Origin of the sequence: Brevibacillus sp. JB24b, assembly GCF_051713385.1 — a bacterium.
Classification (GTDB): domain Bacteria; phylum Bacillota; class Bacilli; order Brevibacillales; family Brevibacillaceae; genus Brevibacillus_B; species Brevibacillus_B laterosporus.
The window spans coordinates 4,387,501-4,445,171 of the sequence record NZ_JBNVQV010000001.1 but is presented as its reverse complement, the minus strand read 5'-3'; the positions used below and the strand labels follow the sequence as shown (position 1 = coordinate 4,445,171).

Annotated in this window: 59 protein-coding genes (2 of these 59 only partly in view); 39 read left to right on the top strand and 20 right to left on the bottom strand. The window is 41.0% G+C overall.

Annotated elements, in window-relative coordinates:
* The 8 genes in view from ACQV1I_RS20800 to ACQV1I_RS20765 are tightly spaced (at most 47 nt apart) and all read left to right on the top strand, a layout consistent with a single transcriptional unit that may run on beyond the window.
* Positions 1 to 1,207: the 3' portion of an ABC transporter substrate-binding protein gene (locus ACQV1I_RS20800; protein ID WP_116334705.1), read on the top strand. 341 nt of this gene lie to the left of the window's left edge; 1,207 of the gene's 1,548 nt are visible here — the last part of the coding sequence; its start codon lies beyond the left edge, outside the window; its stop codon occupies positions 1,205 to 1,207.
* A 27-nt stretch (positions 1,208 to 1,234) separates the two neighbouring features.
* Positions 1,235 to 2,191 (top strand): ABC transporter permease, encoded by a 957-nt coding sequence (locus ACQV1I_RS20795; RefSeq protein WP_018672707.1) that lies wholly within the window; start codon positions 1,235 to 1,237, stop codon positions 2,189 to 2,191.
* Entirely contained in the window at positions 2,191 to 3,021 is an 831-nt protein-coding gene (locus tag ACQV1I_RS20790; protein ID WP_094700749.1) for an ABC transporter permease, read from the top strand. Before ACQV1I_RS20795 ends, ACQV1I_RS20790 begins: the two co-directional genes overlap by 1 nt.
* Before the next feature lie 13 nt (positions 3,022 to 3,034).
* The gene (locus tag ACQV1I_RS20785; RefSeq protein ID WP_094700748.1) at positions 3,035 to 4,003 is read left to right on the top strand and encodes an ABC transporter ATP-binding protein; all 969 of its coding nucleotides are present in this window, start codon (positions 3,035 to 3,037) and stop codon (positions 4,001 to 4,003) included.
* A complete protein-coding gene (locus ACQV1I_RS20780) occupies positions 4,000 to 4,977 on the top strand; it encodes an ABC transporter ATP-binding protein (RefSeq protein ID WP_018672710.1) in 978 nt (325 codons plus the stop codon). The genes ACQV1I_RS20785 and ACQV1I_RS20780 overlap by 4 nt, the downstream gene beginning before the upstream one ends.
* Before the next feature lie 17 nt (positions 4,978 to 4,994).
* Positions 4,995 to 5,573, top strand: coding sequence for a chromate transporter (locus ACQV1I_RS20775; protein WP_094700747.1), 579 nt, complete (start codon positions 4,995 to 4,997; stop codon positions 5,571 to 5,573).
* Between the two features lie 18 nt (positions 5,574 to 5,591).
* Positions 5,592 to 6,122: a chromate transporter gene (locus ACQV1I_RS20770; RefSeq protein ID WP_116334706.1), complete on the top strand. Its 531-nt coding sequence runs from the start codon at positions 5,592 to 5,594 to the stop codon at positions 6,120 to 6,122.
* Between the two features lie 47 nt (positions 6,123 to 6,169).
* Entirely contained in the window at positions 6,170 to 7,780 is a 1,611-nt protein-coding gene (locus ACQV1I_RS20765; RefSeq protein WP_116334707.1) for a gamma-glutamyltransferase family protein, read from the top strand.
* Positions 7,781 to 7,911: 131 nt separating this feature from the next.
* Here ACQV1I_RS20765 and ACQV1I_RS20760 read toward each other — a convergent pair whose 3' ends face one another.
* Positions 7,912 to 8,625 carry a S1C family serine protease gene (locus ACQV1I_RS20760; protein ID WP_018672714.1) on the bottom strand — a complete coding sequence of 238 codons (714 nt, stop codon included), beginning with the start codon at positions 8,623 to 8,625 and terminating at the stop codon, positions 7,912 to 7,914.
* 390 nt (positions 8,626 to 9,015) lie between these two features.
* Here ACQV1I_RS20760 and ACQV1I_RS20755 point away from each other — a divergent pair, with 390 nt between their 5' ends.
* On the top strand, positions 9,016 to 9,555 hold the full coding sequence (locus tag ACQV1I_RS20755; protein WP_116334708.1) for a PadR family transcriptional regulator: 540 nt from the start codon (positions 9,016 to 9,018) through the stop codon (positions 9,553 to 9,555).
* An 87-nt stretch (positions 9,556 to 9,642) separates the two neighbouring features.
* Here ACQV1I_RS20755 and ACQV1I_RS20750 read toward each other — a convergent pair whose 3' ends face one another.
* On the bottom strand, positions 9,643 to 10,755 hold the full coding sequence (locus ACQV1I_RS20750) for an aminopeptidase (protein WP_116334709.1): 1,113 nt from the start codon (positions 10,753 to 10,755) through the stop codon (positions 9,643 to 9,645).
* 161 nt (positions 10,756 to 10,916) lie between these two features.
* Here ACQV1I_RS20750 and ACQV1I_RS20745 point away from each other — a divergent pair, with 161 nt between their 5' ends.
* From ACQV1I_RS20745 to ytxJ, 3 genes are all read left to right on the top strand, one after another.
* Entirely contained in the window at positions 10,917 to 11,156 is a 240-nt protein-coding gene (locus ACQV1I_RS20745; RefSeq protein WP_236848096.1) for a hypothetical protein, read from the top strand.
* A gap of 320 nt (positions 11,157 to 11,476) precedes the next feature.
* A complete protein-coding gene (locus tag ACQV1I_RS20740; RefSeq protein WP_018672718.1) occupies positions 11,477 to 11,878 on the top strand; it encodes a hypothetical protein in 402 nt (133 codons plus the stop codon).
* An 84-nt stretch (positions 11,879 to 11,962) separates the two neighbouring features.
* Positions 11,963 to 12,289 (top strand): bacillithiol system redox-active protein YtxJ, encoded by a 327-nt coding sequence (ytxJ, locus tag ACQV1I_RS20735; protein WP_116334710.1) that lies wholly within the window; start codon positions 11,963 to 11,965, stop codon positions 12,287 to 12,289.
* Between the two features lie 45 nt (positions 12,290 to 12,334).
* Here the strand turns inward: ytxJ and ACQV1I_RS20730 are convergent, their stop codons facing one another.
* Positions 12,335 to 14,575: a cell division protein FtsA gene (locus ACQV1I_RS20730; RefSeq protein WP_236645871.1), complete on the bottom strand. Its 2,241-nt coding sequence runs from the start codon at positions 14,573 to 14,575 to the stop codon at positions 12,335 to 12,337.
* A gap of 211 nt (positions 14,576 to 14,786) precedes the next feature.
* Between ACQV1I_RS20730 and ACQV1I_RS20725 the strand changes: the two genes are divergently transcribed.
* From ACQV1I_RS20725 to ACQV1I_RS20705, 5 genes are all read left to right on the top strand, one after another.
* On the top strand, positions 14,787 to 15,881 hold the full coding sequence (locus ACQV1I_RS20725) for a bifunctional 3-deoxy-7-phosphoheptulonate synthase/chorismate mutase (RefSeq protein ID WP_094700741.1): 1,095 nt from the start codon (positions 14,787 to 14,789) through the stop codon (positions 15,879 to 15,881).
* Between the two features lie 323 nt (positions 15,882 to 16,204).
* Complete coding sequence (gene ccpA / locus ACQV1I_RS20720) at positions 16,205 to 17,221, top strand: catabolite control protein A (protein ID WP_018672724.1); 1,017 nt, start codon at positions 16,205 to 16,207, stop codon at positions 17,219 to 17,221.
* A gap of 19 nt (positions 17,222 to 17,240) precedes the next feature.
* Positions 17,241 to 17,951, top strand: a complete 711-nt coding sequence (locus ACQV1I_RS20715) for a 5'-methylthioadenosine/adenosylhomocysteine nucleosidase (RefSeq protein WP_094700740.1) — start codon at positions 17,241 to 17,243, stop codon at positions 17,949 to 17,951.
* Positions 17,952 to 17,956: 5 nt separating this feature from the next.
* The gene (locus tag ACQV1I_RS20710; protein WP_018672726.1) at positions 17,957 to 18,199 is read left to right on the top strand and encodes a glutaredoxin family protein; all 243 of its coding nucleotides are present in this window, start codon (positions 17,957 to 17,959) and stop codon (positions 18,197 to 18,199) included.
* 263 nt (positions 18,200 to 18,462) lie between these two features.
* The gene (locus ACQV1I_RS20705) at positions 18,463 to 19,314 is read left to right on the top strand and encodes a VOC family protein (RefSeq protein ID WP_094700739.1); all 852 of its coding nucleotides are present in this window, start codon (positions 18,463 to 18,465) and stop codon (positions 19,312 to 19,314) included.
* A gap of 143 nt (positions 19,315 to 19,457) precedes the next feature.
* On the opposite strand, the gene ACQV1I_RS20700 is transcribed toward ACQV1I_RS20705, so the two are convergent.
* The 7 genes from ACQV1I_RS20700 to ACQV1I_RS20670 all read right to left on the bottom strand — a co-directional run bounded on the left by ACQV1I_RS20700 (position 19,458) and on the right by ACQV1I_RS20670 (position 28,012).
* Positions 19,458 to 20,645 carry an acetoin utilization protein AcuC gene (locus tag ACQV1I_RS20700; RefSeq protein ID WP_197261133.1) on the bottom strand — a complete coding sequence of 396 codons (1,188 nt, stop codon included), beginning with the start codon at positions 20,643 to 20,645 and terminating at the stop codon, positions 19,458 to 19,460.
* Positions 20,605 to 21,252: a CBS and ACT domain-containing protein gene (locus ACQV1I_RS20695; RefSeq protein ID WP_116334711.1), complete on the bottom strand. Its 648-nt coding sequence runs from the start codon at positions 21,250 to 21,252 to the stop codon at positions 20,605 to 20,607. Before ACQV1I_RS20695 ends, ACQV1I_RS20700 begins: the two co-directional genes overlap by 41 nt.
* A 33-nt stretch (positions 21,253 to 21,285) precedes the next feature.
* Complete coding sequence (locus ACQV1I_RS20690; RefSeq protein ID WP_116334712.1) at positions 21,286 to 21,918, bottom strand: GNAT family N-acetyltransferase; 633 nt, start codon at positions 21,916 to 21,918, stop codon at positions 21,286 to 21,288.
* A gap of 148 nt (positions 21,919 to 22,066) precedes the next feature.
* Positions 22,067 to 25,171: a penicillin-binding protein 1A gene (locus tag ACQV1I_RS20685; RefSeq protein ID WP_116334713.1), complete on the bottom strand. Its 3,105-nt coding sequence runs from the start codon at positions 25,169 to 25,171 to the stop codon at positions 22,067 to 22,069.
* Between the two features lie 502 nt (positions 25,172 to 25,673).
* Entirely contained in the window at positions 25,674 to 26,270 is a 597-nt protein-coding gene (gene rpsD, locus ACQV1I_RS20680; RefSeq protein ID WP_116334727.1) for a 30S ribosomal protein S4, read from the bottom strand.
* Between the two features lie 304 nt (positions 26,271 to 26,574).
* Complete coding sequence (locus ACQV1I_RS20675; protein ID WP_328588860.1) at positions 26,575 to 27,774, bottom strand: S-layer homology domain-containing protein; 1,200 nt, start codon at positions 27,772 to 27,774, stop codon at positions 26,575 to 26,577.
* On the bottom strand, positions 27,698 to 28,012 hold the full coding sequence (locus ACQV1I_RS20670; protein WP_236645873.1) for a hypothetical protein: 315 nt from the start codon (positions 28,010 to 28,012) through the stop codon (positions 27,698 to 27,700). Before ACQV1I_RS20670 ends, ACQV1I_RS20675 begins: the two co-directional genes overlap by 77 nt.
* Positions 28,013 to 28,282: 270 nt before the next feature.
* On the opposite strand from ACQV1I_RS20670, the gene ACQV1I_RS20665 reads away from it, so the two are divergent.
* The 7 genes from ACQV1I_RS20665 (at position 28,283) to ACQV1I_RS20635 (ending at position 36,321) form a co-directional block, all read left to right on the top strand.
* The gene (locus ACQV1I_RS20665) at positions 28,283 to 28,888 is read left to right on the top strand and encodes a histidine phosphatase family protein (RefSeq protein WP_104033543.1); all 606 of its coding nucleotides are present in this window, start codon (positions 28,283 to 28,285) and stop codon (positions 28,886 to 28,888) included.
* A 23-nt stretch (positions 28,889 to 28,911) separates the two neighbouring features.
* A complete protein-coding gene (locus tag ACQV1I_RS20660) occupies positions 28,912 to 31,182 on the top strand; it encodes a sensor domain-containing diguanylate cyclase (protein ID WP_094700733.1) in 2,271 nt (756 codons plus the stop codon).
* Positions 31,183 to 31,224: 42 nt separating this feature from the next.
* A complete protein-coding gene (locus ACQV1I_RS20655; RefSeq protein ID WP_116334714.1) occupies positions 31,225 to 32,235 on the top strand; it encodes an MBL fold metallo-hydrolase in 1,011 nt (336 codons plus the stop codon).
* A 238-nt stretch (positions 32,236 to 32,473) separates the two neighbouring features.
* Entirely contained in the window at positions 32,474 to 32,611 is a 138-nt protein-coding gene (locus ACQV1I_RS20650) for a hypothetical protein (protein WP_161555105.1), read from the top strand.
* 450 nt (positions 32,612 to 33,061) lie between these two features.
* Positions 33,062 to 33,718: a forespore capture DNA-binding protein RefZ gene (refZ, locus tag ACQV1I_RS20645; RefSeq protein WP_094700731.1), complete on the top strand. Its 657-nt coding sequence runs from the start codon at positions 33,062 to 33,064 to the stop codon at positions 33,716 to 33,718.
* A complete protein-coding gene (locus tag ACQV1I_RS20640) occupies positions 33,715 to 36,120 on the top strand; it encodes a septation ring formation regulator EzrA (RefSeq protein WP_116334715.1) in 2,406 nt (801 codons plus the stop codon). Before refZ ends, ACQV1I_RS20640 begins: the two co-directional genes overlap by 4 nt.
* Before the next feature lie 3 nt (positions 36,121 to 36,123).
* Positions 36,124 to 36,321, top strand: a complete 198-nt coding sequence (locus tag ACQV1I_RS20635) for a hypothetical protein (RefSeq protein ID WP_116334716.1) — start codon at positions 36,124 to 36,126, stop codon at positions 36,319 to 36,321.
* A 328-nt stretch (positions 36,322 to 36,649) separates the two neighbouring features.
* Here the strand turns inward: ACQV1I_RS20635 and ACQV1I_RS20630 are convergent, their stop codons facing one another.
* Complete coding sequence (locus tag ACQV1I_RS20630; RefSeq protein ID WP_116334717.1) at positions 36,650 to 37,927, bottom strand: NAD(P)/FAD-dependent oxidoreductase; 1,278 nt, start codon at positions 37,925 to 37,927, stop codon at positions 36,650 to 36,652.
* Between the two features lie 303 nt (positions 37,928 to 38,230).
* Here ACQV1I_RS20630 and ACQV1I_RS20625 point away from each other — a divergent pair, with 303 nt between their 5' ends.
* Complete coding sequence (locus ACQV1I_RS20625) at positions 38,231 to 39,307, top strand: M42 family metallopeptidase (protein ID WP_116334718.1); 1,077 nt, start codon at positions 38,231 to 38,233, stop codon at positions 39,305 to 39,307.
* 28 nt (positions 39,308 to 39,335) lie between these two features.
* Positions 39,336 to 39,842 (top strand): hypothetical protein, encoded by a 507-nt coding sequence (locus tag ACQV1I_RS20620; protein ID WP_116334719.1) that lies wholly within the window; start codon positions 39,336 to 39,338, stop codon positions 39,840 to 39,842.
* A 256-nt stretch (positions 39,843 to 40,098) separates the two neighbouring features.
* On the opposite strand, the gene ACQV1I_RS20615 is transcribed toward ACQV1I_RS20620, so the two are convergent.
* Genes ACQV1I_RS20615 through ACQV1I_RS20605 form a run of 3 tightly spaced genes read right to left on the bottom strand, consistent with a single transcriptional unit; the run spans position 40,099 to position 41,666 of the window.
* Positions 40,099 to 40,236 (bottom strand): hypothetical protein, encoded by a 138-nt coding sequence (locus ACQV1I_RS20615; RefSeq protein WP_201747425.1) that lies wholly within the window; start codon positions 40,234 to 40,236, stop codon positions 40,099 to 40,101.
* 27 nt (positions 40,237 to 40,263) lie between these two features.
* Entirely contained in the window at positions 40,264 to 40,425 is a 162-nt protein-coding gene (locus ACQV1I_RS20610) for a hypothetical protein (RefSeq protein WP_181022784.1), read from the bottom strand.
* Complete coding sequence (locus ACQV1I_RS20605) at positions 40,422 to 41,666, bottom strand: MFS transporter (protein WP_116334720.1); 1,245 nt, start codon at positions 41,664 to 41,666, stop codon at positions 40,422 to 40,424. The genes ACQV1I_RS20610 and ACQV1I_RS20605 overlap by 4 nt, the downstream gene beginning before the upstream one ends.
* A gap of 376 nt (positions 41,667 to 42,042) precedes the next feature.
* On the opposite strand from ACQV1I_RS20605, the gene ACQV1I_RS20600 reads away from it, so the two are divergent.
* The 6 genes from ACQV1I_RS20600 (at position 42,043) to ACQV1I_RS20575 (ending at position 46,846) form a co-directional block, all read left to right on the top strand.
* The gene (locus tag ACQV1I_RS20600; RefSeq protein ID WP_018672748.1) at positions 42,043 to 42,357 is read left to right on the top strand and encodes a YtrH family sporulation protein; all 315 of its coding nucleotides are present in this window, start codon (positions 42,043 to 42,045) and stop codon (positions 42,355 to 42,357) included.
* Positions 42,354 to 42,863, top strand: coding sequence for a hypothetical protein (locus tag ACQV1I_RS20595; protein ID WP_018672749.1), 510 nt, complete (start codon positions 42,354 to 42,356; stop codon positions 42,861 to 42,863). The genes ACQV1I_RS20600 and ACQV1I_RS20595 overlap by 4 nt, the downstream gene beginning before the upstream one ends.
* 102 nt (positions 42,864 to 42,965) lie before the next feature.
* Positions 42,966 to 43,742: a sporulation protein gene (locus tag ACQV1I_RS20590; protein WP_018672750.1), complete on the top strand. Its 777-nt coding sequence runs from the start codon at positions 42,966 to 42,968 to the stop codon at positions 43,740 to 43,742.
* Between the two features lie 87 nt (positions 43,743 to 43,829).
* Entirely contained in the window at positions 43,830 to 44,426 is a 597-nt protein-coding gene (locus ACQV1I_RS20585) for a YitT family protein (RefSeq protein WP_116334722.1), read from the top strand.
* Between the two features lie 196 nt (positions 44,427 to 44,622).
* Positions 44,623 to 45,399, top strand: coding sequence for a GTP-sensing pleiotropic transcriptional regulator CodY (codY, locus tag ACQV1I_RS20580; protein WP_018672752.1), 777 nt, complete (start codon positions 44,623 to 44,625; stop codon positions 45,397 to 45,399).
* Between the two features lie 229 nt (positions 45,400 to 45,628).
* The gene (locus ACQV1I_RS20575; protein WP_094700725.1) at positions 45,629 to 46,846 is read left to right on the top strand and encodes an MFS transporter; all 1,218 of its coding nucleotides are present in this window, start codon (positions 45,629 to 45,631) and stop codon (positions 46,844 to 46,846) included.
* 8 nt (positions 46,847 to 46,854) lie between these two features.
* Here ACQV1I_RS20575 and ACQV1I_RS20570 read toward each other — a convergent pair whose 3' ends face one another.
* Positions 46,855 to 47,631, bottom strand: a complete 777-nt coding sequence (locus ACQV1I_RS20570) for an SDR family NAD(P)-dependent oxidoreductase (RefSeq protein ID WP_094700808.1) — start codon at positions 47,629 to 47,631, stop codon at positions 46,855 to 46,857.
* Between the two features lie 124 nt (positions 47,632 to 47,755).
* Between ACQV1I_RS20570 and ACQV1I_RS20565 the strand changes: the two genes are divergently transcribed.
* Entirely contained in the window at positions 47,756 to 47,968 is a 213-nt protein-coding gene (locus ACQV1I_RS20565) for a DUF1540 domain-containing protein (protein ID WP_018672755.1), read from the top strand.
* A 528-nt stretch (positions 47,969 to 48,496) separates the two neighbouring features.
* Here ACQV1I_RS20565 and ACQV1I_RS20560 read toward each other — a convergent pair.
* Positions 48,497 to 48,781, bottom strand: a complete 285-nt coding sequence (locus ACQV1I_RS20560) for a DUF4183 domain-containing protein (protein WP_094700724.1) — start codon at positions 48,779 to 48,781, stop codon at positions 48,497 to 48,499.
* Positions 48,782 to 48,867: 86 nt separating this feature from the next.
* Positions 48,868 to 49,974, bottom strand: a complete 1,107-nt coding sequence (locus ACQV1I_RS20555; protein WP_438769728.1) for a DUF4183 domain-containing protein — start codon at positions 49,972 to 49,974, stop codon at positions 48,868 to 48,870.
* Positions 49,975 to 50,564: 590 nt separating this feature from the next.
* Between ACQV1I_RS20555 and ACQV1I_RS20550 the strand changes: the two genes are divergently transcribed.
* Both ACQV1I_RS20550 and ACQV1I_RS20545 read left to right on the top strand, forming a co-directional pair.
* Positions 50,565 to 50,735 (top strand): hypothetical protein, encoded by a 171-nt coding sequence (locus ACQV1I_RS20550; protein WP_161555174.1) that lies wholly within the window; start codon positions 50,565 to 50,567, stop codon positions 50,733 to 50,735.
* 405 nt (positions 50,736 to 51,140) lie between these two features.
* Positions 51,141 to 51,422 carry a DUF4183 domain-containing protein gene (locus tag ACQV1I_RS20545; protein ID WP_116335427.1) on the top strand — a complete coding sequence of 94 codons (282 nt, stop codon included), beginning with the start codon at positions 51,141 to 51,143 and terminating at the stop codon, positions 51,420 to 51,422.
* A gap of 239 nt (positions 51,423 to 51,661) precedes the next feature.
* Here the strand turns inward: ACQV1I_RS20545 and ACQV1I_RS20540 are convergent, their stop codons facing one another.
* Positions 51,662 to 52,270, bottom strand: coding sequence for a hypothetical protein (locus ACQV1I_RS20540; protein WP_018672759.1), 609 nt, complete (start codon positions 52,268 to 52,270; stop codon positions 51,662 to 51,664).
* 92 nt (positions 52,271 to 52,362) lie between these two features.
* Between ACQV1I_RS20540 and ACQV1I_RS20535 the strand changes: the two genes are divergently transcribed.
* Positions 52,363 to 52,974, top strand: coding sequence for a hypothetical protein (locus ACQV1I_RS20535; protein ID WP_116335426.1), 612 nt, complete (start codon positions 52,363 to 52,365; stop codon positions 52,972 to 52,974).
* Between the two features lie 349 nt (positions 52,975 to 53,323).
* Here the strand turns inward: ACQV1I_RS20535 and ACQV1I_RS20530 are convergent, their stop codons facing one another.
* Entirely contained in the window at positions 53,324 to 53,845 is a 522-nt protein-coding gene (locus tag ACQV1I_RS20530; protein WP_116335425.1) for a DUF84 family protein, read from the bottom strand.
* Between the two features lie 186 nt (positions 53,846 to 54,031).
* Between ACQV1I_RS20530 and dapF the strand changes: the two genes are divergently transcribed.
* Entirely contained in the window at positions 54,032 to 54,898 is an 867-nt protein-coding gene (gene dapF, locus ACQV1I_RS20525; protein WP_116335424.1) for a diaminopimelate epimerase, read from the top strand.
* A gap of 112 nt (positions 54,899 to 55,010) precedes the next feature.
* On the opposite strand, the gene ACQV1I_RS20520 is transcribed toward dapF, so the two are convergent.
* Positions 55,011 to 55,151, bottom strand: a complete 141-nt coding sequence (locus tag ACQV1I_RS20520; protein WP_018672763.1) for a hypothetical protein — start codon at positions 55,149 to 55,151, stop codon at positions 55,011 to 55,013.
* A 311-nt stretch (positions 55,152 to 55,462) separates the two neighbouring features.
* Between ACQV1I_RS20520 and ACQV1I_RS20515 the strand changes: the two genes are divergently transcribed.
* Both ACQV1I_RS20515 and thiI read left to right on the top strand, forming a co-directional pair.
* Entirely contained in the window at positions 55,463 to 56,608 is a 1,146-nt protein-coding gene (locus tag ACQV1I_RS20515; protein WP_201747458.1) for a cysteine desulfurase family protein, read from the top strand.
* A gap of 12 nt (positions 56,609 to 56,620) precedes the next feature.
* Positions 56,621 to 57,671, top strand: partial view of a tRNA uracil 4-sulfurtransferase ThiI gene (gene thiI, locus ACQV1I_RS20510; RefSeq protein WP_094702724.1) — the 5' portion only. It continues 149 nt past the right edge of the window; 1,051 of the gene's 1,200 nt are visible here — the first part of the coding sequence; it begins with the start codon at positions 56,621 to 56,623; its stop codon lies off the right edge, out of view.

Sequence of the window (57,671 nt, the reverse complement as noted above, 5' to 3'; positions counted from 1 at the left end):
TCAGGACGGAACCAAGTTTGACGCTGAAGCAGTGAAATTTAACCTAGATCGGTATAGAGAAGAAGGATCGAAACGGAAAGGTGAGTTGAAATTTGTTACAGATGTAAAAGTAGTAAATCCAACGACCGTACAAATCATGTTACAGAAGCCGTTCTCACCGCTGATCTCTATTTTTACAGATCGCTCTGGAATGATGGTGTCACCGGAAGCTGTAAAAAAATCGGGAAAGGACTTTCTGAATAATCCGGTAGGCTCTGGTCCCTACAAGTTTGTGGAACATGTAAAAGGAGATCATGTAACGCTCAAAAAGAACGAGAAATATTGGAACGGAGAAGTAAAGCTTGACACAATTAACTATAAGGTATTTACCAACCAGACGGCTGCCGTTCAAAATCTTCGTTCTGGTATGTTAGACATCGTGGATGAGCTTCCGGTAAAAGAGATTCCGGGATTAGAAAAGGATGAAAAATTTGCGGTAGTGGCAAAAGCAAATATGGGCTATCAAGGACTTCATCTGAATGTAACAAAGGAACCCTTCACAAACAAATATCTTCGTCAAGCTGTTGACCGTGCGATTGATCGTGAAGCAGTGGTGAAGGTTTTGTTTGATGGATATGGGTTGCCAGCGCGTACTCCATTCTCCCCCGGTAGTTTAGCCCATGGGGAATCTGATACCGTAAAAAAACCAGATGATAGAGAGATTAAAGCGTTGCTAGAAAAAGGTGGGAAGCCTGAGGGGTTCTCCTTTACGTTACAAATCGCAACCTCACCTGCCAATGAACAATTCGGTGCAGTTCTGCAAAACATGTTGAAAAAATACAATATCGACATGAAGCTGGAAAAGGTGGAGTATGGGACATTGCTGGAAAACGGTGATAATGGAAACTTTCAAGCCCTGCAGCTAGGTTGGTCAGGACGTCTTGATCCAGATCAGAATATTTACGATTTCCATGTAACAGAAGCCCCTAATAACAAAAGTCGCTTATCTAATCCAGAGGTGGATCAATTGTTAAGTGATGCTCGCAGTGAATTAGATGAGCAAAAACGTAAGGCCCTATACGATAAAGCAATAGCGATTTTGCAAGACGAAGCACCATACATCTACATCTATCACAACTATGATAAATTTGGCTTGTCGAAAAAAGTAAAAGGCTTTACCTATGTACCAGATGGGATTATTCGTACTGCCAAATTAGATAAAGAGTAACTTTTTTGACAGGAGAGGTGATTTAACATGATGTTTGTAATAAAGCGTCTGTTGCTTACAATTCCCATTCTGCTCCTGGTTTCTATCATGACCTTTTCATTGATTCATATGATCCCGGGTGATCCCGCTCGGGTGATTTTGGGTCAAGAGGCAACACCAGAAGCATACGAGGCTTTGAGGACTGAGCTAGGCTTAGATAAGCCAATCGTTGTGCAATATGTGAGTTGGCTAGGTCATGTAGTGACTGGGGATTTGGGGATTTCGATTACCGATAGAGTTCCAGTGAGTGAATTGATTGCCCAACGATTGCCGGCCACTATTGAGCTTACAATTGGTACGTTTTTATTTGCTTTAGTCATTGCTGTGCCAACCGGGATTTTAGCGGCTGTTCGTCGCAATACGTGGATAGATTATGCATCTTCCTTTACCGCATTGGGTGGCATGAGTATACCTAGCTTTTGGCTAGCGATGATGGCTATCATCTATTTTTCCGTAGAGAATCAATGGCTTCCTTCCTCCGGTTATGTACCTTTTTCTGAAGATCCCAAAGCGAATGTAATGGCTATGATTCTTCCCTGTATGGTGACAGGGCTTCGTGAATCAGCAATGCTCATGCGAATGCTACGCTCGTCATTGGTAGAAGTGGTACATATGGATTTTGTCCGAACCGCGAAAGCCAAAGGATTGAATGAGATAAGAATGATTTTAGGACATGCACTACGTAACGCATTAATCCCTGTTGTTACTACTTCAGGATTGATGATTGCCGGGCTTTTAGGTGGGCTTGTTATTACGGAATCCATTTTCTCGATTCCCGGATTTGGGAGGCTGATTGTGGAGTCTGTTTTCAAACGAGATTACGTAACTGTACAAGGTGCGATACTGGTATCTGCTGTATTGGTTGTGGCGGTCAACTTATTGGTTGATTTACTGTATGCAGTCATTGACCCTCGTATTAAGGCGGGCAAGGGGGTAGAAGGATAATGAAAAAAGTGAAGCTGTTCATGCGTTCGGGTCTTGGTGTAATTGGAGCTATGATCATTTTAGCGTTGATGATCTGTGCCGTTTTTTCAGGAGTTATTGCTCCATTTGATCCTAACGCACAGGATTATGAACAAATTCTCGTGCAACCAAATGCCCAGCATTGGTTTGGAACAGATGATCTTGGTCGTGATATATTCTCCCGTGTTATCTATGGGGCACAAATTTCAATAAAAGCAGCGATTGTCTCGGTAGGAATCGCCATGCTAATAGGGGTGCCTATTGGATTATTTACAGGCTATTATCGTGGCTTTTGGGACGAATGGATTGTAATGCGTGTGGTAGATGCCATGCAAGCTTTCCCATTTTTGATTTTAGCTCTAGCGATATCTGCTGTGCTTGGAGCAGGTTTTGGAAATGCGATGCTAGCCATTGGAATTGGATTTGCACCAGCTTTTATCCGTATTACACGAGGGCAGGTTCTCTCTCTGCGAAATATGGAGTATGTACATGCAGCTAAATCCGTTGGCGTAAAAGATAGTCGAATTATTTTTGCACATATTTTACCTAACGCATTAAGCCCCATTATTATTCAGGCTACGCTCGCTATGGCATCAGGCATCCTGGCGGAAGCGTCTCTTTCTTATCTAGGTTTAGGTGTTCAGCCACCGACGCCATCTTGGGGTAGTATGTTAAATCAAGCACAATCGTTGTTAAGTGTGGCACCATACGCCACATATTATCCGGGTTTGGCTATCTTCGTGGTTGTACTAGGCTTTAACCTTCTAGGGGATGGCCTACAGCTATATTTAAACCCGAGAACGCGCAAATAAGGAGGAAAGCGTGATGTCGGTTATTTTAGATGTACAAAACCTTGTAACAACCTTTCAAACCGACAATGGCAAGGTAGCTGTTGTGGATGGTATCGACTTTCAGATTAAGCAAGGCGAAACTCTTGGAGTAGTAGGAGAATCAGGATGTGGAAAGAGTGTAACCAGTCTTTCAATTATGGGTCTTTTAGCACGAAATGGTAAATCGGAAGGTCACATTATATTCAATGGTGAAAACTTATTACAACTATCGGAAAGAAATATGCAAAAGGTCCGCGGTAATGATATTGCAATGATTTTTCAGGAGCCAATGACCTCTTTAAATCCATTGCATACGGTAGGAAAACAAATTGAGGAAGCTGTTATCCTTCATGTAAAAATAGGCAAGACAGATGCGAGAACACGAGCGATTCAGATGCTAAAAGCTGTAGGAATGCCGCGTGCGAATGAAATTTATGATGAGTACCCCCATCAATTATCAGGGGGAATGAGGCAGCGTGTGATGATCGCTATGGCGATGGCCTGTGATCCCAAATTAATTATTGCCGACGAGCCAACAACGGCTTTAGATGTAACCATTCAGGCACAAATACTAAATTTAATGCAGGATGTAAAAGAAAAAACAGGCACATCTATCATGTTAATTACCCATGATCTTGGAGTTGTAGCTGAGATGTGCGATCGAGTTATTGTGATGTACGCGGGGCAAGTAGTGGAAGAGACCGATGTCGAGACCTTGTTTGATGAACCGCTTCATCCATACACAGTTGGCTTGATGCAATCCATACCCGACTTAGATAAAGAGAAGGAATATTTAGACACAATACCAGGCGCTGTCCCTCTTGCCCATCAAATGCCAAAAGGTTGTCGCTTTTCGCCACGTTGTTCTAAAGTGATGGCTATCTGTCGACAAGAGCAACCTCCGTTATTCGAATTACCTAAACATAAATGCCGCTGTTGGCTGTACCAGGAGGTGTCAAGATGACACAACCGTTATTAGAAGTAAAAAATTTGAAAAAATACTTTCCAATCCAAGCAGGATTTTTAAACAAAACAGTAGGGCATATAAAAGCCGTTGATGGCATTGATTTAACAGTCTATTCTGGGGAAACGTTGGGCATCGTAGGGGAATCAGGCTGTGGGAAATCTACCACAGGTCGAACTATTTTACGTTTATTAGAGCCTACTGACGGAGAAGTTTGGTTTGATAACAAAGATTTAGCGAAGCTCTCGAAAAAAGAAATGCGCCGGATGCGTAAAGATATCCAAATGATTTTTCAAGATCCTTTTGCATCGCTAAATCCACGTAAAACGATTAAGCAGACGTTGATGGAATCACTTAATGTCCATGGAATTGGTACGAAGGAAGAACGATTAAAACGTTTAGAAGATATGATTCAGGTGGTAGGACTACGTCCAGAGCATTTGGCCCGCCATCCCCATGATTTTTCAGGGGGGCAACGTCAAAGGATTAGTATTGCTCGGGCGCTGGTGGTGAATCCTAAGCTAATTATAGCCGACGAGCCGGTGTCTGCTTTGGACGTATCTATTCAGTCACAGGTTTTAAATCTTCTGAAAGATTTGAAAAAAGACTTTCAGTTAACCATGCTATTTATTTCCCATGACTTATCAGTGGTCAAACACCTGTGTGATCGGGTAGCAGTTATGTATTTAGGACGAGTGGTAGAAATTGCTGACAAGAACTCTTTGTTCACGAATCCTCGTCACCCGTACACAAAGGCTCTGTTATCCGCTATTCCTAAAGCAAATCCGAAAGTGAAGCGTGAACGCATCTTGTTACAGGGGGACCTGCCAAGCCCAGCAAATCCACCAAGTGGCTGCACCTTTCATCCAAGATGTCACTATGCAACAGACTTATGTAAAACAACACCCCCCACCTTAAAAGAAGGAATTCAAGGGCATATGGTTTCGTGTCATTTCGTTGAAGAAATCTTATAGAGATAGGAGGAGAGAAAATGGTTTATTGGCAATTATTTTTAGCGTTCTTCCGAATTGGCATTTTTGGATACGGTGGTGGACCAACCATGATTCCGTTAGTGCATGCGGAGTGCGTAAAGAAATACAAATGGGTTAGCGAAGAGGAGTTTGCCGATAACTATGCACTGGGCAATACCTTACCGGGACCGATTGCCACCAAAATGGCTGCATATGTCGGGTACAAAGTAAAAGGGTGGCTTGGTGCCACCATCGCTATCTCAGCCATGGTCTTTCCTGTCCTCCTACTGATGGTTATCCTTATGCAGTTCGTAAATGTGCTGAAAACCTCTGAGACAGTACGGGGTATGATCGAAGCCATCCAGCCAGTCATCGCGGTCATGATGGTGGTAATGACCTATGACTTTTTTAAAAAGGGCTGGAAGGATAGTAAAAAAAGGAAAGAAAAGCAAGGCTTTCTGGCGATGTTGTTCATTTCAGTGATCGCGTTAGTTCCTTTTCAAATTCATCCGGGTTTGTTTGTTGCCATTACCTTAGTGATCGCTTTTGCGTATTCCACCTGGCATACCAAACGACAAAAGAACCAGCAACAAATTTAAACAAAGGAGTCTAACGAGATGATTTATGTACAGATTTTTTGGGCATTTTTTATAACTAATATTCTGGGCTATGGGGGAGGGCCTCCGAGCATCCCTCTCATTCAAAATGAAGTCGTTTCTCATTATAAGTGGATGACGGTTGAGGAGTTCGGGGAAACGTTAGCATTAGGGAATGCCCTACCTAGCCCAATTTCCACCAAGCTAGGTGGTTATATTGGTTATCAAGTGGCAGGTATTCCCGGAGCTCTGGTAGGTTTGTTTGCTACGATTGCCCCGACTGCTATTGCTATGATTGCTTTATTAGGCGTATTTCATTTATTCCGCCAAGCACCACAAATCAAAGCTATGACACATTCTATTCGCCCAATCGTTACCGTTTTGCTTGGTACGTTGGCTGTTCAATTTCTTCTTGGTTCCTATGAACAAATTGGCTTATGGCACACGCTAATACTAAGTGGTGCATCTTATTTTTTGATGGAAAAACGTAAGATCCATCCAGCCTTCGTTATTTTACTGGCGATGGGGTACGGAGGATTTTTGATTAAATAGTAGAGGCAAACACAGAATTGATGACAGAACATACCGGAGGCACATTAATGCACAAATTCGATTCACTTTCCTATCCATATGCTTCAAAACGAATGGCGACCTATGGCAGAAAAGGAATGGTTGCAACCTCACAACCACTTGCTGCACAGGCAGGGTTAGATATTTTAAAAAAGGGTGGTAATGCGATTGATGCAGCCATTGCTACAGCTGCCTGTTTGACAGTGGTAGAACCTACCTCGAACGGGATTGGGGGAGATGCCTTTGCACTCGTATGGGTAAAGGATAAATTACATGGTCTAAATGCTAGTGGCTGCACACCGGCATTGATTTCAAGAGAGGCAGTAAAGGCAGCAGGACACGAGAGTATGCCGACATATGGATGGACACCGGTGACTATCCCGGGAGTTCCAGCAGCTTGGGCTGAACTTTCAGAACGTTTCGGTAAATTATCCTTAGTTGAGGTATTGCAACCCGCTATCGATTATGCTGAAAATGGATATCCTCTTTCGCCTACACTAGCTAAATATTGGAAGCTGGCCTACGATAAATTTAAACAAAATGGCCAGGGAGAAGAATTTCAAGCTTGGTTTGAGACGTTTGCACCTGAAGGGCGCCCACCCCAAGTCGGAGAAATTTGGAAATCAGTGGCACATGCACAAACATTACGTGAGATTGCAGAAACGAAAGCAGAATCGTTTTATCGAGGCGAACTTGCTGAGAAGATGGATGCCCACTCGCGGAAATATAAAGGCTACTTACGTAAAGAGGATTTATTTCGCTTTAAAGCAAAGTGGGTAGATCCGATTAAGGTTAATTATCGAGGATATGATATCTGGGAAATCCCCCCAAATGGTCAAGGGCTTGTGGCGTTAGTAGCGCTAAATATTTTAAAAGGTTATACGTTTGCGGAAAGAGACACCACTGACAGCTACCATAAGTCATGGGAAGCAATGAAGCTGGCCTTTGCCGATGGGCTACGCTATATTACCCAGCATGACAAAATGAAAGTAAGCATTGATGAATTACTGTCAGATGAATATGCGGCAAAACGTCGAGAGCTTATCACAGATAAGGCACAGCTGCCTGAGGCTGGAGAACCGGCGCGTAGTGGTACGGTCTATCTAGCAACAGCTGATGAGGAAGGGAATATGGTCTCTTTTATTCAGAGTAACTACATGGGTTTCGGTTCAGGAATCGTCATTCCAAATACGGGGATTGCCATGCAAAATCGTGCTCATACCTTCTCGCTTGACCCTCAGCATGATAATTGCTTAGAGCCTAGTAAACAAACCTACCATACCATTATTCCAGGTTTTATTACAAAAGGAGAACGTGCAGTAGGTCCCTTTGGTGTCATGGGTGGATTTATGCAGCCTCAAGGTCATGTGCAGGTAGTTATGAATATGATCGACTTTCAGTTAAATCCACAAGCGGCGTTGGATGCCCCTAGATGGCAATGGACTGAGGGAAAAACAATTGAATTGGAGAGTTCCTTTCCCGAACACGTAGCGCTTACACTAGAGGCTATGGGACATGTAGTTAAATATATAGTGGGCTCAGGAGGATTTGGGCGTGGTCAGATTATTATTCGTGACGAGAAGGGTGTATTAATAGGAGGTACAGATCCACGAACCGATGGAGCTGTGGCTGTCTGGTAAAAAACAAAGAGGAGTGAACCTCATAGATAATTTTAGATACAGCAAAAAAGGGGTTGCCAACTCTCTGGGATGAGATGGCAACTCTTTTTTGATGACACGTTTATTGTTGCGTGTGGTAGGAAAAAATGAAGTTATAAAAGTTGCTGGATTTTTTTCTTAATACTATCAATCCCAATGGCAAAACCAAGACATTGACTAGACTGGATGATAAATGCGTTTAGACCTATTACTTCCCCGTGTAAATTAATTAAAGGACCTCCGCTATTACCTGGGTTAATAGCAGCATCTGTTTGGAAGATTTCATCGTACAATCGTTTAGATACCTGAATACGCCTATTTTTAGCACTGATAATTCCCGCGGTAACGGAATTCTCTAGGCCAAGGGGACTCCCGACACTAATGACCCATTCACCTACGCGTGCCTCACCTGAATTACCTAGAGAGAGTGGGCTAAGACGTACGTCGGATTCAATTTTTACGATAGCATAATCCCGCTGAGGATCACTAAAAATGAGTTTCGCTTCAAATACCTTTCCATTCCACATTTTTACATAAATTGATTTAGCTTTGCCTATAACATGCTCGCTGGTGAGAATATAGCCTCTGGGATGGAAAATGAAACCGGAACCAAAGCTCTTTTCTGTCTGGCCTGCTTCGAGTGGTTCCATATCCAAAAAGCTTTGCAAAATTTGATCGATGTCGGGAGGGGAGGTGTTGTCTTCGCAGATAAGGGAAACTACGCCATGCTTTACCTGTTCCACTAACGGAACAAAGAAGTTGAATGGATGTAGATTACTCATCTGCTGATATTTTGTATTCGTATAGGACCAGCCTCTAGGTTTCACAACTTCATCTCCTTACTTCCCTGCAGATAGGTATACATCATCTTATGGAGGAGAGGATAAAGGTGGAACGCCCAATTATCGGGAGAAACCGGTACTATAGTCTCACAGCCAAGCAAAAGTAATCAGATATCACAGAAAATTCCTGAAAATAGAGACAAAAACTAGGAATATAGGATGCTTTTACTATATGAAAGAGAGGGAAATAAGCCTAAAGAAACTTGTGCTATAACGATTTAAAGCGTTACTCTCGTAGGAAGGGGGAGAAGGATTCATTTCTTGCTATAATGTTGCTAATATGAAGTTAAACATTTTATAATATTGAAATAAAGAAGGAATAATGTAAGTAAATCAGTGAAATTTTGTACCAAGCCTACATCCGGAGGAAATGTTATGGACGTCAAATCAATTATTTTAGGCTTATTACATTATCGTGAAATGAGCGGCTACGATATAAAGCAGTTCTTTACGAGTAGCATCGGTTTCTTTTACGATGCGAGTTATGGCGCGATTTATCCAGCTCTTAAAAAGTTGGAACAAGAAGGGTATGTTACAAAAGAAGAAGTTCTACAGTCAGGAAAGCCAAACAAGATCATGTATCGTCTGACGCAACAAGGACGAGATCAATTTCATCAGGAATTAAAGATGGAAATTGAAGGACCAATTGTTCGCTCTGATATGTTAACGCGTTTATTCTTTTGTGATTTGCATTCAGAAGAAGATCAAAAGCACTTTTTTGACGATTTGATAGCGTATCAGGAAAAGCGACAAGAAATTATTCAAAACAGTTATCAGAAAAGCATGCAGGAATTAAATGAGTATCAGAAGATGTGCTGGGAGTATACCCTCCATCAACTAGAAGGGGCTATTCAATTTCTTAAGAATAAAAAACAGCTGATGGACAAGGGGCAAAATGTTGCTCATATATCCTAAACTGATTACGCCTCCTGCTCAAATTGAAAACGGTCACAACAATAAAACCTCGGGGATTCTAGTCCTCGAGGTTTTATTTGTTTTCTGCTATTTGAGATTTTCAGGGTTGAGACACTCAAGCTCTGGTAGAACAAAACGACCATCTTTACGGATTAAAACATCGTCGAAGTAGATTTCTCCGCCACCCCATTCAGGACGTTGAATTAATACCATATCCCAGTGAATGGAGGATTTATTTCCGTTGAACGCTTCATCGTAGGCTTGTCCTGGCGTAAAGTGGATGCTTCCGTCAATTTTTTCATCGAACAGGATGTCTTTCATTGGATTTTGAATATAAGGATTCACGCCAATAGCAAATTCCCCAATGTAACGTGCGCCTTCATCTTCATCGAAGATTTTATTAATACGCTCTGTATCGTTAGCCGTAGCCTCCACGATTTTTCCATCTTTGAATGTCAGCTTTACATTTTCAAAGGTAAAGCCTTGATAGGGAGATGGCGTGTTATAGGAAAGGGTACCATTGACAGAATCTCTCACAGGAGCAGTGAAAATTTCACCATCTGGAATGTTACACTCACCTGCGCATTTGATTGCTGGGATGTCTTTAATTGAGAAGGTTAAATCTGTTCCTGGGGCTGTTAAGCGAACCTTATCCGTTCTGTTCATAAGCTCTACCAGGCTGTCCATTGCTTTGGACATTTTGCTGTAATCTAAATTGCAAACATCAAAGTAAAAGTTTTCAAACGCTTCTGTACTCATACTAGCCAATTGAGCCATGGATTCGTTCGGATAACGCATAACTACCCATTTCGTTTCAGGTACACGGATGTCTGTAACAGGTCTTTGTAATTGACGAGAATACATACTCATCTTGTCGCTTGGAACATCAGAGAGCTCCGTGATGTTATTGCTTCCACGAATTCCAATGAAACAGTCCATTTTTTTCATAAAGGCAACTTCAGCTTCTCGCATGACAGCTAGATGTTCTTCGTTTGTGTTCAGTAATAATTCTCGCTGAATAGCAGGATCTTGAAGTTGAACATATGGGTGAGCTCCAGCTTCATATACTTTGCGAATAAGGGCTTTTACTAACTCAGGTTGATGCCCTGTAGAATGAATGAGAACGTGCTCGCCCTTTTGAGCACGAATGGAATAATTGACCAAATTATGTGCCAATTTCTCTAAACGTGGATCTTTCATATATGTATCTCCTCACTTTCATGATCTTGCTCATATTGTACACAAAAAAATTTGGAAAGCGAAGTATCTCGGTAAAAATATTTTTACTGATGTTTATTATTCTGAAAATGTGGAAAAGCTGAATGATAATAAAGACATTCACAAAAAGGCAGGGGATGGATATGATGAATCGAGATATCAATGCGTTACAACCGAACGAACACTTGTATATGACTATTTGTGTGGGAGAGAATTTTAAATCAATAGCTTGGAAAGCTCAATACGATATGGAATTTAACTCGGAGTGCCTGTTTTGTTTCTCAGAAAAAATTACCGGTTATCGAGTAGAGGATGAAATTGGGCGTTCGGGTAAAATTGCTATTTGTCCTACATGTGAGAAAGTAAATGCTATTTATCACTAATTGTTGATGCAAGAATACTGGTATCTTTGGCATTTATCTACCAAAAACAGTGGATGGATGCCAAAGTTTTCATCTAGTTACAGAAAGTATGACATGTAAAAGTGAAAGGAAACCCCTACAATGTGTAGAGGATACGCTTTTACATATGGGGAAAGCGTTTGGGCGTTTAGAGTTAAACAATGACTGCCATCATGTACCAATAGATCTTCAGCAGGATTATGATATCCTTCACTCGAAATGGGTGACACAGATAAAAGACAAATAAACAGACATAAAAAAGCTGAAGGGAAGGCAGTTTTGAGAGAGGAGAAGAAGTACAAATGAAATATTGCAGCAAATGTGGCAAAGAAATGGACATCGCGCTGCGCAGTGTAATCTATCGCAGTCGGGTGAAAATTTGTAATGTGCCTATTCATGTCTGCAAAGATGAAGCATGTGCTTGTACATCGGTTGTTGATCTCGTCAAGGATGATCTTAAACAACTGATGAATAACCTAGGAGACCAACCGGAAGATCAAGAGGTTGCTTTTGAAGCAATCAGTGAATTTGCCAATTTACTCGTTCTCATCGCTGAACAGAGTGAAGATGAGGAATTAAAAGATAAGATTGATGAAAGAGTAAATGAACTACTTGATTTATACTTATTGGCTAAGTCACTTAATGATCAGCAATGGATAAATGAAATCCAAAGAAAGCTGACTCAAATTAAGATAGAAGTGTAATGTAAATAGGAAAAAATTTGCCTTTCGCTCTCTTTCTCTTTATTATAATGATCATCTAAGGTATTGAGAAAGGAGTGGGCTTATTTGGCATTTCAACAGTTGCAATCCCAAGAAGACCTGCAAGCATTCTTAAAGAAAACAGGCAAACTATTGCTGTTTAAACATAGTACGGTTTGTCCAATCAGTACGTCTGCTCATGAGCAATTCCATTCGTATTTGCAAGCAAACAGCGATGTAGAGGCAGCTGAAGTCCTCGTTCGTGAAGCTCGCCCTGTTTCCAATGAAATTGCCGAGCATTTTCAGATTAAACATGAATCACCTCAAATTTTCCTTATTGAGGACGGTGCAGTATCATGGCATACTTCTCATTGGAAGATTACGAAGGATGCTATTGAGCAAGCTATGAAATAAGCAGACACGAGAAGACCCCATATTAGCTATGGGGTCTTTTTTACTTTACTCCCAGTATAGTTCTACTTTATCCCCACTTACTAAAGGGGTTTGGAAGGAAGCTACAACATGATTGACCTTCATGATGAAATTGGGTAGCTGGTTGGTCCCAATCGGCTGAGCGGGAATGTCTATATAACGAAATATATCACTTACTATAGGTGCTTCTCCTACTGCCGAGTGTATGGTTACAACATCATTATGCTGTAGCTGCGTTTGCATAGTAGCGGAACTGCCATTTAGCTGTATATCCATGTAACCTGTTTCTATGGATATGAGTTGGTCGTTTACATAGACATTTACGGTTTCCTGAACCATATCCTCTGGAGTTATCAAATCACCAATAGTAGGAATTTTTAATTCGTGAATCTCACAATGGATGGTATCTTGTGAATAAACAGAATCCAACAAAGTAGCTTTTTTCCCATTTAAAAGAATATGTAATTCTTTGCGAGGAAGGGAATAGGTTTGTTTATTGCATGTAACCGTAAATAAGGGAGCTTCAGCTACTTCCTGTATCAATGTGGCAAACTTGCTAGACTGAATAGCTTCTCCGACGGTTTTAGGCAGACGCATCTCTAGATCCATGCGGTCAGTTAGCACGGCATCGTGTTGTAGGATTAAGCTATTATGCAAAACAATAGGGAGCTGTAAAAACTCCTCACCATTAATTGTGAGAGGCAGTGCTGTGCTTGAATCAATTAGATCCTGTGCTAAAGCAGTTGCTTCTTTACCATCCTCACCTGAAACTACGCTAATGATGTCCCCATCAGAGATGAGAGAGTCGAGCGAGCTTGGTCGACCATTAATTAAAATGGTAGGAGAAGTACCATGTTCCCCCGGAATGATTTTAAGACGTCCATTCACATTGACTGACATCGCTAAACCTGGACGACCATGTAGGCGTTTCATGTCCATACCAGCCGCTAGAAGTGCATCACCTAATGTCATTTTACGAAGATCAAAGAGCCTTACTGGAGTATCATTAATAGTCACTGTTACATAACGAATCGGTTGTGAATGTGCAGCGAGAGCAATTCCAACAGGTGTTACAAATGCAGGCCCATTTAGCAAGGGATGTTCACCAACAAATTGCTTGATTGCATCAGCACCTCTAACAGCAACACGGTTAGCTGGCAATCCCAAGTGCTGAGCTACTTTTGTTGGCAGGGTCGGAGTTAAGCTTCCGCCCCCAATTAACATGACTGCTTGAGGAGCCTTACCATTAAGTTCTAAAATTTTATGAGAAATCTGTTTAGCAAGGGATTCGATTTCAGAATCAATAGCCGCAATGATTTGATCTGCACCTACGTCATGTTCGATTCCCAAAATGTCGTGGAATTGTACGGTTTCTTGATCATGTAAATGACGCTTTACTTCTTCTGCAACAGGGAAATCAAGTAAATATGCATTCATAAGAGCATCTGTAATCTCATCCCCAGCCGTTGGTACCATACCATAAGCCGTAATACTGCCCTCTTCTGTTAAAGCAATATCAGAGGTACCAGCACCAATATCAACTAGTGCTATATTTAATCGTCGCATCGTGGTAGGAATCAATACATGAATGGCAGCAATCGGCTCTAAGGTAAGGGCCTTCATCTCTAGTCCACTTCGTTTGAGGGCTGCTAACAAGGAATCAACAACCATACGTGGGAGAAATGTTGCGATAACATCAACAGAAGCGTTCGTTCCACGTTGATCGATTAGGCTACCGATAATTTCCTCATCTAAATGGTAGTTAACCACACTGTACCCTACGCAATAATAGCGTGTAATATCCATTTCATTCAGCTCTTGAGCTAATTCAGCTTGCGCCTTTTGTACAGCAGAAAATTCGAGAGTAAGCACATCATCTTTGGTCAACACAGGTAAATGGGAGATAGGAAGCTCGAAGCGCACGCGCTTTGTTTTCAGCGAGCGTCCTGCTGCTGCCACTGCTACTTCTTGTAAGGGACCATGCTTTTGAGATAAATGCTGCTTGATCCTCTCTATTACTTCAGCGACTGCAAGAACATCGTGGATTTGTCCATCTAGCATGGAGCGTTCCTTATGCTCTAAAATGTAACAATCTTTAATTTGAAATTTGTCTTTGTCTGAAAGTGGTTCTACAATGAGTCCTACTACACTACGAGTACCAATATCTAAAGCAAAAAGAGTGTTATTTTGCTTATCTACATGTTCTTCTAACAAATGAATTGTCTCCTTCCCATCTGGAATGGAAGATTTACGTATTTTCTCTATCATATACTAGCTTCTAAAGATAATAAAACCCTATTAAATTAACCTTTTTCAAAAAAATTATGGCTTGTAACAATTACTTTCGCGCTTTTTGGTACTAAAGGGCTGGTCAAACGTCTAATCATCTACTATAATAACAGATAACTCAGAACGTATTATGTATAACCATACTGTGATTTGCAAACGATAAGGGAAAAAGTAGAAGGGTGGAGTAGAGATGAGAAATGAACAAATTGAGGCCATTCGCCGACAATTAGACACAATTAATTTGCAATTATTAGAATTAATCAACAAGCGTGCCTCTTTGGTTCAAGAGTTAGGCCAAGAGAAGAGCAAGCAGGGCGTAAATCGTTTTGATCCAGAACGTGAGCGCGACATGTTGAATCTAATTGTAGAGAATAATAATGGACCGTTCAGCGACGAAGCCATTCGTCATTTATTCAAACAAATCTTCAGCGCTTCTCTTGACCTGCAAAAGGACGAGGACAAAAAAATTCTACTAGTTAGCCGTAAAAAACAACTAGAGGATACGGTCCTTACGATTAAAGGTGTGGAATTTGGTGGAAAAGAGAAGGTTCTGATTGCTGGACCATGCTCGGTTGAAAGCTATGATCAAGTTCGTGCTGTGGCTGAAAATCACGTGAAACAAGGACTACGTGTACTTCGCGGTGGAGCATACAAGCCACGTACTTCTCCATATGACTTCCAAGGACTTGGAGTGGAAGGATTAGAGATCCTGAAACGTATCGGGGATGAGTTTAATTTAGTGACCATTAGTGAGATCGTAACACCAGCTGATCTTGAAATGGCAACAAAATATGTGGATGTTATTCAAATTGGCGCACGTAACATGCAAAACTTCGAACTGCTAAAAGCAGCGGGTCGCACTAACCATCCTATCCTATTAAAACGAGGGCTTTCAGCGACCATCGAAGAATTCATTTACGCTGCTGAATATATTTTATCAGAAGGAAATACGCAGGTTATGCTTTGCGAACGCGGTATTCGCACGTACGAAAAAGCGACTCGCAACACCCTTGATATCTCTGCTGTGCCAATCTTAAAACAAGAGACTCATTTACCTGTATTTGTAGATGTGACTCATTCGACTGGCCGCCGAGACCTATTGCTTCCAACAGCGAAAGCTGGTTTGGCAGTAGGTTCTGATGGTATCATGGTTGAAGTTCATCCTGATCCGGATGTAGCATTGTCCGATGCAAAACAACAGCTGACTATCCCGGCTTTCAATGAAATGCTAGATGAACTTTATGCTTCTGGTCTTTACAAACCAGAAATCGCTATTGTGAAGTAAAAGCAGAACCGAACCGTGTGTAACCATAGCAGGCCTCTCATCGGAGTGGTCTGCTTTTCTCTTATGGTAGGGTGAGTTAGAAGTATAGTTATACATAACTTGAGAATGCAGCGTGTAAGGTGGTGGTTTCTTTCGGACTCTTTTCTATCGAAACCATCAGATCAAGAGACAAAAGGACCAAAACTGCGAAATCATGCCGTTAATAGGAAAAATGTAGACCGAGAAAACGGTTGCAACTATGGGTATCATATCGTATTATATGGCTATAAATTTATGAAAATAATACTGAAAGGTATAATCTGGAAAAGATAGGTGGACGTAATATGCCAATTACAATATATGATGTAGCACGTGAAGCAGGAGTATCGATGGCGACCGTATCAAGGGTCGTTAATGGCAATCCGAATGTTAAGCCATTAACACGTAAAAAAGTGATGACAGCTATTGAACGCCTAGGTTATCGCCCAAATGCAGTAGCCAGAGGGCTAGCAAGTAAGAGAACTACAACAGTAGGGGTTATCATTCCGGATATTTCCAGTCAGTTCTTTTCTGAGCTAGCACGGGGGATTGAAGATATCGCTACCATGTATAAATACAATATCATTCTTTGTAACTCGGATCACCGTTTAGAAAAAGAATTGCAGTTAATCAATACCTTATTAGAAAAACAAGTAGATGGATTGTTATTCATGGGAGCTGAGATCAAAGAAGATCATTTTCATTCATTAAAAACGGCTTCCATTCCAACGGTTCTAGCAGCTACTCGTGACCCAGAAGGAAAACTACCAGCAGTGACAATTGATCACTTCCAAGCGGCTTATGATGCTACTCAAGCACTCATTAAACGTGGGCATAAACGCATTGCAATCATTACAGGTCCAATGTCATACCCATTAGAAGGACTGGTGCGCTTTGAGGGTTATAAACAAGCGTTATTGGATGCGGGTCTATCTTATGATGAACAATTGGTTGCCAATGGTTCATTCCGCTATGAATCAGGTTTGCAAAGTATGGGGGACTTCATGAAACTCGCAGAACCACCAACAGCCGTATTCGCAGCTAGCGATGAAATGGCAATAGGAGCGATTCATGCTGTTCAGGATTTAGGACACTCTGTACCCGAAGATGTGGAAGTGATTGGTCATGACAATGTACGGTTAGCAGAGATGGTACGTCCTCGTCTGTCTACAGTTGTCCAACCAATGTATGATATTGGGGCCGTTGCTATGAGATTATTAACCAAGTATATGAATAACGAACAAGTTGAAGATCATATTGTATTATTGCCACATCGGATTGAGTATCGTCAAAGCACAAAGGAATTGGCAGAAGACGAGTAACCAAGATAGAGGTGAGAAAATGATTATCGGAATCATGGGAGCGATGGATGAAGAGATTGCTCTGTATTTAGAAGACATGCGAAATAAAGTAACCATAACAAAAGCGGGTATAACTTATCATATAGGTGAATATCAGGGGAAGAAAGTAGTGCTCTGCAAGTCGGGTGTAGGTAAAGTGAATGCTGCTGTCTGCACACAAATCCTCATTCAAGAATTTCAGGTGAGTCAGGTGATCTTTACTGGTGTGGCAGGCGCTGTCCATCCTGATTTACACATTGGTGACATCGTTATCTCCACAGATTGTATGCAGCATGATATCGATGCTACTTCACTTGGCTTCAAACCCGGGGAGATTCCTTATGAGAAAACATGGTGTTGGATCGCAGATGATAAATTAAAGGAATTGGCAATGAATGCGGGTCGTCAGTTAGAAGATGATATTCAGATTGTTACAGGACGTATCCTATCAGGGGATCAATTCATTGCAGATCGTCAAAAAGTCCAACAATTATCGGAAACATTTCAAGCAGCATGCACGGAAATGGAAGGTGCAGCAGTCGCTCAAGTATGCTCCATGAACGAGGTGCCTTTTGTTATTGTACGAGCGATGTCTGATTGTGCAGATGGTTCTGCACAAGTTAATTTCCTTGAATTTACGAAACTCGCTTCCAAGCGTTCCTATCAAATGGTAAGTAATATGCTTCATACTATGGAAAAAGAGGGGGCTTAATAAGAATGAGTCAATCAACCGCAATTGTTTATTCCACAAAAGGCTGCATTGAGTGCGATATGGTTAAAAAAATGCTAGATGAGAAGTCAGTTTCTTATGAAGTAAGAGATGTCATGAGCAGTAGTCAGTATCAGGAAGAAGTAGAGGCATTCGGATTTATGGGGGTTCCTGTTACTGTAGTGAATGGGAAAGCAGTAAAAGGCTACCAGCCTGATGGTATTTTACAAATGTTGGGAAAATCAAAATAACATAAAAATAAGCTGGTCCATTCATACTTAATAGTAAGGATCGCTTACATTACAAAAGCGGATTTGTATCGTATGCTTCATGCATCGTACGAATCCGTTTTTCCTTTCCAATCGGAGTGGGAGAATCCCTCTTGGTACGTTACGATAGATAATGAATTGACAAGAACTTTGTTATTCTATATACTTACAATAAGTAATCAACTTACTTTTAATCAATTAATAAGAAATGTAAGATCATATATGAGCAAAAGGGGTTGGAAAGAATGAAATTCCATGGATATCCATATACATTTGTAAGTCAGGTTCATCTTATCATCGAAAATATAGAGCGTTCTATAGCATTTTACAAAGATATGTTGGGACTTCAGATTCTCGATCGTACGGAAACAAAAGTAGTTTTTACTGCTAATGGAAAAACACCACTGGTAACAATTGAGCAGCCAGATAATGTAGCACCGAAAGAACCATGGAAGACAGGATTATATCATTTCGCACTCTTAGTTCCTAGCCGTGCTGATTTGGCTAATACTCTGTTACATCTTCTTCAAGAAGGCTATCCGTTACAGGGAGCTTCTGATCATCTTGTTAGTGAGGCCGTTTATTTAGCAGACCCTGATGGGAATGGAATTGAAATTTATGTAGATCGACCATCTGAAACATGGGTTTGGGAGGGCGACTCTGTAGGAATGAGCACAGAACCCTTGGATATCGAAGGTCTTTTGCAAGAGAATAAAGAAGAAAACTGGAAGGGACTACCAAGTAGTACGATCATGGGACATATCCATTTACAGGTAGCGAATTTACAGCAGGCAGAGGAATTTTATACACAGGGGCTTGGATTTGAAGTCGTATCTAGATATGGGAGTCAGGCACTCTTTATATCAACAGGAAAATACCATCATCATATCGGTTTGAATACATGGGTAAGCGCTGGAGCATCTGCGCCAAGTCCGAATAGCGTTGGATTACAATCTTATACGCTGGTATTACCTGACGAGGAATCGAGAGAAAGAATGGTTCAGCAGGTGAAAAGTTTCGGGGCATCCATCAAAGAAGAAAACGAAATAATGATTACGAAAGATCCGTTTGGCAATACTATCCGTTTAGTAGTGTAATAGTGTAGGTGCTATCGATATGGTAAGAGAAGAGGTATGCGGTATCTGCATACCTCTTCCTATTTTTTAGAAAGGATACGTAAAAATCTTTCCTCTTAAAGAGATTGAATTTTAGAGAAAAATAGGAAAGTTAAGATAATAAGTCACCGATGAGGAGAATGCAAGATTGCTTTTCCCAAAGATAGACGATTTTTTTCGCTAATTTCACCACGCCTTGGAATCGTCATGAAAGTACTCACATCATCAAACAAACAGGTAGGTAACTCCAAGGGGCTGTACGGCAGCCATTTTTGTAACCATTCAGTGGGAAGTGGACCGTCTGATAGCCATTGATCTGTCATCTCGCTCCATAGTAGAGTCCAAGCACGAGGAACAACACGCCAAATATCATAGCCTCCACCGCCAACGGCTACCCATCTTCCTTGACATAACTCATGAGCTAGTTTATGGGCAAGTCGGGGGATGTGCTGATAGATACGCATAGAGCAACTCAAATGTGTGAGGGGATCGTAGTTGTGGGCATCGCAACCATTTTGAGTAATGATAATATCAGGTTGAAAACCATGTGCGATTCTAGGGAGGAGGGCTTCGTAAATTTCTAGGAAAGAGTCATCTTCGGTGAAAGCATCAAGTGGTACATTTACACAATAACCAAAGCCTTGGCCATCTCCACGCTCCGTTACATTTCCTGTACCTGGAAAAAGATATTTTCCTGTCTCATGCAGGGAGATCGTCATGACATTGGGGTCGTCATAAAAGGCCCATTGAACGCCGTCACCATGATGGGCATCTGTATCAATATACAAGACGCGGGCATTCCAATGTTTGCGTATGTATGCGATTGCTACAGAGCAATCGTTGTAAATACAGAAGCCGGATGCTTTCCCACGAAAGGCATGATGCAACCCACCAGCAGGATTAAAGGAGTGTTCCGCCTGTCCATTCATCACGATATCGACTGCCGAGATAGTTCCTCCCACAATAAGAGATGTGGCTTCATGCATATTTGCAAATATGGGGACATCTTCGGTACCTAAGCCATAGCTTGCTGCAAGCGGTAATTCTTCTTGTTGGGTACCCTGTCGCTTCACTATCTCTAGGTATCGTGGATCATGTACGAGCAGTAATTCTTCGTCGGTGGCATGGCGTGGAGCCATAATATTTTCTGGAGTTAGTAATCCATAAGCTTGCATGAGGTCATATGTGAGTAATAGACGTCTTTGATTAAAGGGATGTTCCTCATGAAAAAAATATTTGGTATAGTCAGCTGAATAGATTAGACGGGGGGTACTAGTCACGTAGGAATTCACCCCTGATCGGGTCGAGTACATGAAAGCCTTTGTCACGTAACATACTTGTCACCGTGCGAGTATCCATGGTTGTCACTCGAAAAACCAGATTTTTTTTACCTTCTGTGGCTGAGGGAAATACAATAACACTGCTCACATTTACTTTAGATTCACGAATAACCTGACTTACCTCCGCTAACACACCGTAGCGATCTTCTACTTCTATTTCTATCTGAGAGCTTGCTTTGTTTACACCAAACAGTTCAATCATTTTATATAAAATATCAGATTCTGTAACAATGCCAACTAATTTGTTTTCTTCGAGCACTGGCAATGACCCCACTTTGTACTCGTACATGGTTTTGGCAGCCTCCTCAAGAAAATCAAGAGGGTGAGCGGTTATAACCTCTGTATTCATAATCTCTTGTACTGGTCTGGTCATGATAATATGGTCATCGGATCTGGTGTATAGAGAAGAGGGGAGTGCATCACGTAGGTCTCGGTCGGAGACGATTCCGACAAGAATTTGATTATCTAGGACCGGTAGATGGCGAATGCGATTTTGCTTTAAGAGGGCTAATGCTTCGCGTATACTTGTGGTTGCGGTAGCTGTGACTACCTGTTTGCGCATAAAATCTTCTAAACGCATAGACAAACTCCTTTCAATCAAGAGCATAAATTCTTAATACATATAACGTGATTGAAAACGCATGCTGTCAAAGGTAGTCATACTTTCAAGAGGAACTCGTTTACCGATTCGAGTCATTAGACAGTTTGCTGGATGCGAACAAATTTCGGGATCATCGGTGGCCATCCACATCATATCAACACTCCCCATCAATTTCTCCATCACTTTGCGATAGTCCCAGACACTTAATCCTGTTCCTTGTAAATCCCAATGCCAATAGTACTCGGTTGATAAAATAATGTAATCTTCCAATGCATCGTCCATAAAAGCCACTTCTAGCATCTGTTTTGCTATACCACCCTTACGTATCTTTGAGCTTACCTCAATAGCTCCTAGCTCAAGTAAATCATCCATTTTAATCATGGACCAACGCTCCAGTGGGTCAGGATGTAGGAAGGTGACGTAAGCTAAGACTGCATTTTCATGGCGTGCCACAATAATTCGTCCTTCGGGTAGGTCAGCAATTTCAACTAGAGCTTCGTGTTGTTGTTTGGGAGAGCGAAATGCTTTTAAGCCTTCATCAAATTCCATATTAGCCAAGTCTTTAGAGCAAACTGGGCCTTCAATTATAATTTGGTTATTATTAACCCATACTTCTTTTTGATAAAATGTTTTCCTATGAATCACTAGGCCTCACCATCGCTTCCCACGAATCTTCATGCTTAGTATATCTTATTCTATACAAAAGGAGTCTTATCTTTTTGAAAATTCAAGAATCTGTCATGGATGGAAAAAAGACTGCTGGGGGATACCCCAACAGTCTTTAGATGGTTATTTATTTTACTTTTGCATGAGCAGAGGGAGCAGATTCACCATAGGTATTAACTGCAGTGATGTAAAAGCTACCTCCAGGTTCGTTTGTAGTTAATACAAAGCTTGTTTCGGCTACTGAATCCATCAATTGATAGTTGGTTGTGCCATTCATAGCATAGTAAACGTTGTATGCAGTAATGTGATCTTTTGCTGGCCCTTTTTTCCAGCTAACTTTAATTCCATCTGCGGTTTTAGAAGCACTAACACCTTGAATTTTACTAGGTGCGCTTGTAGCTACTGGAGGTTGTGTAGTTTGACCGTTATCAGGTGGAACAATAGGGTCCACTTCAGTGCCTGGTTGATTGTGGTCAGGGTTTGGCTGTACAGGTGGATTACTATCACCTGGGATAACTATGTTTCCGTCCACACCACCTGACGTAGAAGAAGCTTGGGACTCGTTGCCTGAGAGGTCAACAGCTGTCACATAATAACCATGGTCATTACGGCCAGTATCCGTATAGCTTGTTGTTTTTGGGTCTTTAACGGTTGCGATTTTTTCAAATCCGCCGTTTACACTTGCGCGATAGATACGATAGCCAAGTACATCTTCCTCTGGGCTGGCATTCCATGTAAGGGTAGTGCCACTACCTGATCGAGCAGTAGTAACGCCTGCTGGAGCGGAAGGTGTACCATCCACTGCTACACGTGGATCTTCTTTTTCTGGCATCCGCTCTGCCCAATCCGCCGGTTTGGTGCCAACCTTGCTATTTTTTGCGGAAATTTGATCAGAGGATGGAAGAGGCTCTGGACTCTTAAAGAAGACGCCCTCTGTAACAAAATCATCTGGTGTATTTTCCTGAGCTAGATAGAGAACTTCACCGACTTGAACGACACGAACTTTTTGATGAGAATCATCCACTTTGGTTGGTACGAATCTTTGATTAAACAAATCGGTAATAACGTGGCCGGTTTGTTTAGATAGCTCACTTGGTAATAAGCCGGACTTACTATCAATTGTTGCGCTGACAATACCGCTTGGTTTATTGAACTTCGCTGATTTATCGGCCACTTTTGGATCAATTTTAAAGACCTCTGTCATAACCTTGCCCCAAATTTCCATTGGTCGGCGTTGTGCTGAACCAGGAATGGTAGTTGGAACATCATAGCCTGTCCATACACCAAGGGTAACATCCGGTGTGTAGCCTACGAACCAAAGATCGAAGGAATCGTTGGTAGTTCCTGTTTTTCCGGCAATATCTACACCATTTGGTACATTTCGTCGTACAGAAGCACCAGTACCAGAGTTAACGACAGTACGCATCATGTCTGTCATCAGGTAGGCGGTCTGTGGACTAAATACCTTAACAGGTGAGACATTGTGCTCATAAACAGTATTTCCACGGCTATCCACGATTTTTTGAATCATGTAGGCATCTACAAAGTTTCCATCGTTAGCAAACGTAGAAAAAGCATTGGTAATTTCCTCACTGTTGAGACCATACGCTAGCCCACCGATAACTCCGGTAGCCGCATAATTATCACTATCGACCAGTGTGGTGACACCCATTTTTTTAACATAGTCTAAAGCGGTCGGAATTCCGACTTTCAAATACGTTTTAATAGCTGGTACGTTCCAGGATTGACGCAGAGCTTCACGAGCACTCATCATCCCATGGTATTTACGATCCCAGTTAAGTGGCAAGTGAGTACCTTTGCTGCCATCTGCCAATAGTACAGGTGAATCGTCAATCGGGCTACCAGGCTGTAAGAGACCCAGCTCAAGTGCCGGCGCATATGCGGCAATTGGTTTCATAGCTGAACCAGGCTGTCGTGGTGCGGTTGCGTGATTGGTTTGTTCAACATTAAAGTCACGCCCACCCATCATGCCGATTATGGCACCTGTCTTGTTGTCAATGAGCGTAGCGCCTACTTCTTCTAGGGCGTTTTCGATCTTTTCCTTTTTTCCACCACGTGTTACATAATATGTACGATTACTACCAAAGTTTTTTGGATTGGCAGCGATCTTTTCCATGGCGGTATTGATTTCTTTGTGCACAGTCGTGTACACATGATAGCCCTTTTGTAGAATCTGACGTCGTTGTTCCTCTAGAAGCTGACGATATTCATTACGGCCAATTTGTGATTTATCACGACCGTCTTTTAATAGCTTTTGGTCCAACAGAACCTCAGCTGTACGTTCTTCTATTTCCATCATGAGGAATGGGTGCTCTGCGTACGCACGTTTTTCTGGTTTGGCGAGATGTGCTTGTAAATTAGTGGAGAGGACCTGTTGTTGTTGAGCAGCTGTTATGTAATTGTTCTCTCTCATTCGTTCTAGCACCATTTTCTGGCGCTCTAGTCCACGACGGTACCCTTCTTTATTAAAAGGAGAGTAGGCCATAGGACTTTGCGGAAGTCCAGCTAAATAAGAGGCCTCGGCTAGATCAAGATTGCTAGCATCTTTGCCAAAAATCCCTTTTGCGGCTGCTTGAACGCCATAAATGTTAGAGCCATTGGCGTCTTTACCAAAATAAACGTCATTCATGTAAGCTTCTAAAATCTGATTCTTGCTAAACATTCTCTCAATTCGTATGGCATGAAGAATCTCTTTTGCTTTTCGTTTATGGCTTACTTCAGGTGAGAGGATGGTACGTTTAATCAATTGTTGTGTAAGCGTACTACCACCTGTTACAACACTTTGTTTAGTAAGCTCTTGAATGGTTCCACGTAAGGTAGATTGAACAACTATTCCACTATGTTCATAGAAATACTTGTCCTCTGTGGCAATGATGGCGTTAATGAGTGCGGGTGAAATCTCCGAAATTTTGACCATCCGGCGATCTTCTCCCTTGGCTCGAAGCTGACCGATCAAGGAACCATCTTGATAGTAGGCAAACCCTGTTTGAAACTTGCTAAACAAGAGTTCTTGAATTTCTTCTTTGCTTCGGACCGGTTCATCTTTCACAAGAGCAGCTATGTAGCCCGTAGCAACCCCACCTACGAGAAACAGCCCCATAAATCCTAACAAAAAACAGAATGCAAGAACTGCTTGCACAGGGTGCTTCTTTCTGCCGCGTTGCCCTATTTTACGTCTAGGCCTCTTGGCAGAAGCATCTTTATTCTGCATATACGTCCTTTCCCCCTTAAAAGATCAGCCCCATTATACCATAAGTAAAAATACTGGGGTAGAATCATGTCGAGCCATAGATAATTTGGCTGGAAAATGACCGAAAACCAAGAATGATGGCGTTTTTAGGTCAGAATAATATCCACACCTCGTATTGTTTATATGCAGTGTGGAAAAATAGAACGCAGCGTAAGCTGAACGTACCTCTTGTAGAAACAGCTCTTCTATACTAGATTCTGCGTTTGATAAGTTATTGTTGCATGAACGAAAAACTCTCCCTAATAATTGACGCAAATGTAACGTCAAGGTTTCGAAATACTAGTCTATTCCTCTAAATTTTGATGTTTTCTGACATTACATCATGGGTGGCTACCAACAGCCAAGCTTTTAAATACGCAATAGGCCTGAGGGAAAGAAAGCGTTTTTTTATCGAACATTGTCGTGTAACCATAAAAAAGCTCCACACCCAAAGGATGTGGAGCTTGATGTTTCCAAGTAAAGACTAACGGCTGTACCACTCAACGATCAGAGTTTCGTTGATTTCAGCAGGCATTTCAGAACGGTCTGGTAGACGTGTGAAAGTACCTTCTACTTTGTTATCATCGAAAGTGATGTAGTTTGGTACGAAAGAGCGAGCTTCCAAAGATTCTTTCACGATAGCAAGGCCACGAGATTTTTCACGAAGAGTGATAACATCTCCTGGTTGTACGCGGTAAGAAGCGATGTCAAGTTTTTTACCATTAACAGTCATGTGACCATGGTTAACCAACTGACGAGCAGCTGGGCGAGTTGCAGCAAAGCCCATACGGAAAACTACGTTATCAAGGCGGGATTCAAGAAGCTTCATGAAGTTCTCACCCAATACGCCTCTCATTTTTTGAGCGTGTTCGAAAGTGCGACGGAATTGCTTTTCGTTTACACCGAACATATGACGTAGTTTTTGTTTTTCTTGCAACTGAATACCGTACTCAGTCAATTTACGGCGGCTTTGTCCGTGTTGTCCTGGTGCGAAGTTGCGTTTAAGATCTTTTCCTGTTCCATCTAGAGAGATACCTAGACGGCGAGCCAGCTTGTGGCGTGGTCCTGTATAACGAGACATATGCTCATTCTCCTTTAATTTGGATTCGTAGGTGTTTACTTCCAAAAGGCAAGTTTCATCTTCATACACGAACTTCAGACGGTAGCGTTTCCGCATCGTGCTCCTCTTGAAAAACAGCCGCAGTCAAAAGGCAAAGGGGGTGAAACTAAAAGGCAAGCCTCGTATTCCTTCTGTTTTTACCTACAATCAATGCTACCCTATTCAAACATAACTCTTATTCTATATGTTGGCTCTAGGTAAAGTCAAGAGAATGTCTTAGAATAGCAGTCGGAATTAGCTGGCAAAATCAAGCTTAGCTATAAGACTAATACCGAGACTTAATAAATAGAGATTCTTCAGGCGCCTTTTTATTGTAAGCCTCTAAGAATTTTTGGAAATAGATAGCGGCTTCTTCACGAGTCACAGGTGCAATCTGGCTTAAAGCTTTGATTAGTCGTTTCCATAATACCAAGTGCGGTAACGATTCTGCTAATTCAGCTCTAGTAATCGGTTTTTCTGGTTGTAGGGTCTTGTTTTGGGAAGGAGAAATGTATCCGCGTTCAAGGGCATACTCAATAGCGCCAAAGTAAGGGGAGCTAGTAGGTACATCATGAAAGCTAGGCTTTTTAGGTATAAATTCATCATCATAATTAACATTGCTAATGATAGCTACTAGCATCTTGATCATCTCACCGCGCTTTATGGGTTCTTTAGGCTTTATCTCTCCATCTATAAGTTCGATTGCGTTGTATTCGTACATAATCCGTAATGCTTTTTGCCTGTCAGTAGGAAGCTTATGTAAATCCTCTGGTTCTGTGCGATTTACCTCAACGGGTTTATTTGTATAAAAATTAATCCACTTACCAGTGACTGCGTCTAGCGTATAGTTTTTTTGGTTAGAGGGTTGTAATGTATAAGTGAGCGTCAAGGGTTGTGAATTTGACGTTTGTTGTTTTTTTTCACTATTATCCTCTTTGTTCATTTGATAAGTTAATTTTACTTCCAGTTGTTGAAGCCACTTTTCTTTTGCTTCTTCTAGGGAGAGGTAAGTCGGTAATTTTTGGGGGAAGCTATCTTGACTAATTGCTGAGTAAAATGAAAGTAATTCCCCAGTCTTCTGATCTAGGTAGACACTGGCACCTTCTGAAACGATTATTCCATGAATATAGCGCTGGAACTTAAAAGAACTTTCCATAGTACCGTCATATCTTGGTTCATCATCATGATCAACCGTATCTAAATATAAGGATTGAGCTTGATAAGGAGCTAGTCTTTGTACAGTATCTATAGCAAGCTTTTGTAATTTTTCTGGAGCTATTGGAGTTTTGTTTGTATCTTCATTCATTTTCTCCTCGTCAGAAGGGAGGAGGGTGTATTTTAGTACGTTGCCGTTTTTTGCATCAATCCTGAGAGAAATTGTGTCAAACCTATCGTTTTGCTTTTTCTTTTCAAAGGATTCTTCGATCAATGTTGTCACTACTCTCCCAAGTAAAGCTCCAAGTGGGAGACGAATCGGTATCTTCATTGGACGTAAAGGAGCTATCACTAAGAACTGGATTCATGCTAGGCCATTCCTTTACGAACTCAGACGCAAGAGAGAAGGCTTGTTCTTTTGTTAATTTGGACTGGCTAACATTGTGAGCTACAGGCTGGACATACTGTTGAGTTGATTTTTGTGTTGTTTTAGCCTCAACCATGGATCCCGGAAGAAATAATACTCCCGATATGCTAATCAAGCCTACTGAACGTATCCATGAATGCATAAATAAAACCTCCTACATCTGAAATAGGTAATGTAAGTACATGGAACTGCCATATATATAACGGAATCAATAAGGAGGTAAGTACCACAAGGAAGTCATGATGGCGTTCTATAAAGGGTGAAACGAAAGAGGAGTTTTGAGTGTTTCAGTGGAAATTAAAAAATAGGAAAAATGTGTTATTAGATTTTGAAGATTCTAGTATCTCGTGATTATATCCATTATAATTAAATTGTACATATTCATGCAAGGAAAGTAGGGTGTCTTACTAACATGGAAACCATCGTATACTTAATCCGACATGGAGAAACGGATTGGAATCATATACAGAAAATACAAGGTCATACGGATACCGATTTAAACGAACTGGGGTATAAGCAAGCGGAAAAGCTAGCGAATCGACTTGCCCTAGAAGGTTTTACTCATGTGTACTCAAGCGACTTAAAACGTGCCTTTGAGACGGCGAAACGTGTAGGAGAACGTCAACAGATTCCTGTTCCTGTAACGAAAGTACGCGGATTGCGTGAGCGTTGCTATGGCGATTGGGAAGGGCGCCATCTTGCTGATGTACAAAAAGATATGTTAGAGGTTGAGCCACATCAGTCTATCTGTGGGATCGAATCCTATCATGCTATGCAAGAACGGGCTGATCGCGTCCTAGGCGAAATAATTGAGCAACATCCTGGCCAAAAAATTGCAGTGGTAAGCCACGGGGGACTAATTAATGCTTTTCTGCATTATATTACAGATGGCCAACTTGGTACGGGCATCACTAAAATTGGCAATACCGGAATCACCATTCTGCATGTGGAGAATAAATCGTGGAAAGTTATGGAGATAAGTCGAGTTGACCACCTAGAGGAAACCATAACCGATTAATATAGAGGAAGAAGGAATCAGCATTGCGGACACGAACGCAAATAGGAACAGTAGGTAAATTATTTGATAGCGTTGTTCCCTTTTTTCTGCCTTCTTGGCCCATACAAGCACCAGGGCTCCTTTTCTTTGCTACTCCAGAGCGTGGTGTAATCGCTACCTATGAATTGGGAACACTCCCGGCACATTTGCCTCCAACTTTTTTTCAAGATGCCATGGAGGATTTAGTTAAACAGGAGATACCTGAGGCTTGGAAGAGCGGTCAGGTGATTAGTAAGGAGCGAGTTACTACTGAGTGTGGTGATTACAAATGGCTGTTGCAAGTCTTAGGTCCTCAACCAGATGACATACATGCGATCACGGGTATTCTTACTTGCGTAGAGGAAGCTGTGGTCAATATACAAACCTACGGTGAAATGGTAAAAGGATTATATTCGCTTGGGTATAAAGGGTTTATTCAGCGTATGGCTAGTGAAATAGTAGTGGAAGCAAGCAAATGTAAGGATGCCATCCCATTTATGAAGACAGTTGTTAACGGTTTACATGCTACGGTAGGGAGGGGACATTGTTCGCTTATTAAATTGGATGAAAATGGTTTTTTGTTGCCCCAAGAACGTTTCACAACAGATCCCGCTGTATATACAGGGTCCAAATTACATCAGGTATTAAACTGCTTTGTATCTAAAAAAGCAGAGGTTTATCAAGAAGACTCGTGCGTTGCGATGTACCCAATCTATGTGGAAGAAGAACCAATCGCGGCACTCATTCTCCATGTATCCGATAAAGAAGAGCAATGTCTAGACAGATTGGATATAGAGATGCTACATACGACTGGGGAGCAGGTTAGCCATCAGTTGCATAGGACTTTGCACATGCACGATATCTTGCGGGAAAGTCAAAAGAAAGAACTTCTTTATCAACTGACAAAACAAATTCACGCCTCGATTGATGTAAACGATGTACTAGCTGGAGTACTTGCAAGCATAAAGCAATTATACCCGTATTTTTCAGCGGAATTGTATCTTACTATGGAAATGGAAACAAATTTACCCATCAAGACCTTCTCTTTACAAAAACAACATAATCAGGTCAGCCAGCAGGCTTACCTTGAAGGAAAACTAATGATGGGTCAAGAGATCATAGAAGAGCAAGCGATTACTTTTGTCGCTGCTCCATTGCATGGTAGACAAGGGATTTATGGCATCCTTCAATTAGCAACGCATGAAATCATTAATTTGTCTTCTAAAGAGACCGAATATATCTCTATTTTAGCGGAAACAGCAGGTAACGCTTTTGAAAACGCTCAGTTGTATCAGCAATCACGTGACATGGTTCGTGAGTTACGTTTAATCAATGAGATGGCCCAGCAGATTAATCGTAGTTTAAACATGATAGATATACTTGAATTCGTGACTAAGATGTTGCACAGAACATTTGATGTGAGTTATTCTGCTATCCTACAAAAAGCACCAGACGGTGAGCGAATGCAAATCATCTCTTCATCGAAGAGCGATCAGATCGGACAATTAGTACCTATTTCAGCTACACCGATTGCTGAGATTTTAATTGATAAGCGGAAAATTCTGCCTTCTTTAGACTGCTTTACTAATCTACCTCATCATTTGTTTCCTTATGATTCTGTGATGGGGGTGCCTTTATTACAAGATTCAGAAGTATCAGGACTCTTACTGGTGGCAGATCATAAGCCTAATTTCTTTACCTATGATGACTATAAATTACTCGAACTATTTGGACAACATACTAGCCTAGCTATTACGAATGCTCTATTGTTAAGTGAAGTGGAGCGTATGGTTATTACCGATAATTTAACGGGGCTTTTTACACGTAGATACTTAAATGAAAATGTGAAAAAATCCTTACTTGCTGATGAACAGGGCTCCTTAATTTTAATCGATATTGATTACTTTAAGAAAATTAATGATACCTATGGTCATCTTGTTGGGGATGAAATTTTGTATAAGGTAGCTTCTGTTATTAAAAACTGTATTAGAGACAGCGATATTCCAGCAAGATGGGGTGGAGAAGAGATAGCTATCTACCTACCACATGTTGATGTGCTGGTAGCCAGTAAAATAGCAGAACGAATTCGCATCCGTATACAGCAAGAAAGTAAACCAAGTGTTACGGTTTCCAGTGGAGTTGCTATGTGGAGTAGGGATGTTCAACAAAATCGTTCAGCCGAAGAACTATTTCACGATGCAGATGTCGCTTTATATAAAGCAAAGCAAGAGGGGCGAAATCAGGTAAGAAAGAGTGAATCAGGAAAAATATGGTAGGCTATGAGAAAATGCTATCTGTAAAAATCTGGGGGAGATAGAATGTCTGCCGTATCAAAAAAAAATAGATTGTCAAAGACTACGACAGAGGTTGCAAGGGGAGTGTATCAAATTCCGCTACCCACTCCATTTTCTGTAGGAGATGTGAACGTATATGTGATTGAAGGCCAAGAATGTATCACGTTGGTAGATGTGGGTCCGTTAACAGAAGAGGCGTGGATCAGTCTAGAGAATGGACTAAATACGATTGGATATCGTGTGGAAGACGTTAGGCAAATCGTGCTTACACATCACCATGTGGACCATATTGGACAATTGGAGAAAGTAAAGAACATATCGAAAGCAAAGGTGTATGCTCATCCTCTAGCATCCCCATATGTAGAACAAGATGAGGAGTTCATGCGATTTCATGATGAATTTTTTATTGCTCTGTATAAAGAGTGTGGCCTACCTGAGAAACTACTATCGATTGTAGAAAAATTTCGTGGCACGATGGCAATCTTCCAAGAAAAAAGCACAGTGGAAGAATCACTTGTGCATGAGCAAGCTCTGCCTCATTTTCCAGAGTGGCAAGTGTTGTTTACACCAGGACATTCTCAATCTCATTTATCCCTGTACCGGGCCTCTGATCAATTATTAATAGCAGGCGATCACTTGATCTCTTCTATTTCCTCAAATGCTTTTATTGAACCACCACGAGATCGGAGTACGACTCGACCACTAACATTGGTGCAATATCGGACCGCATTGGAGATGTGTGCGGCGATGGATATTAAACTGGTGGTTTCTGGACATGGGGAGCCGATCGAGAATAGTCGTGAGCTCATTTTTGAACGATTACAGAAAACCTGGGAACGTACCAATGCTATTCGTCGATTTTTGCTTGATGGCCCAAAGACTGCATTTGAATTAGCTGTCCTGTTATTTCCCCTTCTTTATCTCAAGGAATTACCGCTCGTTATTTCTGAAACCTTGGGACACATTGATTTATTGGTGATGGTTCATCAGGTACATGTACAAAACAAAGAGGGCGTTCTCTATTATTCACTATAAACCTTTCCTTCAGTAAAAGTCCTTTCCTGTTAGACAAAGCGGGTAAGGACTTTTTATTGAAATGAATCCTCTCATTCCTATCATGCGTCTTTCTAAGTAGAGAGAGTAAGTAAGGAATTCGTAATAAGGTAATCTTATACATAGCTTTTTATTGTCGAAAGAACAGGGAAGTACCCTTTTTTTGCATGTCGATCTGTACTATAATAAATGAGTTCCTATTCAAGGATAGGAAAGCTGGATGGATGATCAAAATCATTCTTCCGCTACGCTTACTTCTACTAGTCCTTTTTTATTAACTCAGACTAAGTTAGGTAACATGTTACGTACAGGTGATCTGCAACGTATTGCTCATTATATACAATCTTTTGGCATTTAGGTGCTTGTGGTAAGCTGTTTTATCACCGTTCTACAAACCTTCTTTCCGTTTGTCCCCTATTTTTTGATTGCAGGTGTAAATGTTCTGATATTTGGCGGGATGCCCGGTTTTTTATTAGGTGGCTGTCTGCGACTATAGGGGCTACTCTCAGCTTTTTTATGGCTCGTTACGTGACATTTGATTGGGCTTAAAAAAGTGGAACAGCAGCCTTTTTTGCTAGATGAATGAAGGGCAAAACAAAGAGGCTTTTGTATTATTCTGATGGCTCGGCATATTCGAAGTTATACCATCAATCACCATCTTAGAGGCTACAATGGGACATGATTTATTAGAATTTCACGCTCATACACTACGTTTTTTGCTGATGATTGCCATTTTAGGTAAGTTGAGATGTGGCTTGGATCTGTAGTAGGAAAAAAACGGAGAAGAAGTAGCCTGAGGATGATAAAGATGAGAACTGAACAGCATAACACGAAAGAAAGAATACTGGTAGCAGCAGCCTCACTGTTTTATTCACAGGGGTATGATCGTACCACTGTGCGTCAAATTGCAGAGAAGGCTCAGGTTAATGTAGCATTAATTTCTTACCATTTTCAAGGCAAGCAGGGAGTTTTGGAAAAGCTGATCAGCCACTACTATGATCATTTTTTCAAAATTGTACAGGAACAATGGGAGAAAGAAAAACCACAGGATTCGATGGGGCAGTTAGAAAAAATCGTAAGGTTATTTGTTTTTTATCAACATGAACATGCGTTGGTAACTAGGTTGATTCAGCGGGAGTTAAGTGTGGAATCTATGCTCGCACGAGAAGTAATGACCGTCTATATACATCAATTGAAGCACCGCTTTGCTAGCGTGATAGAAGATGGAATACAGACAGGGGAGTTTCGGAGTGTCAGCGTTGATGCTGTTCTGATGAATCTTTCCAGTATTTTGACCTATCCGTACCTGAATCCACAGATTGTCCGTGAAGTATATTATTTAGAACCGGGTTCTGCTGATTTTTGTGAATGGCTTGTCACCTCAAGCGTTCAACTTTTGCGTTCCCTCTTAGTACATACAGGATTGAATGAGAAACAAGTTGGTAAAGGGGTTGTCCAACCGTGAAAAGAAGGCTGTTGTTGTTATGTCTTGCCGGTACTCTTTGCTTTCACAATGTGGCAATGGCGTCTCCATTTCCTAAGAAGACGAGTGACATTGTACAAGACCAAGCAAAGATTTTTAAAAAAGATGAACGAAAAAATCTTGAAGAATCACTTAAACAAACACCGGGTATTTATAAGGTTGTTGTAGTTGAGAGTACTGAGCCAGAAGCAAAGTCTCCTGATGAGTATGCGCAGAAGCTATTTGCTGAGTATAAATTAGAGGAAGACTCTATGTTGATGGTGTTGGACAAGCAAAAGAAGGATCTGGGTGTGTATGCGGGCCCTAAGCTTGTTCAACAAGGAGCAAAATCCGAGCTATTAAAAGGAAAATTGACAGCTTATTTTGACCCTTGGAAGAACACTGATAAATTTGATCAGGGCATCTCTCAGTTCGCCAAAGAGGTACAGAACGAATTGAGTAAATTGCCAAAGCCTGCGGAAACAGCGACCGCGACTGACGCAGACCCTAACATCGAATCTCAGGAAAATACGCTGTTGAATTGGTTGCCTTGGTGGGTATTTGTCTTGGCAGGAGCCTTGTTTGTAGGACTCCTTTATTTGATGACACTAACGATGCGTCGTCGTACCCTCATGCGTGATATTGATGAACTAGAGGATTGGAAAGATGAATTGCTAGAGAAAATTGAAAAAATAGAAGTGGAAAAAAACAAGCGTCGCGTGTCAGGAGTGACTGAAGAACGTTATGTAGCACTCGCATCACGTAAGGAAAAGTTGCTTGGAACCAGTATTCCCGATATCGAAATGTTGATTATAGAAGCGGATGAAGCTTGTGATCGTTTCCGTTTTAAAGCAGCCAATAGCTTAATTCTTGAAGGCGAATCGATGCTTAATGATATTGAGGATGAACTAGAAGACCTTAAAAATGATACAACCCAAGTGGTACAAGCAAAAAATGAGAATAAGCAAGCCATACCAGAGCTTGAAAAGATGCTAGAACAGGTGGAACGAAAATTATCTGATGTGAGACTTGAATATGGACTTTCCTTCCATGAACTAAAATCGGATCTGGATCGCATTGCCGACATGAAGGCAACAATCAAATCTGCTATTGCTAGTGGAGATAATGTCAAAGCGGCTGAAGTAGCTTTTGAAGCTCATTCAATTTTAAGAGAAACGAGCAACTTATTAGAACAGCTACCCACATATGTAAATCAAGTGCGTACCGAAATGAAGGAAGAATTACATCAGCTTGAACAGGATATCGAGACTGCATTAGGTGGTAAGTATGACCTGAACCAAACGGCTCTTGATGAGGAATTATTGCAGGTAAAACAATTGGTGACCTCTGCTGGAAATGCCTTAGAAGAGGGAAATTTTCACATGTTGCAAACACATGTAAAATCATTCGTCTTAAAGGTGGAATCTATTTATAGCAATCTTGAACAAGCAGTGCTCGGAGAAAAAGGGGAAGAGCCTACGGATCAGGCGCAAGTAGTACAGCTTTCATCTACTTTAACACGTGAGGATACTTTCAAAGAGCTCGCTGATGACCAGCAAGAAGCCACAGTAGAGAATGCAGAGGAAAGTATTCAAGAGTATGCGGAACAGAGTAATGAAGAACAGAGGAAAGAGACAGATCCTTCTGCTATCCAGCCATCTGGGACGGCGGATGCGACTGTAGCATACCGGGAAGCCGCGGCAAGTGACACAGTGACAGTGGAAACACCTGTTGCTAAGAAAAGTGCTCCCCCTTTGCAAAGTGATCTACAAAAGAGCAGTTCCCATGTAAGTGATAGGAAGCGGGAACGAGCGGACGGAGAAGAGCATCACGAGTATGAGTTGGTTATGCCGAAAATCCCTAAACCAATGTCACACGAATCTGAGAAGCTGGTTAAGATTGAGGAAAAACCATTTATTGAAACAGAAGATGATATTTTAGATGAGATGGAGCGCATTTCGGGTGAATTAATTTGTATCCGACAGCGTATTAAGCGTAGCTACTTGCCTGGAGTTCCAGATGATTTGAAAACAAAGTTTGATACAGTTGTCGGTCTATTAGGGCAAATTCAGCTACGAATGGAGAATACTCGATATGACATTCGTGAAGTTGCTTATTACCTTGAAGAGGCTCATGAACAGCTAATGGATACACACTACATGGCTGAAAATACAATTGCGGCTTGCCAATCGGCAGAGGGTGCTATTCAATATACGAATCGCTACCGACGCTTAAATCGTCAAGTAAATGAATTGCTAACGAAATCAGAGCAAGCTTTCCGTCAGTTGTATTTTACCGAAGCGTATCAGTTGGCAGAAGAAGCCCGCTTAATTATTGAGGGAGATCATGATGACGATGCCGGAGGTCGCTGGATGCTACGTAAGAAAAAAAGAGGAGAGCGTTAGCCGATGGTTGATCCTATGCCGTATTTCCTGATAGGAGCAGGTTTAGTAGTTGCTATCCAGCCTAAAACCAAACGCTGGAACCGACGCTTGAGCGCCCACTTTACAGGTAACGAGAAACGAATGAAACAACGAGCGAATACGTTTTATCTATTGGGTGTATCATGTGTGGTAGTGGGATGCTTTTTGTTATTACGTAAATAAATCTACTAGCAAGAGGGATAGATCTTATAAGAGTAGGTTGCTAATCATAAAGGAAGGCACGTCTTTTTTAGGCGTGCTTTTTTGTATTATCTAGACAAAAAAAAGAAGCGTCAATGATCGACGCTTCCAAAGATAAAGATAAAGGGAGTAGAGGTGTGAGAATCAGTAACCAACTACTTTTAGGGGGAGTAGGGTTCTGAGACGCTCTTCTGGGAGGAAGAGCAATTAGTAATATATTCCCCAATAAAATAGATAGTTAAACATGTATTTTTAAAAAATGTATGGTAATCTGCTATTTTTCTATAAGATACATAGTTTTACAGGATAATTAGCTAGTTAAGGTGTATTGAGCCGCATGTAAGCCGGCTACATAGCCAGAAGAAAAGGCAATTGTAATGTTATATCCACCTGTATGTGCATGGACATCAAGCACTTCTCCAGCAAAGAATAGTCCAGTCGCTTTTTTAGACTGCATAGTTCTCGGATCTACTTCCTTAGTATGAATGCCACCACCTGTAATAAAGGCTTCTTCCAGTGACAGAGTTCCAATGATTGTTAACGGGAATGATTTCAGAAGACGAGTGAAATTTTGCCATTTTTGCTTATTGAGATGGCTAAAGGTAGTTTCTTCTTCTAGCTCTGCTTTCTGTAAGAGAACAGGGATAAGTCGTTCGGGCACATAGCCCTTCAATGCATTCTTGATCGTTTTTTTCGGTTGCTCCTCACAAAGCTTCCATGTTTCCTGGGAAATGATGTCGATGGAACGCTCTGGAAACAAATCAATTGTCAATTGGAGAGGAACGATGCCGAATTTACGCTGAGTAACAGATACAAAATGTCCTAACCGTAGGACAGCTGGACCAGATACGCCGAAATGAGTAAAGATCATATCTCCCTCTTGTGTAGTTACCCGTTTTCCTTTTGGATCAGTAAGGGTCAGTTCGACTTCGCGTAAAGAGAGTCCTTGTAATGTTTTTTGTTTAATGATCTCATCGCTTGCTCGCAATGGTACTTCAGTGGGATATAGATCAGTAATGGTATGACCAGCTGCTTTCGCCCACTTATATCCATCCCCAGTCGAGCCTGTTTGCGGTACGGAACAACCACCTGAGGCTACAATAACAGCTTTTGTCTTCAGGATTTCCCCATTTTTTAATTCAACCCCTGTACAAGCATCTTGTTCATACAGGACACGCTCTACCTCTGCATGCAGACGGATGTGAACTCCCTCCTGTTTTAATTGACTAACAAGAGCATTCGCTACGGTAATTGCTTTATCTGTCGTGGGAAACATTCGGCCACGATCTTCCTCTTTTAATGAAACGCCTATCCCTTCAAAAAAGTAGATAATATCTTGATTGTTAAATTGGGCAAAGGCACTGTGCATAAATCGACCGTTTCCAGGAATCTGTTTAATCAGCTCTTCTAAATCTTTAGCATTAGTGACATTACAGCGTCCACCACCTGAAATGATCAGTTTGCGTCCTAGTTTTTCGCCTTTTTCAAGTAAGCAGACACTGGCTCCGTGTTTGGCAGCTGAATAGGCAGCCATAAGTCCCGCGGGGCCGCCACCGATTACAATGCAATCAAATCTTTCTTTCTTCATTAGATGTTCATCCTTTTATTTACTGTATAGGGTAATGTGCACCTTTTTCTCCACCATTACACAAGATGTGATAAGGAGATAGTGACTGGGTAAACTAGACGTAAGTCAGATGAAATATTGCTATTACGTTTCAAAAAGACGATTATTATCTTTTTCTACCATCATTTTTAATACGGGGTACTCCTCAGGCTTCCCTTACTTACATGGTTGCATAACTCTAACAGGTAGTCGATAATGGAAAAGTATACAATTGTCTCTACATAGAATACAACAAAAAAGACTCAGTTTGGGAGGATCAAGGTAATGGCCGATCAATTTCAATTGGATTTATGGGAAAAATTAACAGAAGCGCCTGGTGCTTCGGGATTTGAAGGACCTGTCCGCTCCATTATGAAAGAATATATCTCCTCTTATACAGAAGAAGTCACCTATGATAATATGGGAAGTATTTTTGGAGTGAAGCGTGGGGATGAACAAGGGCCTCGCATTATGGTTGCAGGGCATATGGATGAAGTAGGGTTTATGGTAACCCAAATATCTGATAAAGGTTTTATTTCCTTTCAGCCATTAGGTGGTTGGTGGAGTCAAGTATTATTGGCCCAACGAGTTCAAATTATTACAGAAAACGGTCCGATTATCGGGGTAATTAGTTCCATTCCACCACATGTATTAAGTGAAGATATGCGCAATCGCCCAATGGATATCAAGAAAATGTATGTTGATATTGGTTGTGATTCTAAAGAGGATGTTCTTAAGGTCGGTGTAAAACCAGGACATCCAATCGTACCGATTTGCCCTTTTACTCAAATGGCTGATTCGAAAAAATTCATGGCGAAAGCTTGGGATAACCGTTATGGATGTGCCCTTTCTTTAGAGTTACTAAAAGAATTACATGAAAACCCACAGCATCCTAACGTAATCTATGCCGGTGCTACCGTACAGGAAGAAGTAGGTTTGCGTGGTGCAAAAACAGCCGCTCATATGATTGACCCTGACATGTTTATTGCATTAGATGCTAGTCCAGCTGGTGATATTCCGGGTGTGACAGACGGTATGGGTAAATTAGGTGATGGTCTACTATTACGTATTTTGGATCGTACGATGATTATGCAGCCTGGTCTACGTGATTTGTTAATTGATACATGCGAAGAACTAGGCATCAAATATCAATACTTTATTAGTCAAGGCGGGACTGATGCAGGGGCTGTCCATATGCATGGTAAAGGTGTTCCTTCGGTAGTTATTGGTATTCCGTCTCGTTACATTCATAGTCATGCATCTATCATGCATGAAGATGATTATCAAAATGCGAAAAAGCTATTGTTTGCTCTAGTTAAAAAGTTGGATTGGGCTACGCTGGAGGCTACTCGTCGCCGGTAAGCGTATGCGAAAGGAAGCGTGATTCTTCATGAATGCCATCAAATTTTATCGCCATGCAACGGCTACAGATGCCGTACTGGAATATAATTTTTATGACCATAAATTTGCTCCGACGAATTTAGTGGTACGTAAGGTATTGATGGCTATGCTTCATTCTGTCCAAAATCATCTTACTGATTTAGAGGTGGAGTATAACGACAATATGCTGGTGGAAAAAGTAGGGGGAAATGCAGCGAGAATTCTTAAGCTATTGGGAGCTTCTACTGAAAATGTACAGGATAATTATCGAGGTGAAACGGTTGTAAGCCGAACTTTTACTGCTAAGATGACGCCTGAACGCTTTCAATATTTTTATGAACTAAAGGATGTTGGTGAGCTCTCGCGTTTTGCCCTAAAAGAACAGGCATTAGATCGAATTGTTTCGTATTTTAATCAGTATTTGTTAGTAGTGATTCCTCTTCAGGAGGAAAAGAGTTTCTTTGAACAATTACAGGAAATGCACGTTCCATACCAGGTCCAAGCGATTAATAAGTAGCTGAAGGATGTATTTCATCCCTAAAAAGTTTTTCATGGGCATCCCTTTTTATTCTGTAGGATTTTTACAGGAGAAGAGGGATGCTTTTTTGCTAATAATATGTTGGGTTAAATTTTGTTCGACTACGTATTGATTGCTTGAGAATGTAAAGCATCGGTCTTGAAGTAGGGAAGCATTTTCATCAAGGATAGGGTTTTTCTCACATAAAAAAAGCTTTCCCCTGCCTCAACATTAGGCAAGGGAAAGCCACTTTGTATTACGTGGAAGGACGATCTGGTCCTTCTAGTTTTTTGTCACCAAAGCCTGGACGATCGTCCTGGGTTTTCTTTGGTTGTGAATTGGCCTCACTACGTTCATTGGAGTTATTGGAAAAACGTTTTTTATCCATACTCATCTTCTCATCATTCCTTCCAGAATCTTATTATTCCCAAAACAAAAACTTGTACTCAGGTTTATATTTTTTTTGTTCCTCAAGGATTGCTTCGTGAGCTTCATTTTCTATATGAAACAATAGTGACGAAAACGGTGCTTTATCAATAAGGCTGGCTCCTTGTAACTTATTATCATCAGTTGAAAAATTCATCGTGCACGCTCCTTTTTTGGTTGTAGAGATGGGGAAGAGCCCTTTTTTTTGTGTCGGGCGTTGGCATAGATAGCAAAAGCGGTCAGAATAGCAACAGAAATTAATGTAATAATGCCATACATATACCATGGTCGCATACTTCCTACGCCACCAAGCGACTCAATCATATAGCCACCGACTGCATTACCTATAGCACCGCTAATACCTGTGACTACGTTGCCGATTCCGTAATAGGCTCCTAATAGAGGAGGTTTAGCAAAATGTCCTACTAAACTGTCGAATACTGGGACAGCCAGCATCTCACCAATAATAAACACAACGGCAGCTGCACTAAATGTCCAAAACTGATGAGCAAAACCCATAGCGAATAAGCCAGCACCAAGGAACAAGGTACCACTGACCATTGCCCAATAAGGACTAATTTTTTCTAAGATATAGCGGGCAATAATACCCTGAAATAGAACCACAAAGGTTGAATTAATGGTCCAAATCAAGCCTACTTTGGCACCTGTTCCCATAATATGTTGTCCACGTAACGGAACAACAAGCGGAAATTGAGAATACAATCCCCAGACTAGCAAAGAAACCAAACAGAAAAGCAAAAAGCTACGATGATCCAATAAACGTTTATACTGACTCCATGATAAGGAATCCTTTTTAGTCGTTTCTTGACGGGCTTTCGGTAAGGTAAATAGAAGAAAAAAGGTCAATAAAATATAAACACCTGCTGCGTAAATGAAGACAAGTCGATTCGTACTTAGAGCAAGTAACGTAACCGTAAGACCTCCAATGATAATTCCAATGTTGGCTGCGATGCCCCGCCAGGAAAAAGCCGTTGTTCGATCTTCTTGTTTCACTCCATCAGCTATTTTTGCTTTTATGGCAGGGGCTAATAAACCCATACCACTGCCATTAAGGGCCGAAAATAGCATAAATAACAGAAAGGTTTGGCTTACACTATAGCCAAACATAGCACATGCCTGAATAGCCGCTCCACTTACCATTACAAGTTTACGTGACACACGATCACATAAAAATCCACCAATTAGACTGCCAATTTGGTACATCAAGCTAGCTATAGCTAGAATGAAACCAATTTGACTTGCATGCAAATGCCGGGCCTTTTCCAAAAAAATAGGAAAAATAGGCGTCACTAGAAAGATTGCAATATGCATAAAAAGAGCTGCAACTAACAGAAGGAGAAATGTGCGGTTACCAAGTAAGTGACGGGCAGTCGCCAATGTATTTGTTCCTCCTCTCTCTTCTGATGTCAGACTTAGTATGTGAAAAGAGGGACTCCCTTTATTCGTAGCCCAAAATGTTTGAAAATGGGCAGGTACCTAGAGTCTTTTTTGAAACCGTGACATATCCCTATAAAAAGAGGCGAGTAGGAGGGGAATTTATGAGTAGCATGCTTAAATTGGGTGGTTTTGAGGTTGTCATTGGGATCGCTGTTGTAATTTTTCTTATCTCCATCGTTATTGATGATGGATTTGAATAAATGGAAGAGAGATGCTTGTACGCTCTTTTGTAGGAATAATCATATTTGGCTCTATCCGTGCGTAGGGTAGAGCATACACAAAATTGGTACAAGTATGAAGCAAGGAGCGTGAGATAGTGGCTCAAGTCATTTTAACGTTTTGTGTTGCTTATGGCATCGTGATTGGAGGATCAGTCCTAGGGGGCATGGGGGCTTTTTTTAGCGATCGAGCTCCGTTACTTGTAATGTCAGATCTAGCCATCCAGCTCAAAATTATGGGGCTGGTTGGAGCCCTCGGAGGAACATTTGACTCATTTTTACAAATTGAAAAATTATTTGTAGGAAATGTCTCACCTGTTTTAAAACAGCTCATTTATATTTTTGCAGCGTTTATCGGAGCGCATCTCGGAACTATTTCAATGTTATGGCTGACACAGGGGAGAGGGTCATGACAACAGTACATGAGGAGCAATCACCTAAATTACGTCGATATCTTCGGTATATCAGCTTGTTTATTCTAGGAGCTACCGCAGGAGGAGCTGTATTTCTGTTTTTGTTTACGCAAAGAATGGAAGATTTAATGTTAGAGAACAAAAATTTATATGTATTAAATGATCGTCTCCAAAACGAGATGGATAGTCTTAACGAGTTGCATAAAGTGGCACGAAAAAAGCAGAATGTCGTGATTGAAGATGTTGAAATCACCTTTTTAGGACAACGCCCTAATACCTTTGTAGAAGAAGAATTAAAGCATAGCCTAGAAAAAGATTTAGCCCAATTGAAAAGGAAAAAAGTGGAGCAAGTGGGCGAAATGCATGAACTATTGCATGAATTACTGCAAAAAAAAGAGTACATCATTCAAGGGAAGGTCTTAGAGGTAAATATAAAAACTCTAGTGATTTCGCGAGTTTTGCACTTATACGTAGTGGCTAAAGAACAGCCGAAAACAATTGGATAGCCCATTTTATGGATTGAGAAAAAAATGCAACAAAACCCCAGCTTGTTCGTATATAGTTATAGCAAAATAAAGAATTGTTTTTGGAACGAGGGGGGTTGGGGGATGTCGTTATTTAAAAAAATGATGGCAAGTGTAGGTATTGGAGCAGCTACTGTAGATACACGTCTTTTCAAGGAAACATTGCTTCCTGGTGAGCTAGTAAGAGGCGAGGTTCATATTACAGGAGGAGATATTCAACAGGAGATTGATGAGATTTACATTTATGTTATTACTCATTATGAACGAGAAAGTAATAACAACAAAACAAAGGAAGAATGTATCCTGTTACAACATCGTTTGACAGAACCCTTTACCATTGAACCACAGGAAACAAAAGTTTACCCGTTTACTTTTCAATTACCTCATGCGACGCCTCTTACGATAGGTAGACAGCCAGTCTATTTACGTACAGGCCTAGATATAAAAAATGCAATTGATCCGGGTGATTCGGATTACATTGAAGTAAAACCACATCCTCTGATGGTTAACGTGCTGGAGGCAATCACTACATTAGGCTTTCAGTTATATAAAGTAGATTGTGAATTTAATCGTCGACTTGGTCAGCCTTATCCATTTGTACAAGAATTTGAGTTTCGTCCACAAGGGCAATTCCGTCAATATGTAGATGAATTGGAAGTCATTTTCTTTTTACAGGAAAATGAAATGGAGATCCTTCTAGAGGTTGATAAACGAAAGCGTGGATTTGCAGGAATGTTGGAGGAAGCCTTTGATATGGATGAGCGATATGTGAGATTTCGTTTATCTGAAAATGATCAGAATAGATCAACACAAGAGCTGACAATATGGATTGAGCAGATGATTATGAAAAGCATTGGATAAGATATAGCAGTTGGTAGCTCCTTTTGGGGTATGAGATACAGGATTACTTCATACACTAGTCTTGACCTCATCCCCAAGGAGTAGTGCATGGTATATATGATACGTAAAGGATTAGCAGTGATGATCGGCAGTGGCTTACTTGCACTTGGTGTAAACGGTTTTATTATCCCACATCAATTAATGGATGGCGGTTTGACAGGTATCGCTTTAATAATCAACTATATGGCTGGCTATAAAGTAGGTTTGGTAATTATCGTTACTAGTATTCCAATCTATCTATATGCTTGGTTTACAAAGCGATCTTATTTTTACAATAGTATTAATGGATTATTACTTTCGTCCTTTTTGATTGATGTATTTTCGCCGTTGCAGCATGTTTCTATGTTTACTTCATTTTCCCCATTATCCAGTAGTATTTTGGGGGGCTTATTTATTGGTATGGGTATTGGATTGTTACTTAAATTTAATACAACGACTGATGGATTTGATTTGGTAGCCAAATTTTTATCTGATATAACACGAATTAATATTGGGATTGTGATCTTTGTCTTTGATATTGTCATCCTGTTTATAGGCTCGCAGTTAGCGGATACACCTCATTATTTTTATTCGTTTTTAGCGATTTCGATCGTGTCAGTAGTCACATTTTTGTGGAATCGTCAAGGAATCATACATGTAGAATAACGTGTATTCGTGAGTCAGAAAAGCTTGGCAGATGCCAGGCTTTTTCTAGTTGCATAACCCCAATCTATAATCAAAATTCTGCCCAAATGTAATGCATGTACAAAGTCTGAAAAAATTTTTTTTGAATACGAGGTATCAAGGCACATTTTTCAGACAATACTGTGAGCATGAAACATTTAGAGGAGGAATTTTCCAAATGAATTTGTTAGAAAAAACGAGAAGAATAAATGCTATGTTACAAAAGACGATGGGTGGAAACGGGGTATCTTATCAAGATATTGCTAAATTGCTCTCTGATATCATCAATTCCAATATGTATATCATCACGGCAGATGGTCAGATTTTAGGTAGTGGGTTTGCACAAGAGATTTCGATTCAGGAAACAGGACGTTTTACGAGCTTTTTGCCTGAAAACTATAAGGAAAAATTATTAGAGATTCATTTCTCAGTGGCTAACGAAGCAGTTCACGGTAACTATAGCATGGTTCCTGCTGAGTGGAAAAATCTGTTTCCTCAAATGATGACCACAATTGTACCGATTAATGCTGGTGGCAGTCGATTAGGAACATTAGTATTAACTCGTGCATTTGGTGCTTTTGAGACGGACGATCTTATTTTAGCTGAGATTGGTGCAACTGTAGTTGGAATGAAAATTGTACGTCAGCGTACAGAACAGATTGAAAATGAGGTTCGTGATAAAACATTTGCTAAGATTGCATTGTCTTCTCTATCCTATAGCGAACAAATTGCAATTGAAAAAATTATGGAGCAATTGGATGCAAAAGAAGGCTTGCTGGTAGCTAGCCAACTAGCAGACCAAGCTGGTTTGACCCGCTCGGTGATTGTTAATGCATTACGTAAACTTGCAAGTGCAGGTGTTCTTGAGTCACGTTCTCTCGGTATGAAGGGAACCTATATTAAAGTGCTAAATGATAAATTCCATTCCGAATTGGAAAAATGGAAAACATCATAATCACATAACCCAGTAGTTAACCGTTTCCATGTTCTCCTCCCAGTTGTAAGACATGCCTATTTCCGGCATGTCTTTTTTTTTTTATTTTTTTTAATGTTTCATGTGAAACTTTATTGCACTAAAGAAATGATATTTATGTTTCATTAATACTAAATATTATTACTTATTAAATTTTTTAATGTAAAAAGTCTTATAATTATGATATCTTTTTAAGCAGGAGGTGTACAGCATGAAAGAGCTTTGGAGAACACCATCATTTCGCTGGTTCTGGCTTGGTATCTTTTTATCAGCTGTCGGAAATTCATTCGGATCATTTGGAGTAAGTTGGTATTTATTACATCGAACAGGTTCTGGAGCTATTATGGGTACTTCTATCTTGTCCTATTATGTACCGGCTCTACTATCTGGGTTAATAGCTGGCGTTTTATTGGACCGCATTGATCGAAGGAAACTGATTATTTTTGATAATGTGGTAAGAGGCTGCTTATATGGTTTGCTTGTTTTCTTGCTGTCTTTACCAACCGTGCCTGTCGCAACGATTTATATCATCATGGCCTTAGCAGGTATGCTTTCACCATTAAGCAGTACTGGACAGCAAGCTATGTTACCGAATCTTATCAAGGATAAAGAACTACTAATTAAAGCAAATAGTGTAATGAGTGCTCAATGGCAGATTGTTTGGCTTTTTGGACCTATGCTAGCTGGTTTGGCGGTTACGTTAATCGGGCCTGCCAACGTAATTATTATTGATTCGATTAGTTTTTTTTTATGTGCAGCATGTTTTTTACGAGTTTCCTATACATATAAGCCAAACTCTAACATACCGAGTCAGACAAAAAGAGAAGCATTACTGAATTTTTGGCAAGACCTTGTGGTAGGTTATCGATATATTGGAACGCATTCGATGTTACTTTCTCTTTTGTTCTTTAGTTTATTTTTTAATATGGGATATGCACCGGTAGAATTATTACCAGTATACATACAGCAAATGTGGGGGATTGGAAAAGAGGCTTATCAAGGGTATATGCTTACAGCGATGGCTATTGGATCATTGTGTGGCTCAATGTTATTTATCGCTAAGAATTGGAAGTATCCGATTGGAGTGACTGTAGGGGCGATTATTTGCTTGTGGGGATTGGTTACATTCCCTCTAGGCTTTACTCAGCGTATGGAGGTTGCTGTTGTGTGTTTCTTTGCTGCGGGGATTGTTTTTGCTCCATTTAACGTATTAGTTTCAACCTATATTCAAAAACAGGTGCCGAATGAGATTTTGGGACGAGTGCTAACTGCTAATCGTTCCATTACAGGATTTGGTCTACCTGTTGGAAGTTTCTTATCCGGCCTCCTGGCTTCTTCATTAGGAATGGATCGTATCTTTGTCTATTGTGCAGCGCTATGTATTTTGGTTGGAATGATAGCGATAGTAAGATTGCGAGCTTTGCAGTAATTAATTGATTATTTGCGATTTAACAAGGGTGCAACTCGTCTCATGATGAAATCTGGTAATAAAGGATAAATGAGCGACAGTAGGTGGAGACGCTTTGGTAGAGCAACTTCAAAGCGTTTCTGTTTTGTTGCTTTTATAATCGCTTTTGCAGTCCTTTCAGGAGATAGCAGGTAGCCACTTACTTTTTCTTTATAAGTACCAGTATTGTCCGCATACATGAGAAATGGCGTATCAATAGGACCAGGTAAGGCACAGGTGACTGAGATTCGAGTAGCAGCAAGCTCATGTCGAAGTGATTCACTGAATCTTATTACAGCGGCTTTTGTGGCAGCATATACAGCAGTTTTAGCAGAAGCAACACGCCCCGCTAGAGAAGCAATATTTACAATCCTAGCTTCTGATTGAGTGAGCATCATAGGTAGGAAGGCACGAGTCATATATAATGTACCCAATAAATTTGATTCAATGGTCTGGTGAATTTCTTCCAAGGAGTGATCTAAAAAGGGCTTAAATAAAGCAGAACCCGCGTTATTAATGAGAATATCGCATCGACCAAACCGGATTTTTACCCAAGCAGAAAAAGCTCTTACTGCTTCATTGTCGGAAAGATCAAGTTTATAGATATGGAGAACAGGAGGGCGGTTCCATTCACGCTGGATCCTTTTTAGTTTCATGTGATCTCTACTTGTAATAACCACATGGTACCCCTCACGAATATATTCCTTGGCCAGTGCCATCCCAAGTCCACCGGTACCTCCTGTAACAATTACTACTGGTTTACTCATAATGCTAACCATTCACCTCCTATAAACATCCTACCATTAACGCTATTCCATGTAAAAAAAACCTGAAAGGAATGGTTATAAAAGTCCCCATATGGGTGCAGTATAGCCATAGGAGGTGACCAATATGCCAGTAGTAAAATGTAGTGTAGCGAGCTGTACGTACTGGGGACAAGGAAATAATTGTAATGCCGAAGCCATTATGGTGGACATTGATCCTCATGCAAACAAACAATACGATGCTGAATTTGCAGACGAGATCGGTTATGATACCGAGCATCGTGATTATGCAACAACGTCTCGTGAAACCTGTTGTCATACGTTTAAACCAAAGGCGTAATCGCTTCCTAAGTTGAAATGTTTTCCAAGTTAAGAAATCAAAAGTAACGTTTTCAAGGGAATAACAATTTCAGTGTGTAACGACAGATAAAAAGACGTAACCACTCATAAGGTTACGTCAGACTGTCGGGAAACCTATTTATTTTCCTTAAACAGTATATGGTTATACTGGATGGACGAAGTGCTATAAAGAAAGATCGTTCTCTACCTTAGCTACTCTTAGTAAGGTGAAGAGCGATCTTTTTTATCGCGGATTTACTAAATCGGTTCTGACAAATCTATTGTTCTTAAACATGTGGAATAATTACTTTTGACGATTTTTAGATCAGGTATATTTATGTAACACAGGGTAATGTAGGGTATTTAATTATACGTGATCATTCCACTTCAAGCATTTACCAAGTTGCAAGCCTTCAATGAGTAACCCAATGTAATAGATTCGCCAATGTATGACTCCATCTATCTGATATTTATGAAACACCGACAATGAACTAAAAGAATTGCCGGTGTTTGAAAAAGTGATAAGGAGTTAGGTTACTATAAATTCTACAATGACCGGTGTACCAGGATCGAGTGCGTCGCCACCTGGAATTGTGATTGCTGTAATCGTAACAGAAGAAGTATCAGCTGTCTGAAGTACGCCATTGATATAAAGATTGTAGTAAGAAAATGATGCTGGAAATGCTGTCGCAGCTGCACCAGCGTCATTAGTGAAAACTGTTGCCGCGATCGCAAATGTAGCACCAGTGCCTGTACCTCCTCCTGCAGTAGACGTAAATCTCCTACCGGCAATAAAGGGTTTTGTAATAGCCATTTTATATGCACCTCCTCTCGATTATAGTAAATGTAAATACTTGGATAAAAGTGAGGGCAGATCAATTGATTAATATGAATCATCTTTTATAGAATTACCTGAACCGTAAATTGAACAATTTCTACAATGATTGGACTTCCTAAAAAAATAGTGTTTCCTTTTGGATTAATTGTAAGAGCATTCGCACTTATTACATATAGGCTACCTTCTTGCAATATCCCGTTGATGTACAGATTGTTATAGCTATTTTGTCCGAGGCCTATAAATTCTGTTATAAAGTTACCTAAATCGTTAGTAAATTGAGTAGCGGGGATAACTGCAGGGATAGACAGCTGGATATCTGAACTTGCAATAAAAAAATATCTATCAACAGTTGGTAAAATGCTGATGGTGCCGATAGGCCCGGTAGGCCCTTGAGGCCCGGTAGCGCCTTGAGCACCAGTAGCGCCTTGCGTTCCAGTAGCGCCTTGAGGCCCGGTAGCACCTTGAGCACCAGTAGCGCCTTGTGTTCCAGTGGCGCCTTGAGGCCCGGTAGCGCCTTGCGTTCCAGTGGTGCCTTGAGGTCCAGTATTGCCTTGAGGCCCGGTAGCGCCTTGCGTTCCAGTGGCGCCTTGAGGCCCGGTAGCGCCTTGCGTTCCAGTGGCGCCTTGAGGCCCGGTAGCGCCTTGCGTTCCAGTGGCGCCTTGAGGTCCAGTATTGCCTTGAGGCCCGGTAGCGCCTTGCGTTCCAGTGGCGCCTTGAGGCCCGGTAGCGCCTTGCGTTCCAGTGGCGCCTTGAGGCCCGGTAGCGCCTTGCGTTCCAGTGGCGCCTTGAGGCCCGGTAGCGCCTTGCGTTCCAGTGGCGCCTTGAGGCCCGGTAGCGCCTTGCGTTCCAGTGGCGCCTTGAGCACCAGTAGCGCCTTGCGTTCCAGTGGCGCCTTGAACACCAGTAGCGCCTTGAGATCCGGTAGTGCCTTGAGGTCCGGTAACACCTTGAGGCCCGGTAGCGCCTTGAGCACCAGTAGGTCCCTTAGGCCCAGTAGCACCTCTAGCTCCGGGCGGCCCTTGAGGCCCAGTAGCCCCTTGAGGACAGCAAATTACTACTTTTGAAGGTCGACATGTTACACAGACTTTGATTTTCTTGCATTTTTTTCTCTTTGAAGAACAAGTTCTATCTTTACATTTACGTTTTCTTCTTCGATCATGATCTGCCAATTAAACCACCCCCCTAATATTTACACTATTATGTATGCTACGTTTTTTACCTATTAGGGAGTTGGACTTTCAACTAATAACTGGTAGGTTTAAATCTATTTTTTTGTATAATAGGCTAAATTAGGTGATGAATATCCCTTTATATGGAAATGCTAGTTGAGCATAATAGAGCAATATGCCCTTATGGAGGAGAAAAGGGATTGCTAACTAAGGAAATGGACTGATTTACTATATATCGCCCTTGTATGGATACGTTGTTTCGCTTTACATGCCCGAAGGATGAATGTAAAGGTAACGGACGCCTTTTTGAAAACAATATCCTTCGTTACGAGTTTTTGGAAAGCTGTAATTTAAACTTTTTTAAAATGAGTCGGTATATGGTGAGTAAGCCTTTTTATGTAAAAAATATTATTTGTACCTTTCATTTCAACTATAATCATCATCTGCAATGTATTTGTAGAAGGCAATGGTAATTCTTCTGCGGTTATTACACGCTATTCTGTACGAAAATCATTACTACTGAGGCGTCCATTTTAACGATCAGGAATAAAGATATTTATCAGTCAAAAACAAATCGGGTACAAATTCGTATGGATTATATATCGTTTAGTGTAGATGGGACCAGATCAACGACTATTCGTCTAGTCAAGAATGCCACTTTAGGAGGCACTCCAGTCTTTACTGATATTTCTATTGATACAAGCGTCATGGAATTCGATACGGACGCACAACTGTTTCAGACGGGAGAACTGTACTTTTGATTGGCCTTGGAAGGATTGATTCAGGAGAACTCGTTTTGGGAGAAATAGACATTGAGTTGAGTCCAGGTGACAGTTTGACAGTCTCAGCAGTGTCTACAGCTTTCTAGGAAGTGAGCATAGCCGTATCATGGCAAGAAATGTTTTAGTGTTAGAGATAGACGAGTTGTTATTTTCATATCAGGATGAAGATACTTTATAGCATACAAGTATTTTCTAGCTCATTTCAGACGAAGAATTACCTGACAAATAAAATTAATAGGAAAAATTTAATAAACATAAACAGCAAAGGCAAAATACAGCTAATATACTAAGTTGGTTGTCCATTACAAAACTATTGAGGTTTGTATATTATAAATCAAGGAAATTCGAAAGAGGTTCCCGTATATTGAAAAGGGGTGAAGAAAAATGGCTATTACCAAACCCTTCGTTACATCCAGAAGATTTGTGTCCACAGCAGGAGCTGGTACAGGTACAGGTGCGGCATTTGCGATTGCAGCTACAGCTTTTACCGATGACGCTGGTGCAGCTGCTACAGCATTTCCAACATTTACTTATTACAATCTTTATATTAATGGTGTGCTTCAGTTGGCTAATACCTCGACTGCCAGCACCACTGGAATTGGTATTCCTGGAGGTAACGTTCTCGATTCAGGGGTACCTATTATCGTTGTTTTTGTAATAACCTAGTTCTGTAACTTTTCTCAAAAGCTGACTTTTGGAAGTATATTGGATATCTCAATAAAAATACTACCGTAGCAAATTGTAATTATATCTATATTATAATAGATTAACGCGGTAATTTATAAAAGTAATGTAATATAAAAAAGGTCGCCGAAAACTTCTCGACAACCTGACGTACCCTCTTATTTAAGGTTACGTCTTTTTTGTTTAGTACTTCTTGACTAAATTATTTTCATTCTCTTCACTTACAAGGCTTGTTTTTCTAAAGTCGAGGTATGCTCCATTTCTAGACGGGTAATGAAGGAATTAGCTTCATCCCAGTTCGTAATACGATGGACTAGTGATGGAAGCTCTCCTTGATTATAAGGTGTGTCAAACAATAGCACAGGAATTCCAAGCTCACTAGATAATTGCAAGGCATTTTCTAATCGATCTTCCATAAATAGATCAATGCTCCATGTTTTTGCAGCACGAACTTTGTCATGAGAGCCTACCAAATCTATATGATGATAAGGGATATGATGTTTAGCAAACCAAGCTTTGGTTACCTGCATATCATCTAAAGCTCTAGCACTGATATAAATGAGTTCATGGGTCAAGTACCAGTTTTGCAAAATTTCGGAGGCGTTACCATGTAGAAGAGAATGCGAGTAAACCTCTTGGCTATTTTGTAAAAGCCAGGTAGTAAACTCTTCATCCGTGATTTCATATACATTCGCTAAATTATATTCAAAGCAATCTTGTAGTGTTAAATTTTTGCCAAAGGTTCGATTTAAAAATGGGACAATACTGCCCGGATCGGTAACTGTACCGTCAATATCAATACCAATTCTTAGTGATTTATTGTTTGTCATCTTCTCGCCTCCTGATTAAATTGTACACCGAAGACAGAGAATAAGGCTACTTCCTTCATTTCATCCTGATTAAAAAGGGGTTGGAGCACAGCATGGGTAACGATCAGAAACGACGTTTACGTGGTGAGCAGAAGGAAGCGAGGACTGCTCAAAACCGCATGGATAAAATTGATACCAAGTCGTATGATACGGAGCTAGCCCAGGATTCATGGATGCGAGCTTCGTTGAAGCCAGGCGCTACTCAATCGCAGGGGGATGTTGAATATAATCCTCTGACGCAGACGGAGCGCTATTCAGGCGATCAATATCAATCTACACAAGCGGTGGCGAAATCTTCTCAGGGCGATAATAATGATTCAATGTCTTATCGAAATGATGTCTCCACGGAAACGGCTGCGGAAATCGCTGAGCCATACCGTCCGACACGGTTACGGAATGGTGATGATTCTAGCTTGCGAGAAGCTAGACAAGCAGAAGATAAAGATGGCAATTTAGTTCAGGGAAGCGGAATAGGAATGGTGGGGTTAGGTTCTTCCATCTTGTCCTTGTTCCTGTTACCTTATGTTCTAGGGCCATTGGGAATTGTGCTAGGATTCCTTGCTTACCGTCGTGAGGCAAAATCAATGGGGACATGGGCAATGGTTATAGGGGCTCTTGCATTTGTAGGAGCACTCTTAATCTATCCTTATTACGCTGCCCGATAGATCATTATTATCGACCAATTGGCAAAGCGGGGGCTGTCTTGTAGGTATTTGAACCTGCAAAGTCAGCCCCTTCTTTATGTTGAACAAAACTAGCAGTTGTTTCTTGCTTTTATGTACAAGTAGGGAATCGGAGAAACCGTCCACTTGTAAAAGCGACAACTACTGGTGAAATTCTTCCTTCTCATTAAAAATGGTAAAAGAAGATTTCACAAAAAATTGGCCAGACCCAGCAAATGCGATATCGCCGGCGGAGGCAGTAGCTATCTATTTGAAACACCAACCGCTCACTCTCAAATACGTAGAAAGTATCACGAAAGTCCCCATCCCTACATGGGGTGAGGACTTATTATCAGCGATACAAAACTGATTCAAACGGTGTAAGGGCAGCGATCACCGCTTCTTTAAAGACATGAGCCCGAGTTATTTTACCATCTGTAAAAAGTCCGTAGGCCCCCTCTTTATGGTTACTGTTCATAGTCCCTGATAAGCTATCAATCACTTCGCGTAATTCTCTACCCGACGTTTTCATATTCTCTCCTATATGGTTGGGGATGGGAAAAGCAAGCCCTTTACCTATATGTAATGCTTCCCCGTTCCAAGCGGCACAGATGGAGATGAGATACCACTGTTTTGTATAGATGGCATCAAACGTCAGACCACCTTCTAATCCCAAGCCTATCTCAGCATCAGGAACTGCCTCAAGGGCTTGTTTCGCTCTCGCAATAGCTCCTCTAATCGTCTCATCCTCTGATAAAGGCTGCTCCGATACTCCAGAAGGTACACTGACACACTGAGGCTGAATGCCAGTAGCTAAAAAGATGGCTTTCTGTTTAGCCTGATTATGACTTCCTAAAGCAAGCTGCTTACCCAATAGTTTTCACTCCCACTTTTTGTTTCTTGATTATTATATCAGGTTGAAAGTGTATCTATTTCAAGCGCAAGAAAGCTTGTCTAACAGATTTTTTAGTATCAAACAAAGTAAGCTGTTAAGAAGAAATCATGAAATACATGGCCTGTGATACAATGAGGAAAAATCTCGGAATGGTGGGAGTCGGGCATGAAGTTTACTAAAATGCATGGGATAGGCAATGATTACGTATATGTCAATTGTTTTGAAGAGTCTCTTACGAATGTAGATTTGCCGGAACTTTCACGTAGAGTAAGCCAGCAACACTTCGGCATCGGATCAGACGGTTTAATTCTGATCATGCCTTCAAAAATAGCAGATTTTCGGATGAGAGTATTTAATAATGACGGTAGCGAGGCCCGCAATTGTGGCAATGGACTACGCTGTGTCAGTAAATATGTTTTTGACCATGGCTTAACGAGTGAGACATCCTTTACCATTGAAACAAATGGGGGCATTGTTACACCAGTTGTACATGTGGGTGTGAATGGAAAAGTGGAAAAGGTGACAGTTGATATGGGAAAACCACGTTTATTGCGAGGACAAATCCCTATGGCAGGGAATCCTGACACCGAAGCGATTGGTGAGCAAGTACAAGTCAATGGTCGAACCTTTACTTTCACAGCTGTCTCTATGGGAAATCCTCATGTGGTAATTCTGACGGATAAAATTTCCGAAGAAGAAGTAACGACCTATGGACCATTATTGGAAAAGCATGCTTTATTTCCTGAGAGAGCGAACATTGAATTTATTTCAATGAATTCGCCTTCTGATATTAGCTTTCGGGTATGGGAGCGTGGCTCTGGAGTAACACTTGCTTGCGGAACTGGAGCATGTGCTGCATTGGTAGCCGCTGTTTTAGAAGGGAAAGCAGAGCGGATGGCAACGATTCATTTGCTAGGGGGCGATTTGCAGATTGAGTGGCGTGAAGACGATCAGCATGTATACATGACAGGTGCAGCTACCGAAGTATTTGCAGGTGAGTATTTTGGAACATTGCCGTTGCTAGAACAGTAGAATTCTTTTCAAAGAAAGGAAGACAAAAAAGTGGTTATTTCCTCGTAGAGTGAATAACCACTTTTCCTATATAGCTTAATGATGAGGCATATGCGAATTTCTATGTTCATCTTTAGTTGTATACCTCTGTTAAGACATCGTGGGAGGTTTCATCATCAATATAGAATGCTTTGGATTGTTCCGCCTTTTCAACCTCTTGTTTTAGCCGCTGTAACTCATCCTCCATTTGTTTGATCTTTTCCATGACTGTCATAATAATATCCCCTTCCTTCTGAATTTATTGATAATTCTAACAAGTATAAAGAAGAGTGTAAAGTGGTGATATTCGTTGAAAACGCTTGCAACTATGACTTAAATGTGAACGAGCGCTTGATAGGTTCATTCAACTGATGGTTAGGATAATACAAGAAGTCATTTCTTATACCAGAGGATGAATAGAGACCTACAGCAATTACCAAGCCAAAGTAAAGAAGTACAGCATGAAGGTAGTTGTAAAAACAAACAATATGGTATGATGTAAGACAGTTCGACCCAGATTTGAATTGTAGGAAGGGTGTCTTTGCCGTGATTTACCTGGATAATAGTGCCACGACCCAACCCCATCCGCAGGTGATTGACACCATGAAGCGGACTATGGAAGCTTACTATGGGAATCCTTCTTCCTTGCATCGTTTGGGAGTAGAAGCAGAGAATGTTTTAAAACAGGCTCGTCAAATTGCTGCCCACGCTTTGCAAAAGAAACCAACTGAGATTTTCTTCACTTCCGGTGGCACGGAAAGTAACAATACAGCAATTAAAGGTGTAGCCATGCGCTATCGTGAGCGTGGTCGCCATATTATTACCAGTCAAGTAGAGCATGCTTCTGTATTGGATGTTTGTAAACAGCTAGAGGAATTTGGTTATGATGTAACTTATCTCCCTGTTAATAAGGAAGGAAGAGTTTCCCTAGAAGATGTGAAACAGGCTATGCGATCCGATACGATCCTTGTTTCTATTATGCATGTTAATAATGAGTTAGGGACTATCCAACCGATTAATCAGATTGGTACATATCTGAAGCTGTTCCCGAAAGTTATCTTTCATGTCGATGCGGTACAAAGCTTTGGTAAGGTACCTCTTCGAATAAATGAATGGGGAGTTGATTTGCTAAGCTTGTCTGCTCACAAATTTCATGGTCCCCGTGGTGTTGGTATCCTTGTAAAGCGTGAAAATATGTTGATTGAGCCTTTATTAAAAGGTGGAGGTCAGGAAAGTGGGCTTCGTTCTGGTACGGAAAATATGCCAGGAATTGCAGGAATGGCAAAAGCCATGCGCTTAATCGAAGAGACCGCTAATCAAGATATTCCACGATTGAAAGAGATGCAACAACGTTTGAGAGAAGGAATTCAACAGATTCCTGGATGTATCATTAATTCACCTGAAATAGAAGCGGCACCTCATATCATAAATATTTCTGTACAAGGGATGAAAGCAGAAGTTTTGTTACATGCCCTAGAAGGGGAAGGGTTCTGTGTGTCTACTCGCTCTGCTTGTTCAGCTAAGTCAGATGAGCCAAGCCCAGTATTGGTAGCAACAGGAATGAGCCGCGAACAGGCCAAATCTTCTTTGCGAATAAGTCTAAGTAAGCAAAATACAATGGATGACGTGGAGCAATTTTTAGTAGCGCTGCTAACATGCAAAAATCGCATTTTACCATATACAAAAGTGTAGAGGATGACAACAATGAACTATGATGTAATTTTGATTCGCTATGGCGAATTAGCACTAAAAGGACGTAATCGTGATCAATTTGAAGATACGTTGATGAGAAATGTCCGTAATGTATTGGAGGTTCACTCTTCAGTGGAGGTATATCGTCGCTACGGACGGATGTACGTTCAACTGAATGGAGAGAATGCATATGAGGTTATGGAGAAGCTACAAGCAGTGTTTGGAATTACTTCCATAAGCCCAACGATTCAGGTAGAACAAACAGAAGAAGCTATTAAAGAAGGAACGCTTCGTTTGGTTCAGTCTCTGACACCGGTTCCGCGTACCTTCCGTGTAGATACACGCAGAGCTGATAAACGTTATCCAATGGCTTCGATGGATGTGAATCGTATGGTGGGGACTCATCTGCTACGAAATATAGAAGGGCTAAAAGTGGATCTTCACCAACCAGAAGCTTCTGTGAGGATTGAGATCCGTACGGAAGGGACCTTTATTAGTAGTGAAACCCTACCATGTGCTGGTGGATTACCTGTAGGCGCTAGTGGAAAGGTCTTGCTTTTATTGTCAGGTGGTATTGATAGCCCTGTAGCTGGCTGGATGACAATGAAACGTGGTGTAAGATTAGAAGCGATTCATTTTCATAGCTACCCGTATACTAGCGAACGAGCTTTAGAAAAAGTGAAGGATTTAGCCCAAAAGCTAACCAAATGGGGTGGCTCCGTTCGCCTACATACGGTACCGTTCACAGTCATTCAAGAGGCAATTCGTGAACATTGTCCGGAAGAGTACAACATTACAATTATGCGCCGTTTTATGATGCGTATTGCTGAAAAAGTTGCTCAAAAACGGAAGGCTCTAGCACTTGCTACGGGGGAAAGCTTGGGACAAGTAGCTTCTCAGACCCTAGAGAGCATGTATACGATTAATCATGTAGTCAAAATCCCAATCTTACGTCCGTTAGTTGCAATGGATAAGTCAGAGATTACGGAAATTGCTCGCAACATTGACACGTTTGATCTCTCTATTTTGCCATACGAGGATTGCTGCACGATCTTCACTCCAA

Excerpts from the sequence above, each read along its gene's own strand:
- ACQV1I_RS20795 (WP_018672707.1), top strand. The coding sequence starts at position 1,235 with ATGATGTTTGTAATAAAGCGTCTGTTGCTTACAATTCCCATTCTGCTC.
- ACQV1I_RS20590 (WP_018672750.1), top strand. The coding sequence starts at position 42,966 with ATGTCGTTATTTAAAAAAATGATGGCAAGTGTAGGTATTGGAGCAGCT.
- ACQV1I_RS20635 (WP_116334716.1), top strand. The coding sequence starts at position 36,124 with ATGGTTGATCCTATGCCGTATTTCCTGATAGGAGCAGGTTTAGTAGTT.
- ACQV1I_RS20520 (WP_018672763.1), bottom strand. The coding sequence starts at position 55,151 with ATGACAGTCATGGAAAAGATCAAACAAATGGAGGATGAGTTACAGCGG.
- ACQV1I_RS20535 (WP_116335426.1), top strand. The coding sequence starts at position 52,363 with ATGGGTAACGATCAGAAACGACGTTTACGTGGTGAGCAGAAGGAAGCG.
- ACQV1I_RS20745 (WP_236848096.1), top strand. The coding sequence starts at position 10,917 with ATGATGAATCGAGATATCAATGCGTTACAACCGAACGAACACTTGTAT.
- ACQV1I_RS20750 (WP_116334709.1), bottom strand. The coding sequence starts at position 10,755 with ATGAAAGATCCACGTTTAGAGAAATTGGCACATAATTTGGTCAATTAT.
- ACQV1I_RS20685 (WP_116334713.1), bottom strand. The coding sequence starts at position 25,171 with ATGCAGAATAAAGATGCTTCTGCCAAGAGGCCTAGACGTAAAATAGGG.
- ACQV1I_RS20610 (WP_181022784.1), bottom strand. The coding sequence starts at position 40,425 with ATGAATTTTTCAACTGATGATAATAAGTTACAAGGAGCCAGCCTTATT.
- ACQV1I_RS20575 (WP_094700725.1), top strand. The coding sequence starts at position 45,629 with ATGAAAGAGCTTTGGAGAACACCATCATTTCGCTGGTTCTGGCTTGGT.
- ACQV1I_RS20665 (WP_104033543.1), top strand. The coding sequence starts at position 28,283 with ATGGAAACCATCGTATACTTAATCCGACATGGAGAAACGGATTGGAAT.
- ACQV1I_RS20730 (WP_236645871.1), bottom strand. The coding sequence starts at position 14,575 with ATGATAGAGAAAATACGTAAATCTTCCATTCCAGATGGGAAGGAGACA.
- ACQV1I_RS20705 (WP_094700739.1), top strand. The coding sequence starts at position 18,463 with ATGAAATTCCATGGATATCCATATACATTTGTAAGTCAGGTTCATCTT.
- ACQV1I_RS20620 (WP_116334719.1), top strand. The coding sequence starts at position 39,336 with ATGAATGCCATCAAATTTTATCGCCATGCAACGGCTACAGATGCCGTA.
- ACQV1I_RS20775 (WP_094700747.1), top strand. The coding sequence starts at position 4,995 with ATGGTTTATTGGCAATTATTTTTAGCGTTCTTCCGAATTGGCATTTTT.
- ACQV1I_RS20545 (WP_116335427.1), top strand. The coding sequence starts at position 51,141 with ATGGCTATTACCAAACCCTTCGTTACATCCAGAAGATTTGTGTCCACA.
- ACQV1I_RS20570 (WP_094700808.1), bottom strand. The coding sequence starts at position 47,631 with ATGAGTAAACCAGTAGTAATTGTTACAGGAGGTACCGGTGGACTTGGG.
- ACQV1I_RS20695 (WP_116334711.1), bottom strand. The coding sequence starts at position 21,252 with ATGCGTTTAGAAGATTTTATGCGCAAACAGGTAGTCACAGCTACCGCA.
- ACQV1I_RS20780 (WP_018672710.1), top strand. The coding sequence starts at position 4,000 with ATGACACAACCGTTATTAGAAGTAAAAAATTTGAAAAAATACTTTCCA.
- ACQV1I_RS20770 (WP_116334706.1), top strand. The coding sequence starts at position 5,592 with ATGATTTATGTACAGATTTTTTGGGCATTTTTTATAACTAATATTCTG.
- ccpA (WP_018672724.1), top strand. The coding sequence starts at position 16,205 with ATGCCAATTACAATATATGATGTAGCACGTGAAGCAGGAGTATCGATG.
- ACQV1I_RS20710 (WP_018672726.1), top strand. The coding sequence starts at position 17,957 with ATGAGTCAATCAACCGCAATTGTTTATTCCACAAAAGGCTGCATTGAG.
- rpsD (WP_116334727.1), bottom strand. The coding sequence starts at position 26,270 with ATGTCTCGTTATACAGGACCACGCCACAAGCTGGCTCGCCGTCTAGGT.
- ACQV1I_RS20565 (WP_018672755.1), top strand. The coding sequence starts at position 47,756 with ATGCCAGTAGTAAAATGTAGTGTAGCGAGCTGTACGTACTGGGGACAA.
- ACQV1I_RS20785 (WP_094700748.1), top strand. The coding sequence starts at position 3,035 with ATGTCGGTTATTTTAGATGTACAAAACCTTGTAACAACCTTTCAAACC.
- refZ (WP_094700731.1), top strand. The coding sequence starts at position 33,062 with ATGAGAACTGAACAGCATAACACGAAAGAAAGAATACTGGTAGCAGCA.
- ACQV1I_RS20790 (WP_094700749.1), top strand. The coding sequence starts at position 2,191 with ATGAAAAAAGTGAAGCTGTTCATGCGTTCGGGTCTTGGTGTAATTGGA.
- ACQV1I_RS20615 (WP_201747425.1), bottom strand. The coding sequence starts at position 40,236 with ATGAGTATGGATAAAAAACGTTTTTCCAATAACTCCAATGAACGTAGT.
- ACQV1I_RS20765 (WP_116334707.1), top strand. The coding sequence starts at position 6,170 with ATGCACAAATTCGATTCACTTTCCTATCCATATGCTTCAAAACGAATG.
- ACQV1I_RS20675 (WP_328588860.1), bottom strand. The coding sequence starts at position 27,774 with ATGAAGATACCGATTCGTCTCCCACTTGGAGCTTTACTTGGGAGAGTA.
- ACQV1I_RS20740 (WP_018672718.1), top strand. The coding sequence starts at position 11,477 with ATGAAATATTGCAGCAAATGTGGCAAAGAAATGGACATCGCGCTGCGC.
- ACQV1I_RS20560 (WP_094700724.1), bottom strand. The coding sequence starts at position 48,781 with ATGGCTATTACAAAACCCTTTATTGCCGGTAGGAGATTTACGTCTACT.
- ACQV1I_RS20630 (WP_116334717.1), bottom strand. The coding sequence starts at position 37,927 with ATGAAGAAAGAAAGATTTGATTGCATTGTAATCGGTGGCGGCCCCGCG.
- dapF (WP_116335424.1), top strand. The coding sequence starts at position 54,032 with ATGAAGTTTACTAAAATGCATGGGATAGGCAATGATTACGTATATGTC.
- ACQV1I_RS20700 (WP_197261133.1), bottom strand. The coding sequence starts at position 20,645 with ATGTACTCGACCCGATCAGGGGTGAATTCCTACGTGACTAGTACCCCC.
- codY (WP_018672752.1), top strand. The coding sequence starts at position 44,623 with ATGAATTTGTTAGAAAAAACGAGAAGAATAAATGCTATGTTACAAAAG.
- ACQV1I_RS20550 (WP_161555174.1), top strand. The coding sequence starts at position 50,565 with ATGGATTATATATCGTTTAGTGTAGATGGGACCAGATCAACGACTATT.
- ACQV1I_RS20585 (WP_116334722.1), top strand. The coding sequence starts at position 43,830 with ATGGTATATATGATACGTAAAGGATTAGCAGTGATGATCGGCAGTGGC.
- ACQV1I_RS20650 (WP_161555105.1), top strand. The coding sequence starts at position 32,474 with ATGGATGATCAAAATCATTCTTCCGCTACGCTTACTTCTACTAGTCCT.
- ACQV1I_RS20625 (WP_116334718.1), top strand. The coding sequence starts at position 38,231 with ATGGCCGATCAATTTCAATTGGATTTATGGGAAAAATTAACAGAAGCG.
- ACQV1I_RS20755 (WP_116334708.1), top strand. The coding sequence starts at position 9,016 with ATGGACGTCAAATCAATTATTTTAGGCTTATTACATTATCGTGAAATG.
- ACQV1I_RS20595 (WP_018672749.1), top strand. The coding sequence starts at position 42,354 with ATGACAACAGTACATGAGGAGCAATCACCTAAATTACGTCGATATCTT.
- ACQV1I_RS20725 (WP_094700741.1), top strand. The coding sequence starts at position 14,787 with ATGAGAAATGAACAAATTGAGGCCATTCGCCGACAATTAGACACAATT.
- ACQV1I_RS20670 (WP_236645873.1), bottom strand. The coding sequence starts at position 28,012 with ATGCATTCATGGATACGTTCAGTAGGCTTGATTAGCATATCGGGAGTA.
- ACQV1I_RS20715 (WP_094700740.1), top strand. The coding sequence starts at position 17,241 with ATGATTATCGGAATCATGGGAGCGATGGATGAAGAGATTGCTCTGTAT.
- ACQV1I_RS20655 (WP_116334714.1), top strand. The coding sequence starts at position 31,225 with ATGTCTGCCGTATCAAAAAAAAATAGATTGTCAAAGACTACGACAGAG.
- ACQV1I_RS20540 (WP_018672759.1), bottom strand. The coding sequence starts at position 52,270 with ATGACAAACAATAAATCACTAAGAATTGGTATTGATATTGACGGTACA.